Here is a 56333-nt window from a genome sequence, read left to right on the forward strand (position 1 = left end):
CGCTGCAGTCCTGGACTCCGGTCCGATCCGCTAGCCGGTCTTGCTAGGGGTCGGGGTGGGAGTCGGAGTCGGCGAAGCACCGGAACCGGCCGAGCCGCCGGCCTGCGCGACCTTCCCCTCGGCGTCGATGGCCCGCTGCAGCGCCGCGCTCAGCTTCTGCTGCGCCTCGCCGTAGGCGGCGAAGTTGCCCGATGCGAGGGCGGTCTGTCCGTCCTTGATTGCCTGGCTCGCATCCTGGAGGGCCGCCTTGAGCTGGGCCTGGGCGTCTGCGGCCGCGTTGCCCGTCGGCGCCTGCGGGGTCGGCTGCGTCTGGCCCGGCTTGTTCTTGTCGGAGTCCCCGGCCGTCGCGCCTGAATCACCGCCGAAGAGCTGGTCGAGGGCGGCGTCGAGCGTCGGGGCGAAGCCGATCTTGTCGCCGAACGCGACGAGCACGCGCTGGAGGGTCGGGTACGAGGTGGTGCCCGTCGACTTGACGTACACCGGCTGCACGTACAGGAGGCCGCCGCCGACAGGCAGGGTCAGGAGGTTGCCGTTCAGCACGTCCGAGGCGCCCTGTCTCAGGAGATTGAGGGCCTGGGAGACGCTCGGATCCGAGTTGAACTTGTTCTGGACCTGTCCCGGGCCAGGGACCAGGGTGTCGGTCGGCAGCTGCAGGAGCCTCAGCTTCCCGTACTCCGTGCCCTTCACGCCGGCCTTGCTGCCGGCATCCGAGTCCGCGGCAAGGAATCCGTACATGACCTCGCGCGAGGTTCCGCCCTCGACGATCTGCGGGATGTAGCTCGACGTCAGCTGGAACGCCGGCACCGTCTGGTCCGGGATCTGGAGGCTCATGTAGAACGGCGGCTGCTTGACGCCCGTCGTCGTGACCGTCGGGTCGTTCGGGACGCTCCAGACGTCGTCGTTCTTGTAGAAGCTGTCCGGATCCGTCACGTGGTAGCGGCCGAGGAGCTCGCGCTGGACCTTGAACAGGTCCTCCGGGTACCGCACATGGCTCATGAGGCTGCCGGACATCTCGCTGATCGGCTTCACCGTACTGGGGAAGACCTTCTCCCACGCCTTGAGCAACGGGTCCTGGTCGTCCCACGCGTACAGGGTGACGGATCCGTCGTAGGCGTCGACGGTGGCCTTGACGGAGTTCCGGATGTAGTTGACGGTCGACGCCGGCAGCTGGCTCGTGCGGCCGGCCGCGGTCAGCGAATCGGCCGTCACCTGCTGCAGCTGCTGCTGCTGGGAGTACGGGTAGTACTGGCTCGTGGTGTAGCCGTCGACGATCCACTTCACGCGTCCGTCCACGACGGCCGGGTACATGTTGCCGTCGATGGTCAGGTACGGGGCGACCTTCTGGACCCGCTCCCTCGGGTTGCGGTCGTAGAGGATCTGCGACTGGGGGTTGACGCCGTCGGAGAAGAGGAGGTCAGTGCTCTGGAACTTGACCGCGTACAGGAGCTTGTTGAAGAAGCTGCCGACGTTGGGGCCGCCGTTGCCGCTGAACGTGTACTGGGTCTCCCCCGTGCCGCCCTGAGGCCTGTCCTGCTCGCGTGCCGGCGAGCCCTCGGGGCCGCCCACGATCGAGTACTCGGGAGAGTACTCGCCGAAGTAGATGCGCGGCTGGTAGCTGTCGTCGGTGCCGAGCACGCCTGTGGAGGGAATGCCGGACTGCATGAAGACGGGCTTGCCCTCGACCGTCGACTTGTTGCCGTAGGCGGCGACGACGCCGTAGCCGTGGGTGTAGACGATGTGGTTGTTGTACCAGGACTGCTGGCTCGGCGAGAGCCCCTGGGGGTTGAGCTCGCGGACGGCGATGACGGTGTCCTGGACCTTCCCGTCCACGGTGTAGCGGTCCACGTTGAGCGACGGCGCGAACTGGTAGTACGGGCGGTACTGCTCGAGCTGCTGGAACGTCGACGAGACGAGCGTCGGGTCGAGGAGGCGGATGTTGGCCGTCGTCTGGGCGTCCTTGCGCAGCGCGCCGGGAGTTGCGTCCGTCGTGGCCTTGTAGTCCTGGACCTCGACCTTGTCCAGACCGTAGGCGGCGCGCGTCGAGTTGATGTTGCGCTCGATGTACGGCCGCTCGACGTTCTGCTCTGACGGGCGCACCTGGACCTGTTGGATCGCCCACGGGTAGACGCCGCCGGCCAGGATGCCGGTGATGACGAGCATGGCCGTGCCGATCAGGGGCAGCCGCCAGCGGCCGATCACGGCCGCGACGATGAACAGGACCGCGACGATCGCGGCGGCGATGGCAAGGATCGCCTTCGTCGGGATGACGGCATTGACGTCCGTGTACAGGGCACCGGAGACCCGGCCCGAGGCGTTGAAGACGGCGCTGTACCGGTCGAGCCAGAAGTTCGCGGCGATGAGGAGCAGGAGGGCCGCACCCGAGATCGCGAGATGGAGCTGCGCCGGCCGCGCCGTGTAGATCCCGCTCTCGCTGATGCGGATCGACCCGTACAGGTAGTGGGTCAGGAGCCCGGCGATGCCGGCGATCACGACGACGCCGAGGAGGAAGCCCACGAGCGTGCCGAGGAACGGCAGCGTCATGAGGTAGAAGCTGATGTCGATGTTGAACTCGGGATCGCTGACCCCGAAGGACTCCTGGTTGAAGAACAGGACGACCTTCTGCCACTGGCTCGCCGCCGCGGCCCCCGCGAAGAGGCCGAACACGATCGGGACGGCCACCATGACGATCCGGCGCACCGGTTCGAGCTGCTCCTGGTAGCGGCTGAGGGGGTCCTGCGGTCCGCCGTCGGGCGCGTACACCGGCCGCGCCCGGTAGGCGCTGCGCATCGCGAGGTAGATCGCGCCGGCCATGACCAGCACCGCCACGATGAAGACGATGACCCGGGCGAGGTTCTGCCTGATGAAGACATCCAGGAAGCCAAGCTGCTGGTACCACAGGACGTCGGTGAAGACCTGGGCGAACAGGACGAAGGCGACAGCGAGGACGGCGACGATCACGAGCGTCGGGATCAGCGCCCCTCGTCTGCGTCGCGGTGGGCGGAGCGTGCCTTCAGGGCGGGATGTCACGGCGTACCTCGTTGTCCAGTGCTGCGTTGTCCAGTCGGTCTTAGTCAAGCACGCCCGGCGCGGCAGAGCAGTTCCCCGCGGAGCGGGCTGTCGGGTAACGATTCGGAGACGAGGCCCGCGACCGATCGGCTCCCCCTCGCGGCGGCGTCACTGCGCAGTGCACTGCGGCATCCCGGCGGGGTCCTCCCCACGGGCGTATCCCTCGACGGCGGTGCGCGCGTCGTTCAGGGTGGAGACCTTGACGACTGCGAGCCCGTCGGGGATGTGGCCCACGACCTCGTCGCAGTTCCCGGCAGGGGCGAGGAAGAGGGTCGCGCCGGCGTCGCGGGCACCGTGGAGCTTCTGCGCGATGCCGCCGATGGAACCGACCCGTCCGTCGGGTCCGATGGTGCCGGTTCCAGCGATGTGCTTTCCCCCGGTCAGGTCACCCGGGGTGAGCTTGTCGTAGATGGCGAGCGCGAACATCATCCCCGCGCTGGGGCCGCCCACGTTGCTGAGCTGGACGTCGACGGTGAAGGGGAAGGTGAAGCTGTAGCGGATGCCGATGCCTAACAGCCACCGCCCCGAGTTGTACGTCGGGGTGACGGTCTGGGTGACCTGGGCCCCGTCGCGGAGCACGACCACCTCGACGGGCGTGCCCTGCCCGGCCGCGACGGCGGCCTGGACCGCGGGCAGCGTATCCGCGGCGCGCCCGGCGACCTTCAGGAGGCGGTCGCCCGCGCGGAGCTTCCCGCTCGAGGGGGAGCCGTCCGGGACGCTTCCCACGTTCAGCTGCTGCTCGAAGGGGATGCCGAGCTCGCGGAGCGCGGCCGCCACGGCAGTGTGCTGCGAATCGTCCATCTGGGCTGCGTTCTCATCGCTGATCTGCTGCCGTGTGACGCCCTTGGGGTACACGACGTCCTCGGGCAGGATCTCCCGGGAAGAGTCGAACCACGAGCGTGCCAGCTCCACCAGCCCCACATCGCTCGCAGGACCGCCGCGCATGTAGACCGTGGTGAGGTCGAGGGCGCCGGACGCGGGGTAGGTGTCGTGGCCGGCGACGGAGATGACGTCCTTGCCCTCGGCAGACCCGAGCGCGTTGTAGGTGGGTCCGGGGACCCCCACGACGAACGGCACCGGCACGCTCATGACGGTCGCGCCCAGCACAAGTGTGGCGACGCCGGCCATGAGGGCAGCGAAACCGCGCCCGATCTGGGCCTCACCCCGGGTGCTCCGCCCACCGCCGTTCGTCCGGGACCGACTGCGGCCGGCGGGGGCCGGCTCGTCAGCGGACGCGCGGACGCCGTCCTCCCGCACCTCCCGTGCCGGCTGGGGATCGCTCACGCCTGCGCCGCCTTCCTTCCGCGGTCCTCACCGCTGCACAGGACAGCCTACGGGCCATCGCTGGCAGCGCGCTGTCAGCCGGGGCCCCCGCCCGACGTCGCCCTGCCGGTGGCGAGCACGACGACACACCGGGCGGCGGCGCTGAGCCGACAGCGAAAGAGTGGCTGGCCCCGGAGACACGCCAGCGGCACCGCGGTACCGTGAGGGTGTCCTGACCAGCGCATCGATCGGCGGAATGATGACCTCTCCTGACAAGCCTTCGGGCCACGACGACGAGCCCCAGGACCCGCTGTCCGAGCTCTTCGGCAAGCTCATGGGCGGCGCGGGCGCTGGCGGCTTCGACCCCACCGAGATCGCCAAGGCTGCGGGGCTGCCGGATGATCCCGCGGTCCTGCGCCAGATGTTCGAGCAGGTGCAGGCCATGATGGCCGCCCCCACGGGGGACGGCCCGGTCAACTGGAACCTTGCCCACGACCATGCGCGCCGGACGGCGGCCGCCGCCTCGGACCCGTCTGTCGGCGCCTCGCAGAACCGCGATGTCGATGAGGCGCTGCGTCTGGCGGAGATGTGGCTCGACCCCGTGACCGATTTCCCCGGGACGGGCATCATCGGGCGGGGCTGGTCCAAGGCCGAGTGGATCGAGGCCACCATGGGCACGTGGCGCCGCCTGACCGAACCGGTGGCGAACAGCATCGCCGGCGCCCTGTCCAAAGCCCTGACCGAGCAGATGCCCGAAGAGATGAAGGGCATGCTCGGGGGCGCCTCCTCGATGCTGACGAACATGGGCGGGACGATCTTCGGGATGCAGCTCGGCGCGGCGATCGGCGCCCTCTCGGGCGAGGTCGTGAGCTCGTCCGACATCGGCGTGCCCCTGGTCGACCTCGAGATGGCCCTCCTGCCCGCCAATGTGGCGAAGTTCGGCGAGGGTCTAGGACTCCCCGAGGGGGACGTCCGCCTCTACCTCGCCGTGCGCGAAGCCGCCCATGCCCGCCTCTTCATGCACGTTCCGTGGCTGCGGAGCCACCTGCTCGGCGCCATCGAGGACTATGCCCGCGGCATCCACATCGATGTCTCGCGGATCGAGGAACTCGCCCGGGACATCGACCCGAGCAACCCGGAGTCCGTCCAGCAGGCGCTGCAGGGCGGGGTCTTCATGCCGCAGCGCACGCCTGCGCAGGAGGCCGCGCTCGTCAAGCTCGAGACCGCACTCGCCCTCGTCGAGGGCTGGGTGGACGAGCTCACCGCGGCTGCGACCGAAGGTGTGCTGCCCTCGGCCGCGGCCCTGCGCGAGGCAGTCCGCCGCCGCCGGGCCACCGGTGGCCCCGCCGAGCACGCTTTCGCCTCCCTCGTGGGCCTCGAGCTGCGTCCCCGCCGCCTGCGGGACGCGGCCACCCTGTGGAACTCGCTGACGCAGGAGCGGGGCGTGGCTGGCAGGGACGACATCTGGAAGCATCCGGACCTGCTGCCCACGGCGGAGGACCTCGATGACCCGAAGGGCTTCTCAGCCAGGCGCTCGCTCGCCGAGGCCAAGGATTCCGAAGTCGACGAGGCACTGGCGAAGCTCCTCGCCGGCGGCTTCGACACGCCCAGCGGAGAGCCCGGGAGCGATACTGCCGAACCCCAGGGCGAGGCCGCGGACGGCAGCAGGGACGACGATCCGGCCGAAGGCACACCGGACGGGCGCACCGACGGGGACGACGACGGCCCGGAGGCACCCCGCGCCTGAGGCGCGGGCCGGGATCGTCGGATCAGTCGAGATCCTCGACGATCTCCCCGTACGGGATCCGTTCGTCGAGGTGCGCCTGCAGCACGTGCGGGACAACCACGACGCGGACCCCGAACGTCTCCTCCGCGGCGGACTGGAGCAGGATGGGCCGGACGGTCTCGATGAAGGCCTCGTCGCGGCCCTGGAGGTACCTCTGGTAGCTGGCTGGGAGCTCGCTCATGGCCAGATTTTAAGGGTGTTCCTCGTCTCCGGTAAGACCCCAGCCAGCATCCGTCGGGTCGTCGCCGTCCGGCTGTGGGCCTCCCGGGACGCGAGAGGCCCCGAAGGCAGCACCGGCGAGGAAGGCCTTGGCCTCCGCCAGGCGCGGATAGCCCTCGAGGCGACGCCAGAAGGCTGGTCCGTGGCCGGAGACGAGAAGATGCGCGAGCTCGTGGAGGATCACGTAGTCGACAACCCACGACGGCATCCCCTGGAGCTCGTGCGAGAGCCGGATGGTCCGCTCGCTCGGTGTGCAGGAGCCCCACCGGCGGCGCTGGTTCGTGACCCACCGGATGGACGCCGGCCGCGCCTGTCCGCCGAGGTAGGTCTCCGCGAGCGCGAGGGCGCGGCCCATCAGGGCCTCGTCCGTCGCGGACCCGCGGCGCCGGGCGGTGTCCTGCTGGAGCCGCGCGACCATGCGCTCGACCCAGTCGGCCTCCTGCGCGCGCGAGAACCCGGCGGGGATGGCGACCACGGCCATGTCCCCCTCCCAGAACGCCGAGACCGTCTTCCGGCGGCGCGCCGAACGCCGTACCTCGACGCGCGGCGCCTCACGCGTCACGGAGCAGCTCCAGGACGGCGTCACCGTAGCGCTCGAGCTTGGCCTTGCCCACCCCGGCCACCTGGGACAGTTCGGCAAGGCTCGACGGCTTGGCCTCGGCGATCGCCGTGAGCGTGGCGTCTGTGAAGATGACGAAGGCCGGAACGTCGGCCTCCCGCGCCTGCTCGAGCCGCCAGCTTCGCAGTGCCTCGAAAGTGGCCTCCTCATAGCTCGGCGGGCAGTTCGAGCAGCGCCCCACCTTCCGTTCAGCGCCGGTGGACAGGATGGCACCGCAGACGCGGCACGTTGTGGGTCCCTTGAGCTCGCGGCGGCCCTTCCGCGTCGCCCCGCCGGAGTGCGATGCCACCGCTCCCCCGGGACGGAGCCCGTCGAGGAACCGCGACGGCCGGCGGTGGGCTCGTCCGCCCGGCGTCCGGGACAGGGACCAGGAGAGGTGCAGGAATTCCCGCGCCCGGGTGATCCCCACATAGAGCAGGCGCCGTTCCTCGTCCACGGTCACAGGCGAATCCGCGAACGAGATAGGCATGAGCCCCTCGCTCAGCCCGACGAGGAACACGGCGTCCCACTCGAGGCCCTTGGCCGAGTGCAGCGACGCAAGCGTGACGCCCTGGACGGCCGGGGCGTGCTGGGCGGCGGAGCGCTCCTGGAGCTCGGCGACGAATTCTGACAGCCCGAACCCCTCACCGCGCGCCTCGGAGAGCTCGTCGGCAAGGTGCACGAGCGCCGCGAGCGACTCCCACCTCTCCCGGGTCGCCCCGCCGCCCGTGGGTGCCTGCTCGGAGTAGCCAAGCGAGGACAGCACGTCACGCACCCGCTGGCCCACCGGCACGCCGTCGTCCGCGGCCGCGCGCGCTGCACCGCGCAGCTGGAGGAGGCCGTCGCGGACCTCGCGCCGGTTGAAGAAGCGCTCGCCGCCGCGCAGCTGGTAGCCGATCCCGGCGGACGAGAGCGCCTGCTCGAACGCCTCGGACTGGCCGTTGGTGCGGAAGAGCACCGCGACGTCCTTCGGCTCCGTCCCCGCGGCGACGAGCTCGGAGATGCGGCGGGCGACGGCGGCTGCCTCCGCTTCGTCATCCGTGCACTCTGCGAACTCGGGTTCCGGCCCGTTCGGGCGCTGGGCCACGAGCGTGAGGGGCTGCGCCCACCGCGCGTCGGCCGCCGGTCCGGCCGGGCGGCGGGAGGCGAGCAGCTCGTTCGCGAGTCGCACGACCTGCGGGCTCGAGCGGTAGTCGCGCACGAGGCGGATGATCGCGGCCTCGGGGTGCCGCTTGCCGAACTCGAGCAGGTGGGCGCTCGTGGCGCCGGTGAACGAGTAGATCGTCTGGCTCGCGTCCCCGACGACGCACAGTTCTTCGCGGCCGCCGAGCCACAGCTCGAGGAGCCGCTGCTGGAGGGGCGAGACGTCCTGGTACTCGTCGACCACGAAGTGCCGGTACTGCTCCCGGACCGTCGCTGCCACCTTGGGGTCCTCCTGGAGGATGCCGACCGTGATCAGCAGGACGTCCTCGAAGTCGATGAGGTTGCGGTCGACCTTGACGTCCTCGTACGCCTCGAACAGCCTGGCGACCGTGGGAGGCTGGAGGCCGCCCGGCTCGCCGCGGCCTGCCGCGCCCTCGAGGTAGGTGGACGGGGTCAGCATGGATACCTTGGCCCATTCGATCTCGGAGGCGAGATCTCGGATTGCTGCCCGGTCCACCGTGAGCCGGAGGCGTCGCGCGGATTCGGCGATGGCCTGCGCCTTCTGCTCGAGCAGGCCCGGGAGGGCTCCGCCGACGGCTTGGGGCCAGAAGTACTGGAGCTGGCGCAGCGCCGCCGCGTGGAACGTGCGGGCCTGCACGCCGCCCGCCCCGAGGTCGCGCAGGCGGGAGCGCATCTCCGCTGCGGCCCGCGCGGTGAAGGTCACGGCGAGGAGCCGCTGCGGCGAGTAGACGCCGGAGTGGACGCCGTAGGCGATGCGGTGCGTGATGGCGCGCGTCTTGCCCGTGCCCGCACCGGCCAGGACGCAGACCGGGCCGTGGAGGGTCGTCGCCACCGCGCGCTGCTCCTCGTCGAGGCCGCCGAGCAGGCGCGCCTCCAGGCTGTCCGGCGCGAGGCCGGGAGCCGCGTCGCTCACTTGCCCTCCCGTGCGGGCTCCGCGATGGGGCCTCCGAACCAGTGCTCGATGAGGGCGCGTGAGATCGAAAGCCGGCTCGGGAGAGTGATCTCACCGGACAGGTTGGCGGACTGCAGTTCCTCACGCGTGAACCAGCGAGCCCTCAGGACCTCCTCGCCGTCGGCCTGGGCTGCTGTGTCCTCGGTGCGCGCCGTGAAGCCGAGCATGAGCGACGCCGGGAACGGCCAGGGCTGGGACCCCAGGTACTGGCAGTCCGAGATCCGCACCCCGACCTCCTCGCCGACCTCGCGGGCCACCGCCTGCTCGAGGGACTCCCCCGGCTCGACGAAGCCCGCAAGCGTCGAGAACATGTTCGCGCGCATCCGGGCGCCCGTCCCGAGAAGCAGACGGCCGTCCGGTCCCACCACGGTCACGATGATCGCAGGGTCGGTCCGCGGGAAGTGCTCGGAGCCGTCGTCGGGGCACTGGCGCACCCATCCGCTGTGGACGACGGCGGTGGGGGCACCGCAGCGGGGACAGCGGGGGTGGGTCTCGTGCCAGTTGGCAATAGCGGTCGCCTCCAGGAGGATCGCAGCCTCGGTCATGTCGAGATCGGGGCCCGACTCGCGGAATCCGGCCCAGTGGGTGTCTTCCGGCAGAAGGGCCGCGCCCTCGCCTGCAGTTTCCGACATGACCGCTGCCACGGGCTCGACCGGTTCGGGCAGGACGACGAGGACCACGTCGGCACCGGGGGCCGTCCACGCAGTCGTGCGTTCCGAGGGAAGCCGGCCCAGGTAGACCACGAGGCCGCTGAGCCACTCCGCCGGGAGGTCGCGCGCGGGAAGGAACGTGAGGCGGTCACCGCTGTGCGCGGCACGGCGCTGGGAGAAGAGGACGGCAACCGTGCCCGGGAGGCGGAGGACCGAGGGCAGGAAGGAGGCGTCAGCCCGTTCGGCGGAACGGCGGTCCAGCACGGCGTCCTGCACCCTCAGGAGCCGTTCGGAGAGGTGCCCCGCGGCCGGGCCCCCGCCGTCGAACGCCGCGAGCGCGGCGCGGGAGGGCACAGGGGACACGGACGACTCGAGAGGGGCGGAACTCATGGACTCTACGGTACTGACCCGGTCCGACAGCCGCACATCCTCGCCACCGCTGTGGACAGTCGCCCGCACCCTCTCCTCGATGTCCTCGTCAGACTCCGCTCGGCGTGGATCCGTGATCCGCCCGGGACGTCGGGCTAGCGTGGACAGCGTGAAGCGCACACCGTTCGAGCTGGCCGCCATTGCCACCGCCGCCGTCCCGGGCCTGCGGCCGACCGCTGTCGCCGCCTCCCCCGACGACGCGACGGACTTCGATGCCGCCGTGCTCGAGACTGCAGACGGCCGCAAGTGGCGGATCCGCTGCCCCCGCGGAACCGAGGCAAGCGCGCGCCTCGAGACCGAGCTGACGGTGCTCAGGGCCTTCGAACCGTCGGTGCGCGCCGAGCTCCCGTTCCAGATGCCGGCCGTCGCCGGGACAGTGCGCCTCGGCGACCTCACCACCTGCGTCTACACGAACCTCACCGGCACGGTCCGCGAGCTCGATGATCTGGCAGCCGGGAGCGCCACGCTCGCGCAGGAGATCGGCGCCACTCTCGCCGCCATCCACGGGCTCCCGCAGGAGATCGTCGACGACGCCGACCTCCCGGCCTACTCCGCCAACGGATTCCGCCAGCGTCGCCTCAACGAACTCGATCAGGCTGCGACGACCGGCAAGATCCCGCCCATCCTGCTGAAGCGCTGGGAGCAGGCGATGGAAGATGTCACGCTCTGGCGTTTCCACCCGACTGTCGTGCACGGTGACCTGCACGAGGACAACCTCCTCATCGAGGACGACAAGGTGACGGCCGTGACGGGCTGGACCGACCTGCGCATCGGAGACCCCGCCGACGACATGGCCTGGCTCGTGGGATCCAATGAGCAGGGATTCATCGATGCGGTGCTCGCCGCGTACCACGCGGCACGGAAGGAGCCAGTCGATCCCCAGCTGGCCCGCCGCGCGGCGCTGGCGGCCGAGTTCGCCCTCGCGCAGTACCTCGTCAAGGCGCTCGCCCTGCATGACGTGGACGCTGCCCGCGATGCCGAGCAGATGCTCGGGCAGCTCGCCGAGGACATCGAGGCGGACGACAGCGAGGCGGACCGCGGCCCCGCGGCGCGGCGTACCGAGGACGACGCCGACGACGCGGGCCACGGGGACGGTTCCGCTGGTTCCGACGACGCCGGAGCCAGCGTCATCGTCGTGTCCCGCGAACCTGAGGCCCCGACGGACGCGGTCCCCATCGTCCGCGCCTCAGAGGCTGGCCGCTGACGGGGCTCCAGGCCGCCGACCCGGTGGGCACCTCGGCTGATCGGGCCGCGTGATGCCGACGAGGCTCTGCCCGGTCAGCTGACGGCGGCCGCAACGATGGCCTCGAGCTCTGCCTCGCCCGCAAGCCGGTCAGGCCTGACCACGGTGCCGTCCGCAAGGTAGCAGAACGCTGCCCGGATCCTCTCGACCGGAGCACCGGTGAGGCGCGACCACGCGAGCCGGTACACCGCCAGCTGGACCGACCGTGCCTTCGCATCCGCGCCCTTCGGCGCGTGCCCTGTCTTCCAGTCCACGAGGTCCCAGCCGCCGTCGGCGTCGCGGAAGACCGCATCGATGCGCCCACGCACGACGACGGGCCCCACCCGCGTCTCGATGGGCACCTCGACGTGCGCGGGACGCCGGTGCGCCCACTCCGAGCGCTTGAACTCGGCCACGAGGGCTGAGAGCTCGTAGGCCTCGTCCACATGCTCGTCCGAGCTGTCCAGCCCGTCGAGATCCAGCATGGCGCTCGTGCCGAAGAACTCCTCGACCCAGGCATGGAAGGCGGTGCCCCGGCGGGCGGCCATGCCGGGGCGCCGGGGCACGGGACGGCGCAGCTGGCGCACGACGGACTCCGGGTCCTCTCCCAGAGCCATGAGCGTCGAGGCCGAGACATGCTGAGGGAGGCGGACCGAGGAGGTGTCGCGGCTCCGGGCCCGCTCGGCGAGAAGGAGCCGGGCCTCCCTCGCCCAGAGGGCGGCACGCCCGGTCGACGCCTGCCCGTCCGTTCCAGGTCCGGGACTCGCGTCGTGCAGCCTCGCCAGGACCGTGGCCGCTGCGGCTTCGACGGCGTCGCGGCGTCCCGGGGCGAGGCTACGCCGGGCGCCGGTCGCGGCGTCGACCGGCCCTTCCAGCGGGTCGTACGGCCACGGGGAACGTTCGTCCTCGGCCCGCAGCGGGTTCTCCTCGGGGAGCTCGTCATCCTCGGCCCATGTGAGGACTTCGAAGCCCTCGGGCTCGGCGATCCCACGGAGTTCTTCAAGGAAGGGGGATGCCGCCATGGGCTTCGAGCGTGTGCTGGTCCACCCGAAGGCGGTGGCCATCAGGAGGGACCGCGCCCGGGTGAAGGCGACATACGCGAGGCGCCTGTCCTCGCGCTCTGCATGCTCGGTGGCATCCTCGGCGAGCAGCTTCTCCGCCTCCACCCAGCCCTTCTTGTCGGGGTGGTCGAGATCCATCTGCGGAAGGTCATCGCGGTCTCCCCGCAGCGGCCAGGGCAGTGCAGCCTGCCCCGAGGTCCACCGGTCGTTGCCGCCCGAGGGGAACATGCCGTGATTGAGCCCTGCGACAACCACGGCATCCCATTCGAGGCCCTTGGAGGCGTGGACCGTGAGGAGCTGGATCGCCCCCGGCGCCGGCTCGGAGGGGGCCATGTCGAGGCCGGACTCCTCTTGGGCCGCGGCGTCGAGCCATGCGAGGAACGCGAGCAGGTCCGCCCTCTGGGCCTGGGCGAGAAAAGACGCCGCAGCCTCGGCGAAGGCATCGAGGTTCCTCCTCGCGGCATGGACGGAGACGCCTGGGCGCGCTGCGAGCTCGATGTCAAGCAGGAGCGTGCGTTCGACGTGCGAGATGAGAGTTCCCAGATCGTCGCCGGCGAGGGCGCGCAGGGAGCGAAGCTCGTCGCACAGCCGCCCCAGCCGTGACAGCCCCTCGTCGCTGAGGGAACGCCCCGCGCCCGAGGTCCACCCGGGCCGCGGGAGGCGGTCGACTGCCTCGACAAGGCTGGCCGCCTCGGCGAGGTCGCCCTCCACGAGGGTCTCCTCGGCCGTCCCGGGCGCGTCGAGATCCTCGTCGCGCGGCCGTGCCGCCGCCCGCCGCATCGAGGCAAGGTGCCGCGACCAGTCAGCCAGTGCCATGAGGTCTGCCGGACCGATCCGCCATCGGGCCCCGGCCATGAGCCGCATGAGCGCGTCGGAGCGGCCGGGGTCGGCAATGACCCGCAGCGCGGAGACCATGTCTACGACTTCGGGGGTGTCGAGCAGCCCCCCGAGACCTACGACCTCGAACGGCAGGCCGCGGCGCTCGAATTCGCGTCGGATCGCCGCGAACTGCGAGCGCTTCCGGCACAGCACGGCCATGGTGGGACCCTCGGAGCCCGCACCGGCCCGCTCCCCCGGCCGCCCGCTGAACCAGTCGCGCCGGAACGCAGCCAGCTGGTCCGCCACGGCCTCAGCTTCCTCGCGTTCGTCGGCGAATCGGGCCAGCAGGACGCGGCCTTCACGCGCGCCGGGACGCGGTTCGAGCCGGCGCACGTCTACGAGGGCGCTGCGGGGTGAGTACGCGGGCGGCCCGCCGAGGGGACCGGAGACGGCATTCGCCGTGGCGAGGACCCTGACGCTGTTGCGCCACGCAGTCGTGAGGTGGCTGGTCCACGCCGGCGCCCAGCCGCCGTCAGCCGTCGACCGCGGGAACAGGTGCGGGAACCCCTCGAGCTGGCCAGCGGAGGCGCCCCGGAAGCCGTAGATCGACTGGTTCGGGTCTCCGACGGCGGTCACCGCGTGGCCGGCACCGAACAGCTGCGAGAACAGCACGGCCTGGGCATGGGAGGTGTCCTGGAACTCATCGAGGAGGACGGTGCGGTACTGGTGCCTCAGGAGCTGTCCCGCCTGGGGCACCGTGGAGGCGATGCGGGCGGCGAGCGCGACGAGGTCGCCGAAGTCGAGGGCGCCGCGTGCCGTCTTCGCCTCCGCGTAGCGTGCGACCAGGCCGGCCACCAGAGCCCGTGTCCGGAAGGTGGAGAGCAGCTTCGCGGCCGCAGAGGCGGGGCCGCCGCGACCGCTCGAGAGCGCGAGGCCCTCGAACTGGTCCGCAGTCGCCTCGAGCCATTCCCGGACCTCGGCGGGGTCGCGCAGGTGTTCGGCGCACTCGCCCGAGAGCTGCAGGACCGCGGAGATCAGGGTGGTCTTCGCAGGGAAGCCGTCCCAGACCGCGCCGTCGTACGACTCGACCACACGGGCGGCAAGCTGGAACGACTGTGCGGCCCCCAGCAGGACGGCGTCACGCTCGACACCGAGGCGCAGGCCGTGGTCCTGCACGACCGTGTTGGCGAAGGAGTGGTAGGTGGAGACCGTCGGCTCGAGCGCCTGCGGGTCCGCCGCTGCCGCGGCGATGCCCACGATGCCGCGGCGCGCGAGCCGCGAGAGCCGGACCAGCTGCGCCCTGATGCGCGCTGCAAGCTCGCCTGCTGCCTTCCGCGTGAAGGTCACCCCGAGGATCTCCTCGGGTCGGACCCATCCGTTGGCGACGAGCCAGACGACCCGGTCCGCCATCGTCGCCGTCTTCCCCGAGCCCGCACCCGCAATGACGAGGCGGGGCTCGAGGGGGGAAGAGATGATCTCCGACTGCTGCGCCGTGGGCCGGTGCTGGCCGAGGAGGTCCGCGAGCTCCTCGGGTGTGAAGCGTGGATCGGGCAGGACACCCGGGGCCTCCCGGCCTGCGCCCTCAAGGCCGGCGGCAAGGTCGGCGCTCATTCGGTCACCTGCCTTCCCCGCACGCACAGCGGGCAGATGTCGGGCAGCCGGCACCCGCCGGAGAATCCGGACCCCGGCTCGTGGCGCGCCTCGAATTCCGCCGCGGCCATCGTCTCGGCCGCCGACTCGACGAGCCTGATGGCCCAGGCGGCGTCCTCCAGGGCGGCCTGCTGCTGGATGCTGAGCTTCTTCGTCTTCTCGCCGAGCTGCACCAGCTCGGCGCCCCCAGGCGCGCCGTCGTGCCCTTCGAAGGCGCCCACCGCCACGGCGACCTGGTAGGCCGCGAGCTGGGCGTGCTCGTCGATCTCGTCCGCGGCGGGCTTGCGCCGCCCGGTCTTGAGGTCGACGACGACGAGCCGCCCTGCGCTGTCGAGCTCGAGCCGGTCCACCTGCCCCCGCAGGACGGTGCGGGCGGCGACCTCAGCGGTGCCGTGGCCCGCCAAGGAGGCCTCGAAGTCCACCTCGACGCCCAGCAGCTCGCGGCCGTTGGCGCGCACGTACTGCGCGAGCTTCTCGACCATCCCGGCGGCGCGTTCGAAGTCGACGTGCCCTTCCCACGTGTCCGGCAGCCCGAGACTGGGCCAGCGCCGCCGGAGCTCGGCGAGGTAGTCGGCTGTGCTTCCGCACGGGACATCCTGCGCGATTCCGTGCACAAGGGTTCCGAGGCTGCGCGCGAAGTCCGTCGCAGCCTCGCCTCCGGCGGCGGACACGAACCAGTCGAGGGGGTTCTTCGTCGCCGTCTCGATGCGGGACGGGGAGACGTAGACGGCGCCGTCCTCGGGAACGACAGGCCCCGTGCTGGTCAACGGCGCGAGTCCGTACCACTCGCCGGGATGGGCTCCAGGAGCCCCCGCAGCCGCGAGCTGGGACAGAATGGCTGCCGCGTCCTCCGCATCCCGATCCCCCGCCTCGACGGCCTGCCTGAGCTCCGCGACGAGGGGCCGCAGGCCCAGGGTCCGGGGCACGTCGGTGTAGGGCCGCACTGCGTCCACGCCTTCGGGCGGCGGTGCAACGTAGTCCAGGAACGGGCTGGGAATCTCGTCCTCGTTCGACGCGCCCGTGCAGACGAGCCGTTCGGAGGCGCGGGAGATGGCCGCCGAGAAGCTGCGCAGCTCGTCGTACCGGATGTCTGTCACCCTCGCACGTGGCCCCACGAGCAGAGCCGACACGACGCCGAGCTCGAGGCAGTCGGCGAACAGCGTGCTGCCCAGCAGCTCACCACGCAGCCTGGTGTTCGGCCAGACCCCGTCCTGCAGCCCGGCGACGAATACGAGCCGCCACTCCCGGCCCGCTGCGCTCGCGGGGGTCAGGAGCTCGACGGCGTCCTCCGCCTGGGCGCGGGGAGCCAAGGTGTCCATCGGCAGCTCCTGCTCGGTGAGGTAGTCGAGGAACTGTCCCGGGGATGCGCCGGGAAGCCGATCCACGTACCGCTCCGCCGTGTGGAAGAGCGCCATGAGTGCGTCGAGGTCCCGGTCTGCACGCAGACCGAGAGGACCCCCGGCAAGGGCGAGCTCGTACCAGCGGCGGGCGAGGCCAGCGGCCTCCCACAGGGCCCACAGGACTGTCTCGGCGGTCGCTCCGGGCTCCGCGGCGGCGCTGCGCCCCCGCGCGATCACCCGGGCGATCCGACGGGCCGCGCCCGCCTCGAGCCCGAGCCCGTCGAGCGCGGCGGGCGCCTCGAGCGCCTCGACGAGGAGGGCATCGCTCGAACGGCCCCCGCCCTCGGAGAGCTCGACCTGGCGCAGGGCCTGCCGCAGCCTTCGCAGGTCCAGGGCCGAGGCGCCTCCGAGGCGGGAGGTGAGGAGTTCGACGGCGGTCTCGGGTGTGAGCTCGTGCGGTGCCAGCGCGATGCGGAACGCGGTCAGGAGGGGGCGGACGGCCGCCTCGTCCCGGACCGCCGTCTCGGCGACGGGCACCTTGACGGGGACGCCCTGCCCCGCGAGGAACCGCTGGATCTGCTCGAGCTTCGCTCCTGACCTGACGATGACTGCCATCTCGCCGTAGCCGATCCCACCCAGAAGCCTCGCGTCCTGGATCCGGTGGGCGAGGTAGCGCAGCTCGTGGAGCGAGGAGTGGAGGACGTGGGCCTCCGCGGTGGACAGCCGGTCCTGCTCCGTGCCCGCTTCCCAGCCATCCGCGGTGAGCCGTCGTGCCGCCCGCCCGCCTGGGACGGTGGAGATCCGCTGCGCCACGCTCTTCCAGGCCTCGGCGACGCCTTCGGGCAGCCGGTGCGAGGTGGTGAGCGAGACTTCCGTCAGCGAGCCGAGGAGCCCGCGGAGACGGGGCACGAGTTCCGGGCGTGCGCCACGGAACCCCTGGACGACGACGTCCGGCGCCGCGGTTGCGAGGACATCTCGGCCCTCTCCCAGCACTGCGAGGAGTTCGAGGACCGAGGGGGTCGACTCCTGGACGTCGTCGACGCAGATGAGCTCGAGGCGGCCGCGCTCGTCCGCCAGCAGCCCGGGGTCCTCGAGGAGGATCATCCGTGCTGCCGTGATGATGCCGGCCGGGTCGAACGCCTCCGGCATGCGCAGTTCGAGGACGTCCCGGTACTCCGCGTACAGGTGGGCGGCAGCCTCCCATTCGGGACGCCCCGCCCGGCGGCCCAGGTCGGCGAGCTCGTCCGCCGTCGTGCCGTACTCGGTGACGCGGTCGAAGAGCTCCCTCACCTCCTGCCGGAAGCCGCGGGTGGACAGCGCCGGCCCGAAGCCGTCCGGCCACGCCGGCCCGCTCCCCGACACGCGGTGGCCCTCGAGCAGCTCCTTGATGATGAGGTCCTGCTCGGCACCCGACAGGAGCCGCGGCGCGCGGGGCAGCCAGTCGAGTCGGCCTTCGGCGCGCGCACGGCGGATGAGGTCGAAAGCGTAGGAGGACCAGGTGCGGGCCGGCGGAGCGCTGAGGCTCCGCTCGAGCCGCGCCGTGAAGGCGTCACGCAGGCGCGCGGATGCCGCCCGGGACGGCGCGAGGAGGAGGACCCGTGCAGGGTCCAGCCCGTCCCGTTCCACACGGAGCGCGGCCGCCTCCACCAGCAGCCGGCTCTTCCCGGTGCCGGGAGCGCCCCAGACGAGCACCGGGCCCGAACCGCGCGTGAGGTCAAGGACCTGCGCCTGGTCCGGGGACGGCGACCACGCGGGACCTGTGGACGTGTCCGCCGGGGGCAGGAGGCGAAGGGCCGGGACGCTGTGCGAAGCGGTGGCGGTCATGGGTCCATTCCACTGTCCGGGTCCGACATTCCTCGTCCCGCCAGCCCGCTCGCGGACCGGTGCCGGTGGAGGCGCTCGTAGAGGCGGTCGGCGATCGCCTCTACTGCGTCGAGCTCGGCATCCGTTGGCGCCCAGCGCGCCCGTTGGATGTCCACCTTCTGCGTTCCCCTCGCGGGATCGCCCCGCAGAGGCGTACCCTCCGCACGGTAGCGTTCGAGGGCGGCGGCCTCATGGTGCTCGGGCGCCTCGCCGCTCGCCCTGAGGACGCGCCACCAGCACACGGCGGCGCCGTGGTGGGACATCACCGCACCGACCTGCCGCGGGCCGCCTGCCCCGAGGAGCTCCGCGACATCCCCGTAGGACACGACGGAGCCGGGAGGAACGAGGTCGACGACGGCCAGGACCGCCTCGACGAACTCCTCCCGCATCGTCCCAGCCTACTGCCGGCGGCGTGGGCGCCCATGGATTGTCGGTGCCCCCGGATAGCGTGGCCGCATGAGCTGGAACACCAACGCACGAGCGGCCTTCGACCTCGAGACCACGGGCCGGAACTCCAGGGCCGCGCGCATCGTGACCGCGAGCATCGTCGTACTGGGGCCCGACGGCGCCGTCGAGGCGGAACACGAGTGGCTCGCCGACCCTGGTGTCGAAATCCCTGCCGAGGCCGCACAGGTGCACGGCATCACCACCGAGAAGGCGAGGGCGGAGGGACGTCCTGCGGCGGCCGTCGTCGCCGAGGTCGCGCAGACGCTGCAGGCCCTCTTCGACGCAGGCACGCCGGTGGTGGCCTTCAATGCCGCCTACGACTTCACGGTCATGGCCGCGGAGTGCGCGCGCCACGGGCTTCCGCAGCTCACCCGGTTCTCGGTCCTCGACCCGTACGTCATCAACAAGCAGGTTGAGAAGTTCCGGCGGGGCAAGCGCACCCTCGGAGCGCTCTGCGAGCAGTACGGCGTGATCCTCGACGACGCCCACACGTCAGCGGCGGACGCCCTCGCGGCCGCCCAGCTCCTCGACGCGATGGCGTCCCGCTTCCCTGAGCTCCACAAGCCGGCCCCGCATCTGCACAGGAGCCAGGTCGACTGGTCCGCCGCGCAGGCAGCCGACTTCCAGGCGTACCTCCGCAAGACCAAGCCCACCGCCGTCGTCGAGGGCGACTGGCCCGTCCTCGCACCGCATGATGCCGCCGGAGGCGGCTTCTAGTGAGAGAGAAGTCACAGCGCCCGCTGACTGGCTGCGCCGGGCGATCCGGCCTGCGCGGTTCAGGACAGGGCCGCCGAGCCACCCGGCCTCGCGCGCCGCTGGCGACTCGACTCGAAGCATCTTCGAAGCACCCCCCAATATTGCGAAATATGTTCAGCCTGTAACGCTGGCACGGTCGCCCTTCATAATGGTATGCAGCCCATGACGCCCACCGACGTGCCGATCGCACGTCGCTAGCGCGCGTCCGGCGTTCATACCAGAAAGCGAAGGCTCCATGAAGCTCAAAGCACCCAAGTGGCTTACTGCCGCCCCCCTTGCGGCCGTCCTCGCGCTGACCCTCGCCGCCTGCGGCGGGGGGTCGACGTCGTCGTCGGGCACTCCGAGCGATGCCCTCAAGGGCAGCGACCAGCAGACCCTCGACAAGTACACCACCGACTCCGTCACCGCGCTGGACAAGATCGACACCTCCAAGCTGGGACTGATCACGCCCGGCACGATCAAGGTCGGCACCCTCTCCGACGCGCCGCCGAACATCTTCATCGACAGCAGCGGCAACTTCACCGGCTACGACAACGAGCTCCTCAAGGCCATGGCCGCGAAGCTCGGCCTCAAGGTCGAGTTCGTCTCCACGAAGTTCCAGAGCCTCCTCGCGCAGGTCAAGACCAAGCAGTTCGACATGGGCTCCTCCTCGATCTCCACGACCGATGCGCGGCGCGAGACTGTCGCCTTCACGAACGGCTACGACTTCGGCTACATGGCGATCGTGACCAAGGAGGGCGCGAAGGTGAAGACCTTCGACGACCTCAAGGAAGGCGTCCGCATAGGCGTCGTCCAGGGCACGGTCCAGGACGACTTCGTCAGCAACACGCTCAAGCTCGAGCCGGTGCGCTTCCCGGACTACAACACCGTCTACGCCAACGTGAAGAGCGGCCAGATCGACGCTTGGGTCGCCCCGTCTCAGCAGGCGGAGGGCCAGGTCAAGGCCGGCGACGGGACGACGATCGCCCAGAAGAAGGTCAACACCCAGAACTTCACCGCCTACGCGGTCGCGAAGGACAACCAGCCCCTCACTGACGCCCTGAACTCGGCCCTCGACGCCGTGATCGCGGACGGCACGTGGTCCAAGCTCACCGCGCAGTGGTACCCGGACCGCGCGACGCTGAAGGACCAGACGCCGGAGGGCTGGAAGCCGGGAAGCAAGGCCGTCAAGGTCAGCGAAGCGAAGTAGTCAACGGACAGAGGCCACATGGATTACCTCAGCAAACTCGGCGAGACCTTCTTCGACTGGAAGATCATCGGCGACGTCCTCCCCGCCATGTTCGCGGTCGGCCTGCCGAACACGCTCGTGCTGGCGATCTCCTCGGGGATCATCGGCACGCTGCTCGGCATGCTGCTCGCCCTCATGGGGATCTCGCGGAATCCTGTGGTCAGGTGGATCGCCCGGGGGTACACGGACATCTTCCGTGGGCTCCCGGCGATCCTCACCATCCTCGCGATCAGCCTGGGTTTCGGCCCGATCCTCCGTGAGCTCACAGGGATCACGAGCCCCTACCCGATGGGTGTCGCTGCCCTGTCGCTGATCTCGGCCGCGTACATCGGCGAGATCTTCCGCTCGGGCATCCAGAGCGTCGACAAGGGCCAACTCGAGGCGGCGCGCGCGCTCGGCTTCGGCTACGGTCCGTCGATGCGGATGATCGTCGTGCCACAGGGGGTCCGGCGCGTGCTGCCCGCACTGATGAACCAGTTCATTGCCCTGATCAAGGACTCGTCGCTCGTCTTCACCATCGGCGTCACGTCCCGGGAGCGCGAGCTGTTCCAGATCGGACAGGACACCGCGGCCAACACGGGCAACCTCTCGCCGTACGTCGCCGCTGCCATCTTCTACCTGGTGCTCACCATTCCGCTCACGCACCTCGTGAACTGGATCGATGCCCGCCTGCGGACGGGCCGCGCGCAGGAGCGCGCAGAGAAGATCGAACCCGATGAGGCCGCAGCTGTCGTCGGGAAGGGAGCCCAGCCGTGAGCCAGTTCTCCTCGGGATCGCTCGAGGCGCAGGGAATCCACCTCGCCTTCGGCGCCAACAAGGTGCTCCGGGGCATCGACCTCACAGTCCCCGCGGGCACGACGGCCTCGGTCATCGGGCCCTCGGGCTCGGGGAAGTCGACGCTCCTGCGCGTGATGAACCGGCTCATCGAGCCTGATGCCGGGGACATCCTCCTCGACGGCAAGTCGGTCCTCAGGGACAATCCGGACGAGCTGCGGCGGCGCATCGGCATGGTGTTCCAGCAGTTCAACCTCTTCCCGCACAAGAGCGTCGGCGAGAACGTCGCGTTCGCACTCCGCAAGCTGCGCGGGCTGTCCAAGGACCAGGCGCGCGAGGAGGCCCTCGCCCAGCTCGACCTCGTGGGCCTGAAGCACAAGGCGGACGTCCGGCCGGCAACCCTCTCGGGCGGCCAGCAGCAGCGCGTGGCGATCGCGCGCGCACTCGCCATGAAGCCCGAGGTCATGTTCTTCGACGAGGCGACGTCCGCCCTCGACCCCGAGCTCGTCAAGGGAATCCTCGCGCTCATGACGGACCTCGCCAAGGGTGGCATGACCATGGTCGTCGTGACCCACGAGATGGGCTTCTCGCGCAACGTCTCCGACACCGTCACGTTCATGGACGGAGGCGTCGCCGTCGAGTCCGGGCCCCCCGGGCAGGTCTTCGACGCGCCGCAGACCGAGCGGCTGAAGCGGTTCCTGAGCGACGTGCTCTGATCCTGGGTCCCATCCCAGCGCCCACCGCATACACGCACGACGGCGGGGTCGCCACTCAGTGGGGACCCCGCCGTCGTGCGTCCCGCCGGAAGCCGGACGCTGCGCCTACAGGGGCAGCTCTCCGGCGCCCTTGAGGTCGCGCATCACGATGGTCGAGGTGAGCTTGGCGACGCCGGGCAGCGCGGCGAGGTGCTCGTCGTAGAGGCGCTGGTACGCAGGCAGGTCCTCGGCGACGCAGCGCAGCAGGAAGTCGGGGTCGCCGAAGAGCCGGTAGCCCTCGATGATCTGGGGCTCCGCGACCACCGCGTCCTCGAACGCCCGGATGGCGTCCTGGGAGGTCTCGCGGAGGGCCACGAAGACCATCGCCCCGAACCCCAGGCCGACCTTGCCCGGGTCCACCTCGGCCCGATAGCCGCGGATCACCCCGCTCGACTCCAGATCCTTGAGCCTGCGGTGGCAGGGCGCGACCGTCAGGCCCACCTCCGAGGCGAGCGCCGTCGCGGTCATTCGCCCATCCCGCTGCAGCGTGCGCAAAATACTTCTGTCGAGAGCATCAATCACTCTCAGAATCTATCCCAAACGAGCCACCAAGCACGAGAATCGGCGAGCACTTCTCCCCCGATTCTCCGTACTCTTGCTGGCATGGACCTGACCCCGTTCCTCGGCTTCGCCGGCATCTCGCTCACCCTCGCCCTCACGCCCGGGGCAGACTGGGCCTACACGATCGCCGCCGGCCTCCGCCCGGGATCGCCGGCGCCGTCGGTCGCGGGGCTGTGCGCGGGCTACATCGTCCACACCGCGCTCGTCGCAGCAGGCCTCGGGGTCCTGCTCGCGGCCCGTCCGGATCTCGTGGCGTGGCTCTCGGTCGCCGGAGCGCTCTACCTCCTCTGGCTCGGCGCGACGACGGCGCGGAGCTGGCGCCGCGCAGGCTTCACCGGCGGGGAGGCGACCCTGCCGTCGGGAGGATCCCTCGGCGACGCCGTGGACACCCGGGCCGGCGCCGCAGGCACCCGGGGCCCCGTGCTCGACTTCCTCAAGGGCCTGGGCACGAGCGGGATCAACCCGAAGGCGCTGCTGCTCTTCGCCGCCGTCATGCCGCAGTTCATCCGGACGGACTCCCCGCTGCCGGTCGTCGCCCAGACGACCACCATGGGGCTCACCCACCTGGCCTTCACGGTGGTCGTCTACAGCCTCGTCGCCGTCGCGGCACGGCGCCTCCTGGCCGCCAAGCCGAAGCGCGCACAGGCCGTCACGCTCGTCAGCGGCGTCCTCATGCTCGGCATCGGCGGGCTGCTCCTCGTCGAGCAGGCCGTGAGCCTCGCAGCCGCCGTCGCCTGACGCGCGGCGCAGCCGCCCGCGCTACGCCCCCGGGAGCGCCGCCGCGGCTGCCTTGGCGGCCGCCGGGAGGGCCTCGATGATCCGGTTCATCGCCACGTCGTCGTGCGCGGCGGAGAGGAACCACGCCTCGAAGACGCTCGGCGGCAGGTACACGCCGGAGTCGAGCATGGAGTGGAAGAACGGCCCATAGCGGAAGGCCTCCTGGGCCTGCGCGTCGGCGTAGTTCGCGACGCCCCGCTCGGAGGTGCCGAACGCGACGGAGAAGAGGTTGCCGGCCCGCTGGATCGTGTGGTCCACGCCCTCGTCGGCGAGCGCCTTCGAGAGGGCGTCGGAGAGCTCGAGGGAGCGCGCATCGATGTGGGCGTACACGGCATCCGTGGCGAGCCGGAGCGTCGCGACGCCGGCTGCCATGGCCACCGGGTTCCCCGACAGGGTGCCCGCCTGGTAGACGGGCCCGAGGGGGGCGAGGTAGTCCATGATCTCCGCGCGGCCGCCGAGCGCAGCCACGGGCATGCCACCGCCGATCACCTTGCCGAACGTGAACAGGTCCGGCGCCCAGCCCTCCCGCTGCCCCGTGAGGCCCCAGTACCCCGCGGGGCCGGTCCGGAAGCCCGTGAGCACCTCGTCCATGATGAACAGGGCACCGTGCTCCGCCGTGACGCGCCGCAGGCCCTCGTTGAAGCCCTCCGCCGGCGTCACGACTCCCATGTTGGCCGGGGCAGCCTCCGTGATGACCGCGGCGATGCGGTGGCCGTGCTCGCCGAACGCGGCCTCGACCGCGGGCAGGTCGTTGTACGGGAGCACCAGGGTCTCCGCGGCCGTCGCCGCGGTGACGCCGGCCGAGCCGGGGAGGGCGAGGGTCGCGACACCCGAGCCGGCGGACGCGAGCAGGCCGTCGACATGGCCGTGGTAGCAGCCCGCGAACTTCACCACGAGGTCCCGGCCGGTGAAGCCCCGCGCGAGCCGGATGGCGGTCATGGTCGCCTCCGTGCCGGTGGAGACCATGCGCAGGCGCTCGACGGCGGGGACTCGCCCGATCACGAGCTCGGCCAGGGCCGCTTCGTCGGGGGTGGACGCGCCGAAGGAGAGGCCGCGGTCAACGGCGGCGTGGACGGCTTCGAGCACCTCGGGGACTGCGTGGCCGAGCAGCGCCGGCCCCCACGAGCACACGAGGTCCGCGTAGTCGCGGCCGTCGGCGTCCGTCACGTACGCGCCCTTCGCGGAGACGAGGAAGCGGGGCGTGCCGCCTACCGAGCCGAAGGCGCGCACGGGCGAGTTCACCCCTCCCGGCATGAGCGAGCGGGCGCGGGCGAAGAGGTCCTCGGAGGTGGTCATGCCCCCCATTCTCTCGCACGCCGGGCGGTGGGCCGGAACCGGGAGGGGCGCACCCGCCGTCGTCCGCGCCACACGGACGACGGCGGCGAGGCGCCTACGCGAGCATGTCCGCCACGAGCGGGGCGACCTTGGTGCCGAAGAGCTCGATGCTCTTCATCATCGCGCTGTGCGGGAGGGTCCCGTTGGAGTACTTGAGGTCGAAGCGCTCCGTCCCGAGGGCCCGATGGGTGTCGGCGATCTTGCGGGCCACGGTCTCGGGCGAGCCCACGTAGAGCGCGCCGGGCCGGGATGCCTGGGCGTTGAACTCTGTCCGGCTGCCGGGGCCCCAGCCGCGCTCCTCGCCGAGGCGGTTGCGCATGGCGAGCCAATGCGGGAAGAGCTCCTCCCGGGCCTGCTCGTCGGTGTCGGCGACGTGCCCGGGCGAGTGGGTCGCGAGCATCGTGTAGGGCTTGCCGAACTTCTCGAGGGAGCGCTTGTACAGCTCGACGTACGGCGCGAAGCGGGCGGGCTCGCCTCCGATGATCGCGAAGCTCACGGGGTAGCCGTAGTGCGCCGCGCGCACGACCGACTGCGGCGTCCCGCCGACGCCGATCCAGGCAGGCAGCAGCCCGTGTTCGAGGTGAGGGTAGGCGGTGAGGCCGTTGATGGGCCCGCGGTGCCGGCCTTCCCAGCGGACCGGATTCTGCGAGCGGACGCGGTCGAACAGCTCGAGCTTCTCCTCGAAGAGGGTCTCGTAGTCCTCGAGGTCGAAGCCGAACAGCGGGAACGACTCGATGAAGGAGCCGCGGCCCAGGATGACCTCGGCGCGCCCGCTGGAGACGGCGTCGAGGGTCGAGAAGCGCTGGAAGACGCGGACCGGGTCGTCGGACGAGAGGACGGTGACGGCCGAGCCGAGCCTGATGCGCTCCGTCCTGGACGCGATGGCCGCCAGGACCACCTCGGGCGCCGAGACCGCGAAGTCGCGCCGGTGGTGCTCGCCGACGTCGAACGAGTGGAGGCCGACCTGGTCGGCGAGCACCGCCTCGTCGACGATCTCGCGAATCACCTGCGCGTGCGGCTTGGGCGCACCGTGCTCGTCGAGCCCGACGTCGCCGAAGGTGTTGAGGCCAAGGAGGACGGGAGAACCCGAATCAGTTCCATGCATATGCATTCAAACCCCGGCTGCTCCGCCTTCATTCCCTCTACGCCGGAGCGGTCAGTCCTCCGCGAGCCAGCGCGCGATCTCGGGAGCCCAGTACGTCAGGACCATGTTGGCCCCGGCCCGGCGGATGCCGAGGACGGACTCGAGGATGGACGCCTTCCGGTCGATCCAGCCGTTGGCGGCTGCAGCCTCGATCATCGAGTACTCGCCCGAGATCTGGTATGCGGCCACGGGCACGGGGCTCATCGCGGCGACGTCGGCGAGGATGTCCAGATAGCTCATCGCCGGCTTGACCATGACCATGTCCGCGCCCTCCTCGAGGTCGAGTTCGACCTCGAGCAGCGCCTCGCGGCGGTTCGCCGCGTCCATCTGGTAGGTGCGGCGATCGCCCTGGAGCTGCGAGTCCACCGCCTCGCGGAACGGCCCGTAGAACGCGGAGGCATACTTCGCGGCGTAGGCGAGGATCGAGACATCCTGATGCCCGGCGGCGTCGAGCGCCTGCCGGATCACGGCAACCTGGCCGTCCATCATGCCGGAGGGCCCCAGCACGTGCGCGCCCGCCTCGGCCTGCGCCACCGCCATCCGGCCGTAGACCTCGAGCGTCGCGTCGTTGTCGACGCGGCCCTGGGCGTCGAGGACGCCGCAGTGGCCGTGGTCGGTGAACTCGTCCAGGCATACGTCGCTCATGACCACGAGGGAGTCGCCGACCTCCTCGCGCACGGCCCGGATGCCGGCGTTGAGCACGCCGTCCGGGTCGAGGCCCGCCGACCCCTCGGCGTCGCGCTCCTCGGGGACGCCGAAGAGCATGATGCCGCCGAGGCCCAGCTCGGCCGCCTCGGCGGCGGCGCGGCGCAGCGTGTCGGTGGTGTGCTGCACGACACCGGGCATCGCCTGGATCGGCTGTGGCTCCGTGAGGCCCTCACGGACGAACGCGGGCAGGATGAGCTCGGCCGGGTGTAGGCGCGTCTCGGCGACGAGCCGGCGCAGGGCCGGGTTCTGGCGGAGCCGGCGGGGCCGGTGCTGGGGGAAGCTCACGGTGTCTCCTTCGAAACGGATGGGCGGGAGGCCAGTGCGCGGGCCACGGCGTCCACGATGCCCTCGGGAGTCGGGGTCGCGGCCGTGGCGCCGACGGCGAGGCCCAGGCGGTTCAGCTCCCCGGCGGTCGGCTCGCCGATCGCGATGAGGGCGGCCGCGTCGAGGGGACTCAGCACGGCGTGGATGCGCCGAGCAGCGCTCGGGGACGCGGCGACGACGGCATCGAGCCGGCCCGCCTGAAGCTCCGCGTTCGCCTCGCCCGGGGCGAGCACGACGGCGGGTGCCTCCTCCCCCTCTGGCTCACCGGCCGCGAGGCTTGCGACAAGACGGAGTTCAGGGTCTGCGGGGTAGTCCACCGTGCGGTAGGCCGTGACGGTCTCCACGTCCCAGCCGCGCGCGTCGAGGCCCTCGGCGAGCGTGGGGGCGGCAATGTCGCTCTGGGGGACCAGCACGCGGACCGTCCCCGCGCCGTCGGCGCCGGAGGCACCGGAATCGTCGGCGTAGGCCCACAGCTCGACGAGTCCTTCGGCGGACTGCTTGCCCTCGGGTGCGAGGTCCACGCGGAGCCCTTCGGCCTCGAGGATGCGGCGCGAGCTGGGCCCGATGGTCGCGACGTGCACCCCGGGCGGGACGATGGCCGCGAGCTCGCGGCCCTGGGCGGCCGCGACCTCCTTGAGCGCGCGGACCGTGGTGATGCTCGAGATGACGAGCCACCCGTACTCTCCCGCGGCGAGCCGGTCCAGTGCCGCGGACAGCGCGGCCTGGTCGGGGGCGCGTTCGAAGTCGATCACGGGCAAGAGCAGCGGTTCGGCTCCCGCGTGGGCGAGGGCCCGCGCCATGGCGCCCGCGCGGTCGGGGCTCCGGGTGAGGAGCACCCGGCGGCCGCGCAGAGGCGCGACCTCGACGCCGGGATGCACCCCGTCGGCACCGGAGGCCATCAGGCGCCGAGGTCCGCGAAATCGGCCACGCCCTGGGCGAGGAGTTCCTCCGCGAGCTCGATGCCCAGCAGCGTCGCGCCGACCTCGGTGAGCCCGTCCGTGGCCTTCGCGAGCCGGACGGACTTGGTCCCGTCCACCGCGCACACCACGGCCTCGAGCCTCAGCATGCTGCCCTTGCGCCGTGCGAGGGCGCCGACCGGCGCAGCGCAGCCTGCCTCGAGCCGGGCCAGGAGGGCGCGCTCGGCGGTCACGGCAAGGCGGGTGTCGGCGTCGTCGATCGCCGCGAGCGCTTGGGCGAGCACGCCCTCCGCGCTGGCGGCCGCTCCCCCGGCGGGGCGCTCGGGCGCATCCTCGAGGCGGCACTCGACCGCGAGCGCGCCCTGCCCCGGGGCGGGCAGCATGACCTCGGGCTCGAAGTACTCGGTCACGACCTCGGTCCGGCCGAGCCTGGCCAGCCCGGCGGCCGCGAGGACGACGGCGTCGAGGTCACCGGGCGCGTCAGGCGCGTTCCCGGGGAGGCCGGGAACGCGGCCGAGCCGCGTGTCCACGTTGCCGCGGATGTCCAGGACCTCGAGGTCAGGGCGCAGGGCGCGCAGCTGGGCCGCTCGGCGCGGCGAGCCGGTGCCGACCTTCGAGCCTGCTGGAAGCTCGGCAAGGGTCAGCCCGTCGCGGGCGCACAGGACGTCGCGCGCGTCGGCCCGGACCGGGATGGCCGCGATGGAAAGTCCCGGCTCACCAGAGGTCGGGAGGTCCTTGAGCGAGTGGATGGCCACATCGCAGCGGTCGGCCAGGAGCGCCTCGCGGAGGGCGACGACGAAGACGCCGGTCCCCCCGAGCGAGGCGAGCGAGCCGGTCTTGACGTCGCCCTCGGTCTTGATACGGACGAGCTCTGTGGCGAAGCCTCCCACGGCGGCCAGACGGTCTGCGGTCTGCTGGGACTGGGTCAGTGCGAGCGCGCTGCCGCGCGTGCCGATGCGCACAGACATGCTAGGCCTCAGCGCCCTTCCCCGCAGCCGGAGAGCGGCCGTCGTGGGCGGTCCCCAGCTCGACGCCCTCCTCAGCGATCACGGGCTTCGCGCCGCGGAAGTTCTCGCAGCAGCCGGGACGGCACACGTCGTACCACGGGCCGAGCTCGGTCACGTGCGGACGGTCCGTCACCGTGCCCTGCGCAGTCCGCTCGCGGATGAGCTCCACGAGGCCCGCAACGAAGTCACGATGGACCCCGGGGGTCGGGACCCGCACGGCCTCGACGCCGAGCTCCTTGCAGGTCTCGAGGGCCTCGGTGTCGAGGTCCCAGGCGACCTCCATGTGGTCGCTCACGAAGCCGAGCGGGACGATGACCGCGCCCTTCACGCCTTCTCCATCGGCTCCGGCGATGGCGTGGAGATGGTCGTTGATGTCCGGCTCGAGCCACGGGATGTGCGGGGCGCCGGAGCGGGACTGGTACACGAGGTCCCACTTCACACCGGGTGCCACCGCCGCCATGATGGCGCGGGCATTCGCGAGGTGCTGTGCCACGTAGGCTGAGCCGCCCTCGAAGGAGCGCGGCTCGCCCTCGGAGCGACCGGCCGCCTCCGCGTCCCGCATCGGGATCGAGTGGGTCGAGAAGAGGACACGTATCTCCGCGTCCCGGGAGCCGTCGGCGGCGCCGAGCGCCTCGCGCACGGTCGCCAGGCCGGCGGCGGTGCCCTCGACGAACGGGGCGACGAAGCCGGGGTGGTCGAAGTACTGGCGGATCTTGTCGACCCGCAGCCGCTCTGCGAGTCCGGTCTCCGTCAGCGCGACGCCGATGTCCTCGCGGTACTGGCGGCAGCTCGAGTAGCACGAGTACACGCTCGTGGTCAGCATGAGGACCGTGCGGTGCCCGGCGTCGTAGATCTCCTGCAGCGTCGCGGGGATGTAGGGCTCCCAGTTGCGGTTGCCCCAGTAGACGGGGAGGTCGATGCCCGCGGCTGCGAGCTCGGCTTCGAGGGCGGCCTTGAGCTGGCGGTTCTGCCCGTTGATGGGGCTCACGCCGCCGAAGGCGCGGTAGTGGTGGCTGACCTCTTCGAGCCGCTCGTCGGGGATGCCGCGTCCGCGCGTGACGTTGCGCAGGAACGGGATGACGTCGTCCTGCCCCTCCGGGCCGCCGAAGGACGCGAGGAGGATCGCGTCGTACTCGGTCGGCGCCAAGCGGCCGGCGGAAGTGACGGGGTTGGGCGCCGTGCTGACCGCGAGCGGCGCGACGGCGCCGTCGACCGCGGTCTGCGGGCTGCCGGCACTCACGCGAGCACCTCGGCGATCTCAGAGGCGGTGATCCGGCGCCCGGTGTAGAAGGGCACTTCCTCGCGGACATGGTTGCGGGCGTCGGTGTAGCGCAGGTGGCGCATCATGTCGACGAGGTCCACGAGCTCGGGAGCCTCGAGCGCGAGGATCCACTCCCAGTCGCCGAGCGCGAACGCGGAGACGGTGTTGGAGAGGACCTGCGGGAAGTCGCGGCCGAGGATGCCGTGGTCGCGGAGCATCCGCCCGCGCTCCTCCGCCGGCAGGAGGTACCACTCGTAGGAGCGGACGAACGGGTAGACAGTGAGCCACGTGCTCGGCTCGACGCCGCGGGAGAACGCGGGCGTGTGGTTCTTGGCGAACTCGGCCTCGCGGTGCACGCCCATCGCGGACCAGGCGAGCTCGGTGCCCGAGAAGAGCGCGGTGCGGCGCAGATCGCGGACGGCCTGCTGCAGGGCCTCGGGCGCCGCGCCGTGGAACCAGACCATGACGTCGGCGTCAGCCCGCATAGCCGAGACGTCGTAGGCGCCTCGCAGGGTCACGCCCGAGTCGCCGAGGCCGGCCACGAAGGCCTCGAAGTCGGTCACGGCGTCCTCGCTCGGGGTTCCGGCCCCGGGGACGCGGCGGAACACCGTCCAGAGCGTGAAGTACAGCGTCTCGGCTGCCTCCTCGCCCGTCGGGCTTTTGGTGACAGATTCGGCGGAAGTGTGGCTCATGGTCTCCAGTGTGCTCCTAACGCATCGGGAAATCGAAATCAGATTCTTCTACAGAGTGTAGAAGTGCTGAATATCACCCGTTCGCCTCGCGGCCGAGGGAGGCAGCGAGGGCGATCGCCTGTGCCCGGGCATCGGGGATGACGGCCGCGAGGCCGTTCCCCGCGGCCCATCCACCCACGACGGCGAGCCCCGGCCGCGCGGCGACGAGGCTTCTGATCGCGCTCACCCGGTCGCGGTGTCCGACGGCGGCGAACGGCAACGACCCTTCCCAGCGGACCACGTCCCACCCCAGAACGTCCTGCGGGGTCAGCACGACGCCGAGGAGCGTCGACGCGTCCCCGAGCGCGGCCTCGAACAGCTCGTCGTCCGACTCCGGCTCCCAGCGCTCCGGGTTCTCGCCGCCGTCCGGCTCGCCCGCGCGGCCGTAGGAGAGGCGCACAACGTGGATGCCCGGTCCCGCCGCGGCCTGGACCCACTCCCACTTCGCGCTCGCATGCGTGAGGGCCTTCGCGGCCACGCCGGGGACCTGGGGGGCGACGAGGATTCCCGTGCCGCGCGGGCGTGCATCCAGAGCCGGGCAGTCGATGACGAGGGTCACGAGCTTGACCTCCGGGCCGGGGATCGGCTCGTGGCCTGCGAGCTCGGGCACGGCGTCGGACAGGAGCTCGACGGCGGCGGGCCCCCCGAGCGCGACGACGACCACCTCGGCGTCGTAGGCGCCACCGGACCCGCCGGCCGTCCCGGGTGTCGAACCGACGCGCCAGAGGCTCCTGCCGGCGTCGTCCGTGGTCCGCTCGAGACGCTCGACGCGCTCACCGAGCCGAAGCCGCACCCCCTCGCGCTGCAGCCGATCCACGAGCGCTCCGATGATCCGGTGCAGCCCGCCGCGGATTCCGGCGACCGCGGAGCCGGCCTTGGTCCCACGGGAGGCACCCCGCTGGGCGGCGACGGCGGCGGCAAGCGAGCCCTTCTCCCCCATGAGCTGCCTCAGGCCCGGCGCCACCATGTCGACGTCCAGGAGCGCGGGGTCGGCCGAGTGCACTCCGCCGACGACGGGCGCGACGAGCCTGTCGAGGACCCGGCGCCCCATGCGGGCGCGGACGAACTGGGCCACGCTCTGGTGCGCCCTGTGGGTCCGCACGGGAAGCCAGCGGTCGAGGGACGCCCGCAGCGATCCCCACAGACCCAAGGCGGAGCGGACTTCCCGGTCCCAGGGATTGGCCGGAATGCCGAGCACGCCGGTCTTGGGCAGCTCCTCGGCCCCGTCGGGGAGGAGCACCCACGCACCCGAGGGATGCGGAGGGATGATGTCGCGGGAGAGCCCGATCGCGTCTACGAGGGTCCGCACCGCGTCGGTGCGGGTCGCGAACGACTCGGCCCCGGAGTCGAGCGTGAGGCCGGCGACCTCGTGCTCGCCGATGCAGCCGCCCCAGCGGTCAGTCGCCTCCAGGACCGTCACCTCGAGGCCCGCGCGCCGGAGCTCGAGCGCCGCGACGAGGCCCGAGATCCCCCCGCCGACCACGACGGCGCGCGCCGGCTCGCGTCCGGGCATCAGTAGGTGATCGAGTGGACGAGCTCGACCACCCGGGTCAGCACGTCGGGGTCGGTCTCCGGCGGGACGCCGTGGCCGAGGTTGACCACGTGGCCGGGGGCGGACGCTCCGGCGCGCACCACCTCGCGGACGTGCGCCTCGAGCACGTTCCAGGGCGCGGCGAGCAGTGCGGGGTCGATGTTGCCCTGCAGCACCACCCGGCCCCCGAGCCGGCGGTTGGCCTCGTGCAGCGGCAGGCGGTAGTCGACGCCGACGACGTCGACCCCGACCTCGTACATGGCCCCGAGCAGTTCCGAGGTACCGGTGCCGAAGTGCACGAGCGGGGCGCCCAGATCGCGCACGTGGTCGAGCGTCCGGGACGAGTACGGCGCAACGCTGCGGCGGTAGTCCTCCAGGCCGAGCGAGCCCGCCCACGAGTCGAACAGCTGGCCCGCCGAGGCTCCGGCCTCGATCTGGGCACGCAGGAAGCGGCCCGAGGCATCCGCAGCCCACTCCATGAGCGCGGCCCACGTACCCGGGTCGCCGTGCATCATCGTGCGGGGCCCGAGGTGGTCGCGGGACGGCTTGCCCTCCACCATGTAGGCGGCGACTGTGAAGGGTGCTCCTGCGAACCCGATGAGAGGAGTGTTGCCGAGCTCGGCGACCGTCATGCGGACGGCCTCGCGGATGGGCTCGAGCGCCGCCTCCTGCAGCCGCGGCAGCGCTGCGACGTCAGCTTCGGAGCGGACCGGCGTGTCGAGGACAGGCCCCACGCCGGGGACGATGTCCACGCCGACTCCGGCGAGCTTGAGCGGGATGACGATGTCCGAGAAGAAGATGCCTGCGTCGACGTCGTGGCGGCGCACCGGCTGGAGGGTGATCTCCGAGGCCAGCTCGGGGCGCAGGCAGGAGTCGAGCATGCCCACGCCCTCGCGGGCCTTGCGGTACTCGGGGAGCGATCGCCCTGCCTGGCGCATGAACCACACGGGCTTCCGGCTCGGGCGGCCCCCGCGGTATGCAGTGATGAGGGGCGACTGAGCCGTCCGCCCGTCCTTGAGGGGGTGGTCTGCGCTGAGATTCATACCCGCGATTCTCTCAGAGGGCCCGGGGGCCGATGGCGACAGGCTGTCACGGACATTGTGCCCTACGCCTCACTTTCTACATGCGAGCGAAAAGCTATGATGGGAGGGCTGTGGTTGTTTTCTCCTTGGTGGCGACTCACGCCGATACAGACCTTGAAACCGTTGCCCAACTGAGCAACGGCGCTTCCGCCGTGGCCTCGGCCGCCACCCAGTCCGGCGCCCTCAGCGGCGCGGTGGTGCTGGCGACCTGCAACCGCTACGAGATCTACGCCGAGGCGCCCACCCCCGCGGATGTCGACGCCGCCCGGTCGGCTCTCGTCGCCGAGATCAGCGCGCGCAGCGGCCTCCCCGAGGACCGGGTGTCCGCCTCCTTCAGCCTCAACCACGGACGCGACGTCACGCGCCACCTGTTCGCCGTGAGCTCCGGGCTCGACTCCGCCGTCGTGGGCGAGCGGGAGATCGCCGGCCAAGTGCGCCGGGCCCTGATCTCCGCCCAGCAGACCGGGACGGCGAGCCCCTCCCTCGTCAGGCTGTTCCAGACTGCGTCGAAGACCGCGAAGGATGTCGGCGCCCAGACGGCGCTGGGAAGCCGGGGCCTCTCGATCGTCTCGGTGGCCCTGGACCTTGCCGAGGACGTCGCCGTCGACCCCGCCTGGACCTCCAAGAAGGCCGTCCTCTTCGGCACAGGGGCGTACGCGGGCGCCACGATGGCACTCCTGCGCGAGCGCGGGTGCGCGGATGTGGCTGTCTACTCCTCGTCCGGCCGCGCCGAGGAGTTCGCGGCCGCCCGGGGCGCCGCCGCGCTGACCGCCGAGCAGCTGCCCGGCGCGATCGCCGAGGCAGACGTCCTGATCGGCTGCAGCGGATCGGACAGCGCGATGGAGGCGGTGGAGCTCGCGGCCATCCGCGAGGAGTCACCCCAGCCGCTCATCGTCATCGACCTCGCCCTCACGCACGACTTCGACCCGGCAGTGGGCACGCTCGACGGCGTCGAGCTCATCACCCTCGAGTCGGTCCGCCTTGCGGCTCCGCAGGAGCAGTCGGAATCCCTCGCCCAGGCCAGCGCAATCGTGTCCGCGGCGACTGAGGACTTCGAGTCCCAGCGTCAGGCGCGTCAGGCCGACGCCGCCATCGTCGCGCTCCGCCGGCACACCATGGCGGTCCTCGATGCCGAGATCGAGAAGGTCCGCGCGCGTCACGGCTGCACAGCGGCCTCCGAGGAAGTGGAGTTCGCGATGCGCCGCATGGTCAAGCAGCTCCTCCACACGCCCACCGTGCGTGCCCGGCAGCTCGCCGCCGAGGGCCGCGAGGACGAGTACCTCTCCGCCCTGGAGGCCCTTTACGGAATCAGCGTGGCGCTGCCGGGAATGGTCTCCCAGGACGGCCGGGATGCGGCTGCCGCGGACCCCTCGGACTGCCCGGTGGACCACAGCCGCGTGGGCTGACACCTTCCTGACGCGCGCTAGGGCCGCCCCGCGGTTGTGGGGCGGCCCTCGTGCTCAGGAGGCCGGCCTCGCGCTCAGTAGACGGGCTTGCTTGGCTCCACGTCCCGGACCCAGGCGAGCACGCCGCCTTCGAGGTGCTTGACGTTCGTGAATCCGGCGGCGTGCGCGGCCGCGAGGACGTTGGCGGAGCGCACCCCGCCCTTGCAGTGGAAGACCACCTCGCGGTCCCGCGGGAGTTCATCCCACGCCTCGCCGGAGAGCAGGCGGCCCTGCGGGATGAGGCGCGCGCCCGGGATCGCCACGATGGAAGCCTCGCCCGCCTCGCGCACATCGATGAGCTCGAAGTCCTTGAGCCCGGCGCCTCGCGCGGCGAGCATCGTGGCCAGCTGCGGGGCGGTCACGGACTCGTCGATGCCCGGGGACGCCGCAGGGGCCACGCCGCAGAAGGCCTCGTAGTCGGTCAGCTCGGTGATCGGCGCGGCATCCGGGTCCTTCGCGACCTTGATCTCGCGCCACGTCGCCGTGAGCGCGTCGTAGAGCTGGATCCGCCCGAGAAGCGTCTTCCCCACCCCGGTGATGAGCTTCACGGCCTCCGTGACCATCGAGGCGCCGATGGCGGCGCACAGCATCCCGTACACGCCGCCCTCGCCGCAGGACGGCACCGAGCCTGCCGGGGGCGGCTCCGGGAACACGTCCCGGTAGGTGGGACCGTGCTCCGCCCAGAAGACGCTCACCTGCCCGTCGAAGCGGAAGATGGAGCCCCAGACGTAGGGCTTTCCGAGGATCGCGGCGGCGTCGTTGACCAGATAGCGCGTCGCGAAGTTGTCGGTGCCGTCGAGGATGAGGTCGTAGCCGGCGAAGACCTCCAGGGCGTTGGACGAGTCGAGGTGGACCTCGTGGAGACGGACCTTCACGTGGGGGTTGAGCTCGAGGATCTTCTCCCGAGCCGAATCGGCCTTGGACCTTCCCACATCGGCGACGCGGTGGATCACCTGCCGCTGCAGGTTGGTGAGGTCCACCACGTCGTCGTCGACGATCCCGAGCGTCCCCACCCCGGCGGCGGCGAGGTAGAGCAGGGCCGGCGACCCGAGCCCTCCGGCACCGATGACGAGCACCTTCGCGTTCTTGAGGCGCCGCTGCCCGACGTCGCCGATCTCGGGGATGATCACGTGGCGGGAGTACCGCTGCACTTCCTCCGGCGTGAGCGCCTCCGCCGGGTCGACGAGGGGAGGCAGAGTGGTGTTCTCCTGAGATGCCATACAGACAATCTAGGCCCCAGCTGCGGGGCTTCCCCAGCCGGGTCCGCGTCCCGGAAGGCCTGCCCGCAGGACACGGCGCATGCCTGCACCTCCCCGCGAGTAGAGTAGGACTACCGTTTGGGCCATGCTCCACACGCCCGAACCCCCAGGAAGGCACCACCAGTGAGCACCGAACCGCGCGCCGCGACCGCACGATCGCCCCGCCTCCCCCGCGACGAACGGCGGGCGCAGCTGCTCGCTGCCGCCCTCGAGGTCTTCGCCGCCAACGGATACCACGGCGCGGCCATGGACGAGATCGCCGAGACAGCCCAGGTCAGCAAGCCTGTCCTCTACCAGCACTTCCCCTCGAAGCGCGAGCTGTACCTCGCGCTCCTGGACAGCCACCTCGCGTCGCTGACCGACCTCATGAGGTCCGCGCTGGCCTCCACCGATGAGAACCGGGAGCGGGTCAACGCGGTCATCCGCGCCTACTACGACTTCATCGCCGCGGACGACCAGGCGCACCGGCTCGTCTTCCAGTCGGACCTGGTCAACGATGCCGAGGTCGCCGCCCGGCTCGAGACGTTCAACCGCGGGTTCGCCGAGGCCATCGCCCAGGTGATCGCCTCGGACACGAAGCTCCCGCTCGTCGAGGCGCAGCTCCTGGGCCGTGCCCTTGCCGGCATGGCGCAGGTCAGCGCCCGGTACTGGCTCGAGAAGTCCAACGACCTCGACATCGACGTCGCGGCAGACCTCGTCTCCCGCCTGGCATGGCGCGGCATCTCGCGGTTCCCGAAAGAGGCCGGCGCCGGGAACGAAAAGGCCTAAGGTACATAGAGAGCCCGTGCAGGGCCTGCACCGTCATCAGAACCAAGGAGTCAACGGCGTGGAAATCAAGATCGGTATCCAGAACATCGGCCGCGAGATCGTGCTCGATTCCGTCAAGGACGCGGACGAGGTGGCCGCGCTGGTCTCCGAGGCGATCTCAGGCGGCAAGGAGCTCCGCCTTGAGGACGAGAAGGGCCGTCAGGTGATCGTCCCCGCCGGTGTCATCGGCTACGTGGAGCTCGGCGCCCAGGAGCAGCGCCGCGTGGGCTTCGGCGCACTCTGAGGCAGCACGGTGGAGACCGTCTGGTCCCTCGTCATCGTCGTGATCGTGGGGGTCGCTGCGGGCCTCGTCGTGTGGGCCGTGGACAAGCGGCACTCGGCGTACGGGATCATGCTCCCGATCGCGTCGGCAGTCGCTTCCGCGTGCATCCTCTGGATCATCCTCGTGTGGGCCGGAACCGGCTATCTGACCGGCCTCACTTGGATGCCCTGGGTCCTCCCCATGGCGGCTGCGGTGGCGGCCGCTGCGGCCGTGCCCGCCCTTGTGGGCCGGCGCCGGGTGAAGCACGACAGCGAGGCCCTCACCCAGCTGCTCCGGAGCTTCCGGGCCTGAGGGCGCTGCCCGCGGAACCGCCGAGGGCAGGAATCGCCGAGGGCACCGGGCGCCTAGGCGTCCGGCAGCCTCTCGGGCTGCGCCACGGCGTCCAGGGCCGCGGCCCTGAGCATGCAGCGGTGTGCGGCCTCGACATCGGTGCTGGTCACCGCCGAGCCGGCCTCATGGGTGCTGAAGCGCAGGACGACCCGGTTGTAGCGCCAGTCGAGGTCCGGGTGATGGTTGAGCTCCTCGGCCACCTCGCCCACAGCAGCGATCAAACTCAGCGCGGCCGCGGGGCCGCGCAGCCGGTACACCGTGGCAAGGGCGCCGCTGACATGCCGCCAACCGGGCAGCCGTTCCAGTTCCGCCTCAATCTGGGTCGGGCTGAGCGCCGCATTCTCTCCCATGGACCACAGGGTAGCGCCAGCGGCAGTCAACAAACCGCGACATCCGGTACGGATTCTGTGACACCGTGCGACAATGGGATCAACTAACCGGTCACAGGCTTGCGCTCCAGAAGCTGAGGGGATCCCATGCGAACGGCCACACACTTCCTCCGACGAGCCGCTGCTGGCGCCGTGGCAGCCATGGCCGTCGCCGCCGCGCTCGCCGCACCCGCCCGCGCTGTCACAGACCCCGCCCCGCCGGTCCTCCAGGGCGAGGCCGCCGTGGGGTCGGTGCTCACCGCGTCCTTTGACCCTGCATCCTACCGGGGCTGCGGGCAGGGAGCGGGCCCCGACTATCGGGTCGAATGGTACAGGGACGGAGTCCGGGTGTATCCCCCCGTCGGCGTCTCCCAGTACCCGCTCTCCACGGCCGATCGCGGCGCGCAGTTCACCCTGACGGTGGCCGCCAACGGAGCCTGCTGGGGCATGGAGGCCACCAGTGAGCCGACGGAACCGGTCGCGGCCTCGAGCAGGAACAGCGGCTTCACCGGCCGGGATACCGCCGAGCTCATGGCCCGCACCTCCGACGGCGCGCTCGTCCTGTACCCCCGGAGCTCCGGCTGGGAGGCCCCGCGGACCGTCGGACCCGGCTGGAACGGGATGTCGGTCGTCCTCTCGCCCGGCGACTTCGACGGCGACGGCGTCAACGACCTCCTGGCCCGGACGGCGGACGGAACGCTGTACCTGTATCCCGGCAACGGCTCGGGTGGGCTCGGGAGCCCGCGCGCCATCGGCTGGGGCTGGAACCGCTTCGACGCCATCCTCGGCCCGGGCGACTTCGACGGGGACGGCGCGAACGACATCCTCGCCCGCGAGCCCGGCGGCGCTCTCATCCTGTACCCCGGTGACGGCCGCGGCGGTTGGGGGGCATCCCGTCAGGTCGGCCAGGGATGGGATGCCCTGAACGCGCTCGCGACGCCGGGCAACATCGACGGCAGGCCGGGCCGCGACATCATCGCGCGGGACCGCGCCGGCAACCTGCGCCTGTACAGCGGCGACGGCGCGGGCGGCTGGAGCGGTTCGAGCATCGTCGGCACCGGCTGGGGCGGCATGCAGAGGATCGGCGGCAGCGGGGACTTCGACGGCGACGGCACCCCGGACCTCTACGCCATCGACTCCGCCGGGACCCTCCTCGTCTACTACTCCGACGGTGCCGGCGGCTGGACCGGCGCGGAGGCGGTGGGCTGGGGCTGGGGCGGATTCACCGCGCTCGTCTGACGGCCCCCCTTCTGGCAGTCCTCGTCTGACGAACCCCGGACACGTCCCCTCGAGTGGACGCTCAGAGGAACTGGGCCCGGCCCTCCATGGGACTCGAGGCGAGGGCATGCTCGCGCCGCGGAATGCGTCCGGCGCCCGCGGCGAGCCGTCCGGCGGCGACGGCGTGGCGGAACGCGTGCGCCATGCGCACCGGATCCTGTGCCCTCGTGACCGCGGTGGCCAGGAGCACGGCATCGCACCCCAGCTCCATCGCCAGCGCCGCGTCGGAGGCCGTCCCGATCCCGGCGTCGAGCACCACGGGCACCTCGGCGCGCGCGACGATGAGCTCGATGTTGTGGGGGTTCAGGATGCCGAGGCCGGTGCCGATCGGCGCACCGAGGGGCATGACGGCGACGGCGCCGAGCTGCTCGAGCCGGCGGGCCAGCACGGGATCGTCGTTGGTGTAGGCGAAGACCTTGAAGCCCCGCCCGACCAGCTGCTCGGCCGCGTCGGCGAGTTCGATCGGGTCCGGGAGGAGCGTTGTCTCGTCGGCGATCACCTCAAGCTTGACCCAGTCGGTCTCGAGGGCCTCGCGGGCAAGCTCGGCGGTCAGGACCGCATCGCGCGCAGTGAAGCACCCTGCCGTGTTCGGGAGGACGCGGATCCCCCTGTCGATCAGGAGCTGGAACAGGGAGCCCTGCTCCGCGGGCGAGTAGCGGCGCATCGCGACGGTTGTCAGCTCGGTCCCCGACGCCTCGAGCGCGTCGCCGAGCCCTTCGAGGCTCGGCGCCCCGCCCGTGCCCATGATGAGCCGCGAACCCAGCGTCACCCCGTCGACCACGAAGGGGTCGTCCCCCAGCACCTGCCCTGCGGCGGCGTTGATTCCTGTCTGCGTCATGTCAGCCTCCCTGCATCGCCGTGACGAGTTCGACGGCGTCTCCCGCCTCGAGGACGGTCCCTGCCCAGCGGCCCCGCGGGACCACCTCGGAGTTGAGTGCGACCGCGACCCCGAGCCTGCCGCCGTCGGCCGGCCGCCCATCGTCGCCGATCTCCCGGCCGATCGTCTCGGCCACGAGGGCCCGGACGGTAGCCGGCTGCGGGAGGGCCCGCGGCTCGCCGTTGACCGTGATGTTCATCGGATGCCTCCTTGAGGGGCCGCGCTGCGTGCGGCGGCGGAGCGCTCCGCCAGCGGCCGTGTCGTGCGGGTGAATCGGTCCGGGCGGAAGCCCTGCCAGCGCGGGTCCGCGACGCCCTCCAGGAGCCCCAGGCACACGCTCGCAGCGGCGGGTGTGAGCAGGACCCCGTGGCGGAAGAAGCCCGTGGCGACGATGAGCCCCGGGACGCACCCGGCGCCGTCGTGCGGCTCTCCTGCGGCGGCAGGGACGCGTCCGAGCAGCGGTGCATTGTCCGGGGTGCCGGGGCGTGCCCGGGCGGTGGTCTCGTAGAGCTCGAGCTCGGCGACGGCCGGGACGAGGGCCTGGGCGTCCCTCAGGAGCTCGTACACGCCGCCCGCCGACACCGCGTCGGAGCCGTCTTCACGCTGGGTCGCCCCGATCACCACCGTGCCGTCCTCGCGGGGGACGATGTAGACCGGCCGGCCCCGGACGAGCCCACGCACGGTCGCCGTGACGAGCGGCCGCACGCGCGCCGGCACCCGCAGGCGCAGCACGTCGCCGTAGACGGGACGTAGCGGCAGGGACACGGGAAGCCCGGCCAGGTCGCGGGCGCCCAGGCCGTTCGCGACCACCGTCTCGGCTGCGCGCAGCTCCCGGCCGTCCTCAAGCACGACGCCGGCAACCCGCCTGCCGTCCCACGCGAGCCGCGCCGCGCGGGCCCTGACGACGGACTCCTCGCCGAGCCGCGCGAGCAGCGCCGCGACCAGCCGGCGCGGGTCGACCTGGTGGTCGGCCTCGATCTCGAACGCGCCGGCGAGCGCAGGGGCAAGCAGCGGCTCGCGCGTGCGGGCCTCGCGGAGCGTCAGGGGCCGGACGTCGAGGCCATGGGCCTGCTGGACCGAGCGCAGGTCGGCGAAGGCCTGCCGGTCGGCGGCATCGCCGGCGAGGCACAGGGTCGGCGTGCTGAGGTAGCCGCACCCCGGGCCCGCCGACGCGGCGAACGCGGGCCAGAGCACGGCGGAGTGCACCATGAATTCGAGGAGCTGCTCCTCCTGGTAGTGGTACTCGCTCACGGCCGCGAGCATCCCGGCCGCGGCGAAGCTCGCCCCGCTGCCCGGCGCGGGGTCGACGACGGTGACGCGCCGGCCGCTGCGGGCGGCTTCCCACGCAATCCCGAGGCCGATGACGCCTGCACCCACGACGATGACGTCGGCGTGGACTTCCTCCATGGTTCCTTCCCTCCGCCGGCATGACCCGGATCAGGTGTGGCGGTCGGCGTTGCGCCCTCTCAGCCCGGCGTCGTGGCGACCGGCGCGGCCCTGCTGGGCCGTCTGCCGGGGCGTCACAGTCACGGGCTCCCGCAGTACTGCCGACTAGTCTAGTTCCATGCCCGCTCTCGACGCCCAGCTCTATGTCTGCACCGATGCCCGCAGGGACCGCGGCGACTTCGAGTCCTTCCTCGACGCGGCCTTCTCCGGCGGCGTGGACATCATCCAGCTGCGCGACAAGCAGATCGAGGCGGCCGAGGAGCTCGAGCTCCTCGGCGTGCTCCGGTCGGTCGCCGAGCGCCACGGGAAGCTGTGGGCGGTCAACGACCGTGCCGACATCGCGCTCCTCTCGGGCGCGCCGGTGTTCCATGTGGGCCAGAAGGACCTGCCGCTGCCGGCCCTGCGCCGCGTGGTCGGCGACGTGCCGCTCGTGGGCCTCTCGACCAACTCCCCTGCCCTCGTGGACGCGGCCCTGGCCGCCGCCGACGCGCCGGGCGCCCGCCTCGACTACTTCTGCACCGGCCCGCTCTGGGCCACCCCCACCAAGCCGGGCCGCGCCGCCGTCGGGCTCGAACTCGTCGAGCACGCCGCGCGCCGCACCCGCGAGGCGCTCGACGCCGGACTCTCCCCCCTTCCGTGGTTCGCGATCGGGGGCATCGACCACTCGAACGTGGCCCAGGTGGTCGAAGCTGGGGCGAGCCGGGTCGTCGTCGTGCGCGCTATCACCGATGCGGACGATCCGGCCGACGCCGCGAGCCGCCTCCGCGCTCACCTTCCCGCGCTGTCCTCCGCCCGCGCATGACGACGGTCGCGTACCAGGGCGAGCCCGGCGCCAACTCGCACATGGCGGCAATCGAGGCGTTCCCCCAGGCCGGGACGCTCGCCTGCGCGACCTTCGAGGATGCGTTCGCGGCCGTGACCTCGGGCGAGGCCGATCTGGCGATGATCCCGATCGACAACACGGTGGCGGGCCGCGTCGCAGACATCCACCTGCTCCTTCCGGACACGAGCCTCCAGATCATCGGCGAGCACTTCCTGCGCATCCGGTTCAGCCTCATGGGCATCCCGGGAGCGACGCTCGAGGGCGCGCGCGAGGTGCACAGCCATGTGCATGCGCTCGCGCAGTGCCGCGGGTTCATCCGCGAGCACGGGCTGACGCCTGTCGTCGCGGGCGACACGGCCGGATCGGCGCGGGAGGTCGCCGAATGGGCGGACCCCGCGAAGCTCTCGATCGCGCCGCCGCTGGCTGCCGAGCGCTACGGGCTGGCCGTGCTGGCCAACGACATCGAGGACCACCAGCACAACACCACACGGTTCGTGGTGCTGGCCCCGCCGCGCGAGTACCCACAGGCCGGAGGCGGCCCCTTCGTGACGAGCTTCGTCTTCCGAGTGCGCAACATCCCGGCGGCGCTGTACAAGGCCCTCGGCGGGTTCGCCACGAACGGGGTCAACATGACCCGGCTCGAGAGCTACATGGTCGAGGGGAAGTTCGCCGCGACGATGTTCATGGTCGACGTCGAGGGCCACCCTGACGAGCCGCCGCTCGCACGCGCCCTCGAGGAGCTCACGTTCTTCTCGACCGAGCTGCGGATCCTCGGCGTCTTTCCCGCCCATCCCCGGCGCTTCGGGGGCCACGGCGCCTAGTCGGGGCTAGGCTGGCCGTCATGGGCCACTCTCACGTCACCCCGAAGGCAGGCCGGCCCGAGGGCCCCCGGGCGGAGGCCGGCGGCGCCGCCCTCGCCGAGGCCTTCGCCGCGCTCCGCGAGGAGTTCCAGCTCGCCTCCGAGTACCCGGCCCCCGCGCTGCGGGAGGCGGAAGCGGCCATCGCAGACCTGAGGCTGCCGGAGGCCGACGCCACTGGGGTGGAGTTCGTGACGATCGACCCGCCGAGCTCGACCGACCTCGACCAGGCCCTCCACATCGAGAGGGACGGCGCGGGGTACCGCGTCCGCTACGCGATCGCCGACGTCCCGGCCTTCGTGCGGCCTCACGGGGAGCTCGACGCCGAGACCCGCCGACGGGGCCAGACCGTCTACGCACCGGACGCGAAGGTCCCCCTCCACCCGCACGGAATCTCCGACGACGCCGGGAGCCTCCTCGAGGACGCCGTGCGCGGAGCCTTCGTGTGGGACTTCTCGCTCGGTGCCGACGGTACGGTGACACGGGTCGGACTCGGCCGTGCGCGGGTCCGCAGCCGCGCGAAGCTCTCCTACGCCCAGGTGCAGGAGGAGATCGACGCCGGCACCGCCGTGGAGCCCCTGCTCCTCCTGCGGGAGGTCGGCATGAAGAGGATCGAGCTCGAACGCGCGCGGGGAGGCGCCAGCCTGAACATCCCCGACCAGGAGATCGTCCCGACTGAGGACGGCGGGTACCGGATCGTCGCGACCGCTCCGCGGCCCGTGGAGGACTGGAACGCCCAGATCTCGCTCATGACCGGCATGGCTGCCGCCCAGCTCATGCTGGACGCGGGGGTGGGGATCCTGCGCACCATGCCCGCCCCGGACGAGCGCTCGCTGCGGCACTTCCGCAGGCAGACGCAGGCGCTCGGCCGGCCCTGGCACGAGGGCCAGGCCTACGGCGAGTATCTGCGCTCCCTCGACGCGACGGATCCCCGCCAGCTCGCGATCCTGCACGCCGCCGCTGCGCTGTTCCGCGGCGCCGCCTACACCCCGTTCGACGGCGAGCTGCCCTCCGAGCGCGTCCAGGCGGCGATCGGCGCGCCCTACGCCCACACCACCGCACCGCTGAGGCGGCTCGTGGACCGATTCGTGCTCGTGCTGTGCGAGGCGATCGCGAACGACGGCGAGGTCCCCGACTGGGTGCGCGCGGCCCTGCCCGAGCTGCCGGGCCTCATGGCGTCCTCGGACCAGCTCGCGGCGCGCGTGGACCGGGCAGCGATCGACATCGTCGAGGCAGCGCTCCTGACGAACCGGATCGGGCACGAGTTCGACGCCGTGGTAGTGTCCGGGTCGAAGCCGGCCGCGGACGGCGGCGGCAACGGCGGCGACGGGCGCCCGGCGCAGCCGCTGGACCGCATCGCGAGCTCCCAGAACGGCAAGCACGCGAACGGCACGGCGGACTCGAAGCCCTTCGGGACGGTCCAGCTCTCGGAGCCCCCGGTCACAGCGCGCTGCGAGGGCGAGATGGAGTCCGGCACGACCATCCGCGTCCGCCTCGTCGAGGCCGACGTGCGGAGGCGGAAGGTCCTCTTCGAGAAGGCGTGAGGGTGTGTCGCGGGCCACGATTCCCGGGAATCCACAGGCTCGCGGTATCCTTGGACAGTTATTGGATGCCCGATCGTACCGCCGCGATCCTCTTTCATTTTGCCGGCCGGCACGCCGGCACCCTGATAGCCCGCGATCGGCTTCCACTGGATGGCCGGCGCGTTCCTGCTCCGGACGCCGACAGCAAAGGCTGTGCTGCGTCCGTCGAGCCAGACCCGCTCGGGCCCCGATGGAGAGGGACCCTACCCCTTGAATGAAGTTCACACGCACGAACTCCTGACCGACGATTCGGGCACGGAGGTCCTCGAGACCGAGGAGACCATCACCAACGACGCCCCCGTGCGCAAGGAGAGCCAGAAGACGTTCTCCGACTACGGCGTGGCGCCGGAGATCGCCCAGTCCCTCGCGGACGCGGGCATCCTCCACCCGTTCCCCATCCAGTCGATGACGCTCGGCGTCGCCCTCGGCGGCCACGACATCATCGGCCAGGCCAAGACGGGCACGGGCAAGACGCTCGGCTTCGGCATCCCCGCCCTGCAGCGCACGATTCCCGCCGAGCACCCGGACTACGCCCGGCTCGCGGTTCCCGGCGCGCCGCAGGCCCTCGTCGTGGTGCCGACGCGCGAGCTCGCGATCCAGGTCGGCAAGGACCTGCAGACCGCGGGCAAGCGCACCACCCTGCGCGTCGAGGTCATCTACGGCGGCCGCGCCTACGAGCCGCAGATCGAGTCGCTCCAGCGCGGCGTCGAGGTGGTCGTGGGCACCCCGGGCCGGCTCATCGACCTGCACCGCCAGCGTCACCTGAACCTCAAGAACGTCCGGATGATCGTGCTCGACGAGGCCGACGAGATGCTCGACCTCGGCTTCCTCCCCGACGTCGAGACGCTCATGGCCGCGGTCCCCGCGGTCCGCCAGACGCTCCTGTTCTCGGCGACGATGCCCGGCCCGGTCGTGGCCATGGCCCGCCGCTACATGACGCAGCCGACCCACATCCGGGCGAGCGACCCCAACGATGACTCGATCACCAAGAAGGACATCCGCCAGGTGATCTACCGCGCCCACCAGCTCGACAAGGACGAGGTCGTGGCGCGCATCCTCCAGTCCGAGGGCCGGGGCCGCACGATCATCTTCACGAAGACCAAGCGCACCGCCGCGAAGCTCTCGGAGGAACTGGTCGACCGCGGCTTCGCCGCCGCCGCGCTCCACGGCGACCTCGGCCAGGGCGCCCGCGAGCAGGCCCTGCGGGCGTTCCGCAACGGCAAGGTGGACGTCCTCGTTGCGACGGACGTCGCCGCGCGCGGCATCGATGTCGAAGACGTCACCCACGTGATCAACTTCCAGTGCCCCGAGGACGAGAAGGCCTACCTGCACCGCGTGGGCCGCACGGGGCGCGCGGGCCACAAGGGCACCGCCGTGACGTTCGTCGACTGGGAGGACGTCCCGCGCTGGACCCTCATCAACAAGGCGCTCGGGCTCGACGTGCCGGAGCCCGTCGAGACGTACTCGTCGTCGCCCCACCTCTACACGGACCTCGACATCCCAGCCGGCACCAAGGGACGCCTCCCGCGCAACAAGCGGGTCCTCGAGGGCGTCGACGCCGAGATCCTCGAGGACCTCGGCGAGCCCGGGAAGAAGAAGCGCGGCCACCGCGAGGGCAAGAAGGGTGCGGAGTCCGGCCACCGCGAACGCCGCCGTCGGCCCAAGGCCGCTGAAGGCGAGGCGCACGACGCCGCCGCTGCCGCCGGCTCTGCCGAGGAGCCCGCCGAGGGCGCGGGCAAGGCCGGCCACGGTCACGGGCGCGCGGACCGCCAGGCGCGCAGTGAGACGAACGGCGAGGGCCGACGCCGCCGTCGCCGCCGGGTCGCCGGGGAGGAGGGCGCCCCCGAGGGCACCGAGGCCGCCGGCTCGAAGCAGGCCCAGTCCGAGGCGCCGGGCGAGCAGAAGGCACCCCGGCGCACCTCGAGTGCCGCCGCTGTCCGCCTCTCCGACGCCGGGGACGGCGCTGTGCTGGACCGCGGAGTCGCGGCGGCCCGGCGCCGTCGTTCGCGGACCCGCCGCATCGACGGCGAGGTCGTCTCCCGCACCGAGTCCGAGTAAGGCGCGGTGGCCGCAGAGCGTCCCGCGGAGGCCGCCGGCCTCGCGGCCGCCAGCATGCCCTCGGGGCTCTTCAGCCCCGAGGGCCCGGACCTCGTGGTCCACGCCGACAACGCGAGCGTGCTCCCGGGGCTGCCCGGAGGCGCCTTCACGATGGTCTACATCGACCCGCCGTTCAACACGGGGCGGGTGCAGAAGCGCCAGGAGCTCTCCATGGTCCGCAACGCGGACGGCGACCGGACCGGTTTCTCCGGCCAGCGGTACGAGACCGTCAAGGGCGCCCTGCACCGGTACGACGACGCGTTCAGGGACTACTGGTCCTTCCTCGAGCCGCGACTCATGGAGGCGTGGCGCGTCCTCGCCGACGACGGAACGCTCTACCTGCACCTCGACTACCGCGAGGTGCACTACGCGAAGGTCATGCTGGATGCGATCTTCGGTCGCGACTGCTTCCTGAACGAGATCATCTGGGCGTACGACTACGGCGCCCGGACCAAGCGCCGCTGGCCCACGAAGCACGACAACATCCTCGTGTACGTCAAGGACCCCTCCGCGTACCACTTCGACTCAGCGGAGGTGGACCGCGAGCCGTACATGGCACCCGGCCTCGTGACCCCCGAGAAGCGCGAGCTCGGCAAGCTTCCCACCGACGTGTGGTGGCACACGATTGTCTCCCCCACCGGACGGGAGAAGACCGGCTACCCGACGCAGAAGCCCGAGGGGCTTGTACGGCGCATGGTCGCCGCCTCGAGCCGCCCGGGCGACTGGGTCCTGGACTTCTTCGCCGGCTCCGGGACGCTGGGGGCAGTCGCCCAGCGCCTCGGGCGGCGGTTCGTGTGCGTGGACGAGAACCCGCAGGCCGTGGAGATCATGGCCGGCCGCCTCCCGTCCGCGCGGGTCGTCAAGGTCTGATTCCGGTCAGGGCGCTTCGAGACAGCCATCCATGAGCTGGATGCCGTGATCGCTCTGCCGGTTGAGCAGCACCGCGCCCTTCGAGTCACAGTGGGCGTTGTAGGTGAGGGCAAAGCCTTGACCATTCTCAAAGTTGCCGTTGGAGTCGGGCATACCGGGGACAGTTCCTGGAGGCAGGAACACCCAGCGCTGCCAGGCCTCGACATAGCCCCAGTTTCCTACGAAGTGAACGTTGCTCTGGATGTCAGCGACGTAGATCCAATCGCTGCCGGTGTAGCCTGGCCTGCTGACGTTGCTGCAGTCCAGCGCGTGAGCGGCAGTTGGAATGAGGGTCAATGCGGCTGCGACGCCAATGGACGCCAGCGTCTTTCTGAACATCGGATCTCCGTCTCATGAAATGCGAGAGACCAAAGGAGCGCTTTCCGACGGCGGCGAGAGGTCGCCGTCGGCCCCAGCCCTGACAGCTTTCTCCCAGACTCGGAGAGAGTCAAGCGTTGGACAAGAATCACCGACGCACGACGGCGGCGCCCCGCCCCTGTCGCTCGATCTCACCGAGTGCTTCGGGCGTCGTCGTGTTCTCCCCGAGCCGGTTGGGCTTGCCGGTCCCGTGGTAGTCGGACGAGCCGGTGACGAGGAGCCCGTGCTTCGCCGCGAGGTCCAGGAGGAACGGCCGCCGGGCCTCGGGATTGTCGCGGTGGTAGACCTCAAGCCCCGCGAGTCCGGCGTCGATCATGTCCCGGTAGACCTCTTCGCCCACCGTCCGCCCTCTGGCGGACGCGACGGGGTGCGCGAACACCGGGACGCCGCCTGCGGCGCGGATGAGCTCGACGGCGAGGGCCGGCTCGGGCGCGTAGTGCTGCACGAAGTACCGCGAGCGCGAAGACAGGATCGTGGCAAACGCCTCGGTGCGGTCACCGACAAGGCCCGCCGCGACGAGGGCGTCCGCGATATGCGGCCGGCCCACGGTGGCGCCCGGTGCGACGTGCTGGGTGACGTCGTCCCACGAGAGCGGGTAGTCCTCGGCGAGGAGGGAGACCATGTGCTCCGCCCTGGACAGCCTGGCATCCTTGGCCTTGGTGATCTCCTCGAGCAGGCCCGCATGCGTGGGGTCCTGCAGGTAGGAGAGCACGTGCACACTGATCCCCTCGGGGGTCCGGCACGAGACCTCCATGCCGGGCACCAGTTCGATGCCCAGCTCCCGCGCAGCCGCTGAGGCCTCGCCCCACCCGGCTGTGGAGTCATGGTCGGTGATCGCGAGCACGTCGATGCCCGCCGTCGCCGCGGCAGCGACCAGTTCCCGCGGTGTCTCCGTGCCATCCGAGACGGTCGAATGGGCGTGCAGATCGATCCTCACGCCCCCACCATAGCCCGCACCGCGTGCGGCGGCGGTGCCGTCCTCAGTCCGTGGCGCTGGACATCGTGGGACCCGGTGGAAGAATGGCCCAGTGAGTGTTTCAGATCCCGCACCCGGCACCGGCTTGCCCACCAGCGAGCAGCAGCACACCACCGAGCAGCCGCTCACGGAGCGCGTCAACAACCGCTCCCAGCGGCCCACGTCGGAGGCCTTCAAGGCGTTCATGGCATCGCAGTGGGCCCCGGCCGACAGCTCGCTGCCTCCCCGCGATTCCGTGGCCGACTACGCCGCCCGCCGGCGCCGGGCGATCTCGGACCGCTTCCCGGGAGAACGCCTCGTGCTGCCCGCCGGGCCGCCCAAGGTCCGGTCCAACGACACCGACTACCGCTTCCGGCCGCACTCGGCCTTCGCCCACCTCACCGGCCTCGGCGTCGACCACGAGCCCGACGCCGTCCTCATCCTCGAGCCCGTGGACGAGGGGACGGGCGACGACGGCGGGCACCACGCCGCCACGCTCTACTTCCGTCCGCTCGCCGGCCGCGACACCGAGCAGTTCTACGCCGACGCCCGCACGGGGGAGTTCTGGGTCGGGGCACGCCCGACCCTGGCTGAGCTCGAGGCCCGGCTCGGGATCCCCACCGCCCACCTCGACGGCCTCGAAGCGGCCGTCACCAAGGGCGTGGGCGCGCCGGAGATCGGCGGGATCTCGGTCCGCCTGGTCCGCAAGGTGGACGAGAACCTCGACGCCCTCGTCGACACTGCCCGCTACAACACCGCCCAGGACCCCGAGTCCCTCGACCTGAGCGTCTACGACGCCCTCGACGACCAGCTGGCCGAAGCCCTCTCGGAGCTCCGCCTGCTCAAGGACGAGTGGGAGGCCGGGCAGCTGCGCGAGGCCGTGGCGGCCACGGCGGCGGGCTTCGAGGAGATCGTCCGCGCCCTCCCGCGCGCGCTCGCGCACCGCCGGGGCGAGCGCGTCGTGGAGACAGCCTTCTTCGCCAAGGCCCGCGAGGAGGGCAACGACCTCGGCTACGACACGATCGCCGCCTCGGGGAACAACGCGACCGTCCTGCACTGGATCCGCAACAACGGCCCAGTCCGCGCCGGCGAGCTGCTGCTCGTCGACGCCGGCGTCGAGGCTGAGTCCCTCTACACGGCAGACGTGACCCGGACCCTGCCGGTGAACGGCCGCTTCAGCGAGGTCCAGCGCCGGGTCTACGAGGCCGTCCTGGATGCCGCGGACACCGCCTTCGCCGCCGCACGGCCCGGGGTGAGGTTCCGCGAGGTCCATGCCGCCGCGATGGAAGTCCTCGCCGCCCGCCTCGAGGACTGGGGCATCCTGCCGGTCTCCGCGGCCGAGGCGCTCTCCGACGCCGGCCAGCAGCACCGCCGCTGGATGCCCCACGGCACGAGCCACCACCTTGGCCTCGACGTGCACGACTGCGCCCAGGCCCGTCGGGAGCTCTACCTCGACGGCGAACTGGCCCCGGGCATGGTCTTCACCATCGAGCCCGGCCTGTACTTCAAGGCCGAAGACCTGGCGATCCCCGAGGAGTACCGCGGAATCGGCGTGCGCATCGAGGACGACATCCTCATGACAGCCGAGGGCCCGGTGAACCTCAGCGCGGCACTCCCCCGCACACCGGACGACGTCGAGGCCTGGATGGCCCGCCTCGGCTGACGGCGTTCGCCCCTAGGCCTGGTGGGAGCCGCCCTCGGGCTTCTCCTGCGGGCGCTCGGTGTCCGAGTCCTCGGCGCGGCGGGTCCCGTCCTCGGCGGGATGGTCCCGCTCGTCCGTGGGGTGCTCGGCGTGCTCGGGCTCGACGCGCACCCCGTACTGCGGCCGGCCATCGGGGAGGTCCGGGTAGCGCGACGAGTGGGGCTGCTGGGGCTCCTGCGGGGCCTGCGGTGCGGACTGCGGGTACTCAGGCTGCCCCTGCGGGTGCCGCTCCTCGCCGGCGTTCACGCCGTACGGGTCGGTCCAGCCGGAGGGGCGCTTGGGCTCGGGCTCGTGCGGCGGCTGCCAGGTCTGGCCAGGCTGGTTCCACCCCTGCTGGCCGGACTGGTTCCACCCGTCCTGCCCCGGCTGGTTCCAGTTCTGGTTCCAGCCCTGGTGTACGGCGCCGGAGCCCATGGGCAGCTGGGCAAGCAGACGGCGGGCATCGTGGGCAACGTCGCGGCCCACCACGACGTCGTAGTTGCTCGCGACGACCTGGCTGGTGGATGTGAAGTCCCGCTTCCCGCGCTGCATCGCATAGGTCACGATGCCGAACAGCATGAAGAACGCCGCGCCCATCAGCACCGACGTGATGATCGAGAAGTAGCTCCCGTTCGGGGTGAAGAAGGAGAGCAGCACGCCGACGAACAGGCCGAACCACATGCCGGAGAGGGCCCCGTTGAGCGCCACGCGGGGGTAGCTGAGCCGGCCGGTCACCCGTTCGACGAGCTTGAGGTCGTTGCCGACGATGGCGACGAGCTCGACCGGGAACTGCTGGTCAGCGAGGTAGTCCACGGCCTTCTGCGCATCGAGGTACGAGACGTAGGAGCCGACGGTCTCGCCCTGGGGCAGGGCCCGGGCCTCGTCGAGGGGCTTGGCGGAACCGAACATGTTGGACATATCCCTATTCTTACCCGCGTTGCCGCCACGGACTCGGGTTTCAGCTCAGAGTGAGCGGGAAGTTTGCGCTGGAGTAGCCTAGATCCGTGAGTTGGACCCCCACCCGTGTCTTCGTCGCCAGGCTGATCGGCCTCGACGTCTTCGACCCCGCCGGCGACCGCGTGGGTCGGCTCCGCGACGTCGTCGTGATCCCCCGCGGGACGCGGCCGCCGCAGGCGGTGGGCATCGTCGTCGAGGTTCCCGGCAAGCGGCGTGTGTTCGTCCCGATGACGCGGGTGACCAGCATGGACCAGGCGCAGATCATCACGACGGGCCTGATCAACCTTCGGCGCTTCGAGCAGCGCGGCGCCGAGCAGCTCGTGCTCGGCGACATGTTCGACCGCCACGTGGTGCTCGTCGAGGATGGCACCGAGGCCACCGTGGAGGACGTCGCGATGGACCAGCAGCGCAACGGCGACTGGTTCGTGAGCAAGCTCTTCGTGCGCAGGGAGGCCGCCGGCCGCGGCTTCCGCAGTCTGCGGCGCGGTGCGACGCAGCTGGTGGACTGGGAGGACACCCGGCACGCCGCCGGCCAGATGCGCGGCGCCGCGAACTTCCTCGCCACGCACGAGGACCTCAGGCCTGCCGACTTCGCGGACGCGATGCAGGAGATGAGCGACCAGCGCCGCTTCGAGGTCGTCTCCGAGCTGCAGGACGAGCGCCTCGCCGACGTCCTCCAGGAGCTGCCCGAGGACGACCAGGTCGAGATCCTCTCCGCGCTCGACATCGAGCGCGCCGCGGACGTCCTCGAGGAGATGGACCCGGACGACGCCGCCGACCTCCTCGCCGACCTGCCGGCGGAGAAGGCCGAGGAGCTCCTCGCCCTCATGGAGCCCGAGGACGCCGAGGACGTGCGCCGCCTCCTGCAGTACGCCGAGGGCACCGCGGGCTCGGTCATGACCCCGGTCCCCGTCGTCCTGCCGCCTGAGGCGAGCGTCGCGGAGGCACTCGCACACGTCCGCCGGGAGGAGCTGAGTCCGGCCCTGGCGTCATCGATCTTCATCTGCCGCCCGCCGCTCGAGACCCCCACCGGCCGCTACCTTGGGACGGTGCACATCCAGCAGCTCCTGCGCTCGGCTCCCCCGGAGCAGCTGGGCTCGATCGTCGACAAGGGCCTGGATCCTGTCTCCGACCTGGATTCGATCAGCGATGTCGCGCGAATCATGGCCCAGTACAACCTGAACGCTATCGCCGTGGTGAACGCCGACGGCCGCCTGGTGGGGGCGGTGACTGTTGACGACCTCCTCGACCACCTCCTGCCGGACGACTGGCGCGTGCACGAGGACGGCGAGCCCCTGAAGAAGCTTGGAGGACGCTTTGGCTGAGCCCCGTAGGCTGCCCGGTCTCGACACGCCGCTCGAGCAGCGCGGGAGGCTCATTCCCCGGTTCAACCCGGACCCGGACGCGTTCGGCCGTTTCGCGGAGCGGTTCGCCCGCTATATGGGAACCCCCCAGTTCCTCTTCTACATGACGGTGTTCTGCATCGTGTGGATCGCGTGGAACACCTGGGGCCCCGAGGACCTCCAGTTCGACCCCAGGTCCCTCAACTACACCCTCCTGACGCTCCTGCTCTCGCTGCAGGCCTCCTACGCCGCGCCCCTCATCCTGCTCGCCCAGAACCGGCAGGACGACCGCGACCGGGTCCAGATCGAGCAGGACCGGTCCCGCAACGAGCGCAGCCTCGCGGACACCGAGTACCTCACCCGCGAGCTCGCGTCGCTCCGGCTCGCCCTCCGCGAGGTCGCAACCCGCGACTTCGTGCGGGCCGAGCTGCGCACCATCCTCGAGGAGCTCGCGGATCAGGGCAGTGCCGTGGAGCCCAGCCCGCCGAAGCGGCGCAAGGACAAGAAGACCCGGGCCCCGCGCACCCAGGCCATCCCCACGACCGCCCCGGCCGCTCCCGCGGGCCCCGATGCCGAGGGAGGCCAGGAGTGACCGGAGTCGACCTCCGCGCCGTCCGCGCGGCGCTCCACGGCGTGCTCGACCCGGAGCTGCGCCGCCCCATCGACGAGCTCGGGATGCTCGCCGACGTCACGGCCGACTCCGGGCTGGTCACCGTGCGCGTCCTGCTCACGATCGCCGGCTGCCCGCTCCGCAGCACAATCGACGCGGACGTGCGTGCGGCCCTGACAGGGGTTCCGGGCGTAGACGCCGTCGCCGTCGAGCTCGATGTCATGTCCCCGCAGCAGCGGCAGGAGCTCCGGGAGCGGCTGCGCCCGGAGCGGGGCATCCCGTTCAGCAGGCCGGACTCGCTCACGAAGGTCTTCGCCGTCGCGAGCGGCAAGGGCGGCGTGGGAAAGTCCTCGGTCACCGTGAACCTCGCGTGCGAGCTCGCCTCGCGCGGCCTGCGGGTCGGCATCGTGGACGCTGACGTCCACGGGTTCTCCGTGCCGGCCCTGATCGGAGCCACGGGGACGCCGACTCGGGTGGACGAGATGATCCTCCCGCCCGTCGCCCACGGAGTGAAGGTCATCTCGATCGGGATGTTCGTCGCGCGCAACCAGCCCGTCGCATGGCGCGGCCCCATGCTCCACCGCGCGCTCGAGCAGTTCCTCGCCGACGTGTACTTCGGGGACCTGGACGTGCTCTTCCTGGACCTCCCCCCGGGGACGGGCGACGTCGCGATCTCCGTCTCCCAGCTCCTCCCCTCCGCGCAGCTGCTCGTGGTCACGACTCCCCAGGCGGCGGCGGCCGACGTGGCCGAGCGGGCAGGCACGGTCTCCGCCCAGACGGGGCAGACGGTCGCGGGCGTGATCGAGAACATGTCCGGGCTCACGCTTCCCGACGGCACGGTCATGGAGGTGTTCGGGACCGGCGGGGGCCAGCGCGTCGCCGACCGGCTCTCGGCGTCGCTGGGCGTGCCCGTCGAGCTGCTGGGCACGGTGCCCCTCGACGTCGCGCTCCGGGAGGGCGGGGATGCGGGAACCCCGATCGTCCTGTCGAGCCCTTCGTCGCCGGCCGCCGTCGCACTCAAGGCAGTCGCGGATCGGCTCGCGACCCAGCCCCGCGGGCTCGCGGGGCGCAGCCTGGGCGTCACGCCTGTGGGGTGAACCTGCTCAGGTCGCCTCGGTGTCGAACGGTGCCGCCTCGCCTGCTGGAAGCCGTTCGATGGTCCGCGCCGGAGCGGCCGGGACGGCGGCAGCGACCGCCGGCGCCGCGGCCGCTGCAGGAGCGGGGTCCGCATCCTCGAGGAGGGCGTCGCGGATGATCTTGCGAGGGTCGTACTGGCGCGGATCGTACTTGCGCCAGTCCACCTCGTTGAGGTCGACGCCGGTCTCCTCCTTGAGCTGGTCCTTCGCCCCGGCGGCCATGCGGCGCAGTTCCTTGACGATGTTCGCGAGCTTCTGGGTGTATTCGGGAAGCCTCTTCGGGCCGATCACGAGGATGCCGATGATCAGCAGAACGAGGAATTCAGGGCCATTGATTCCGAACACGCGAGCAAGACTACCTTCTGCCCGATCGCGCGGGCGATTCGATGGTGGCGGCGGCGATCACGGCCTCCAGGACGCTCCGAACACCATGCGGAGACCCCGCCCGACCCGCTCGACTGGGTCCTCGGCCCGGGCCCCGTCCGGGGCCGCGACGGCTTCCCTCTCACTGGGCGCGTTCGACTCCGGCCCCGGAGGCAGTCCCGTCGAGGAGCCCTTCGCTGTGCGCACGAAGGCAGCCGATGTGCTCTCCCCCGGGGCGGGTCCCGGTGACTCCCCGGCGACGGTGTAGGCAGTGACGGCGAGAGCCCCGGTGGCAGCCGCAGCTCCGAGGAGGACAGACAGCCCCGTGCGGGCGGCGGCGCCCCCACGACGGCTCGGGCCCGAGGCCTCCGCCGAGTCCGCTTGGGCCGCGAGGTGCCTGGTCTGCTCCAGGAGGCGCTCCTGCAGCGTGCTGCTGGCACGGGGGATCTCGGACTCGCGCAGCGCGGCGAGGTAGCGGCGCTCGGTCTCGAGACGTCCCCGGCAGTCCGGGCAGGACCCGACGTGCCCGGACGAATCAGGATGGCTGCCCGACAGGAGGCGGCTCCACCGCGGAGATGGCATGCCGGCCCTCCTCAGCGGAGGCCGCGGGCCACGCGCGGGAGGCCCAGACGCTTCTTCGCGGCGCCCCGCCGGGGATCGCGGTGGGCGAGCTTCTCCCTCAGGAGCGTGCGGCCCCGGTGGATGCGGCTGCGGACCGTGCCGAGCTTGACGCCGAGCGCGTCCGCCACCTCGTCGTAGGACAGGCCCTCGAGGTCGCACAGCACGACCGCGGCACGGAAGTCCGGTGGCAGCTCCTCGAGGGCCGCCTGCACGTCGAGGTCGAGGTTGTTCATCTCGAAGCTGCGCTCCGGGCCGGGCTCGCGCCCCGGGAGCCGGGACTCGGCGTCGTCCGCGAGCGCATCGAAGCGGATCCTCCCCTTGCGACGAGCCTGGTCGAGGAACAGGTTGGTCGTGATCCGGTGGAGCCAGCCGTCGAGCGTGCCGGGCTTGAAGTTCTCGAGCGAGCGGAAGACGCGGACGAAGACCTCCTGGGTGAGGTCCTCGGCGTCGTGCTGGTTCCCCGTCAGGCGGTAGGCGAGGCGGTACACCTTCGCGGAGTGCTGGGTG

The 56333-nt window shown here is 71.5% G+C and carries 51 protein-coding genes (1 of these 51 only partly in view); 21 read left to right on the forward strand and 30 right to left on the reverse strand.

The genetic code is table 11. The annotated features are described in order from the left end of the window. Window positions 1-30: 30 nt before the first annotated feature. Window positions 31-3027 carry a UPF0182 family membrane protein gene (locus ABD298_RS05205; protein WP_344298586.1) on the reverse strand — a complete coding sequence of 999 codons (2997 nt, stop codon included), beginning with the start codon at window positions 3025-3027 and terminating at the stop codon, window positions 31-33. Window positions 3028-3174: 147 nt separating this feature from the next. Next, on the reverse strand, window positions 3175-4350 hold the full coding sequence (locus tag ABD298_RS05210) for a YlbL family protein (RefSeq protein WP_344298587.1): 1176 nt from the start codon (window positions 4348-4350) through the stop codon (window positions 3175-3177). Window positions 4351-4585: 235 nt separating this feature from the next. Between ABD298_RS05210 and ABD298_RS05215 the strand changes: the two genes are divergently transcribed. Beyond that, entirely contained in the window at window positions 4586-6076 is a 1491-nt protein-coding gene (locus ABD298_RS05215) for a zinc-dependent metalloprotease (RefSeq protein WP_344298589.1), read from the forward strand. 22 nt (window positions 6077-6098) lie between these two features. Here the strand turns inward: ABD298_RS05215 and ABD298_RS05220 are convergent, their stop codons facing one another. The 4 genes from ABD298_RS05220 to nudC are packed head-to-tail and all read right to left on the reverse strand — an operon-like array spanning window position 6099 to window position 10088. Then, window positions 6099-6296, reverse strand: a complete 198-nt coding sequence (locus ABD298_RS05220) for a hypothetical protein (protein WP_208709427.1) — start codon at window positions 6294-6296, stop codon at window positions 6099-6101. Window positions 6297-6305: 9 nt separating this feature from the next. After that, on the reverse strand, window positions 6306-6896 hold the full coding sequence (locus ABD298_RS05225) for a M48 family metallopeptidase (protein WP_425564316.1): 591 nt from the start codon (window positions 6894-6896) through the stop codon (window positions 6306-6308). Next, a complete protein-coding gene (locus tag ABD298_RS05230; protein WP_344298590.1) occupies window positions 6886-9009 on the reverse strand; it encodes an ATP-dependent DNA helicase UvrD2 in 2124 nt (707 codons plus the stop codon). The genes ABD298_RS05225 and ABD298_RS05230 overlap by 11 nt, the downstream gene beginning before the upstream one ends. After that, window positions 9006-10088: an NAD(+) diphosphatase gene (gene nudC / locus ABD298_RS05235; protein ID WP_344298591.1), complete on the reverse strand. Its 1083-nt coding sequence runs from the start codon at window positions 10086-10088 to the stop codon at window positions 9006-9008. Before nudC ends, ABD298_RS05230 begins: the two co-directional genes overlap by 4 nt. 148 nt (window positions 10089-10236) lie before the next feature. Here nudC and ABD298_RS05240 point away from each other — a divergent pair, with 148 nt between their 5' ends. Further along, window positions 10237-11331 (forward strand): phosphotransferase, encoded by a 1095-nt coding sequence (locus ABD298_RS05240; protein ID WP_344298592.1) that lies wholly within the window; start codon window positions 10237-10239, stop codon window positions 11329-11331. Window positions 11332-11405: 74 nt separating this feature from the next. Here the strand turns inward: ABD298_RS05240 and ABD298_RS05245 are convergent, their stop codons facing one another. From ABD298_RS05245 to ABD298_RS05255, 3 genes are read right to left on the reverse strand one after another with little or no spacing between them, the layout of a single operon-like run. Further along, the gene (locus ABD298_RS05245; RefSeq protein ID WP_344298593.1) at window positions 11406-14840 is read right to left on the reverse strand and encodes an ATP-dependent helicase; all 3435 of its coding nucleotides are present in this window, start codon (window positions 14838-14840) and stop codon (window positions 11406-11408) included. Further along, on the reverse strand, window positions 14837-18043 hold the full coding sequence (locus tag ABD298_RS05250; RefSeq protein ID WP_344298594.1) for an ATP-dependent helicase: 3207 nt from the start codon (window positions 18041-18043) through the stop codon (window positions 14837-14839). The genes ABD298_RS05245 and ABD298_RS05250 overlap by 4 nt, the downstream gene beginning before the upstream one ends. Continuing rightward, window positions 18040-18471: an MGMT family protein gene (locus ABD298_RS05255; protein WP_344298595.1), complete on the reverse strand. Its 432-nt coding sequence runs from the start codon at window positions 18469-18471 to the stop codon at window positions 18040-18042. The genes ABD298_RS05250 and ABD298_RS05255 overlap by 4 nt, the downstream gene beginning before the upstream one ends. A gap of 67 nt (window positions 18472-18538) precedes the next feature. On the opposite strand from ABD298_RS05255, the gene ABD298_RS05260 reads away from it, so the two are divergent. From ABD298_RS05260 to ABD298_RS05275, 4 genes are all read left to right on the forward strand, one after another. Beyond that, on the forward strand, window positions 18539-19246 hold the full coding sequence (locus tag ABD298_RS05260) for a 3'-5' exonuclease (protein ID WP_344298596.1): 708 nt from the start codon (window positions 18539-18541) through the stop codon (window positions 19244-19246). A gap of 274 nt (window positions 19247-19520) precedes the next feature. Next, window positions 19521-20474, forward strand: coding sequence for an ABC transporter substrate-binding protein (locus ABD298_RS05265; protein WP_344298597.1), 954 nt, complete (start codon window positions 19521-19523; stop codon window positions 20472-20474). An 18-nt stretch (window positions 20475-20492) separates the two neighbouring features. Then, entirely contained in the window at window positions 20493-21269 is a 777-nt protein-coding gene (locus ABD298_RS05270) for an amino acid ABC transporter permease (RefSeq protein WP_344298598.1), read from the forward strand. Continuing rightward, window positions 21266-22003 (forward strand): amino acid ABC transporter ATP-binding protein, encoded by a 738-nt coding sequence (locus tag ABD298_RS05275; protein WP_344298600.1) that lies wholly within the window; start codon window positions 21266-21268, stop codon window positions 22001-22003. The genes ABD298_RS05270 and ABD298_RS05275 overlap by 4 nt, the downstream gene beginning before the upstream one ends. 105 nt (window positions 22004-22108) lie before the next feature. Here ABD298_RS05275 and ABD298_RS05280 read toward each other — a convergent pair whose 3' ends face one another. Continuing rightward, on the reverse strand, window positions 22109-22564 hold the full coding sequence (locus ABD298_RS05280) for an Lrp/AsnC family transcriptional regulator (protein ID WP_344298601.1): 456 nt from the start codon (window positions 22562-22564) through the stop codon (window positions 22109-22111). Window positions 22565-22645: 81 nt separating this feature from the next. On the opposite strand from ABD298_RS05280, the gene ABD298_RS05285 reads away from it, so the two are divergent. Continuing rightward, window positions 22646-23341 (forward strand): LysE family translocator, encoded by a 696-nt coding sequence (locus ABD298_RS05285; RefSeq protein ID WP_344298602.1) that lies wholly within the window; start codon window positions 22646-22648, stop codon window positions 23339-23341. A gap of 21 nt (window positions 23342-23362) precedes the next feature. Here the strand turns inward: ABD298_RS05285 and hemL are convergent, their stop codons facing one another. The 9 genes from hemL to hemE form a co-directional block, all read right to left on the reverse strand. Further along, on the reverse strand, window positions 23363-24685 hold the full coding sequence (gene hemL, locus ABD298_RS05290; protein ID WP_425564317.1) for a glutamate-1-semialdehyde 2,1-aminomutase: 1323 nt from the start codon (window positions 24683-24685) through the stop codon (window positions 23363-23365). Between the two features lie 85 nt (window positions 24686-24770). After that, window positions 24771-25820, reverse strand: coding sequence for an LLM class flavin-dependent oxidoreductase (locus ABD298_RS05295; protein ID WP_344298605.1), 1050 nt, complete (start codon window positions 25818-25820; stop codon window positions 24771-24773). A gap of 51 nt (window positions 25821-25871) precedes the next feature. After that, on the reverse strand, window positions 25872-26852 hold the full coding sequence (gene hemB / locus ABD298_RS05300) for a porphobilinogen synthase (protein WP_344298606.1): 981 nt from the start codon (window positions 26850-26852) through the stop codon (window positions 25872-25874). Further along, complete coding sequence (locus tag ABD298_RS05305; RefSeq protein ID WP_344298607.1) at window positions 26849-27790, reverse strand: uroporphyrinogen-III synthase; 942 nt, start codon at window positions 27788-27790, stop codon at window positions 26849-26851. The genes hemB and ABD298_RS05305 overlap by 4 nt, the downstream gene beginning before the upstream one ends. After that, complete coding sequence (gene hemC, locus ABD298_RS05310) at window positions 27790-28776, reverse strand: hydroxymethylbilane synthase (protein WP_344298608.1); 987 nt, start codon at window positions 28774-28776, stop codon at window positions 27790-27792. Before hemC ends, ABD298_RS05305 begins: the two co-directional genes overlap by 1 nt. 1 nt (window position 28777) lies before the next feature. Next, complete coding sequence (locus tag ABD298_RS05315; protein WP_344298609.1) at window positions 28778-30055, reverse strand: ferrochelatase; 1278 nt, start codon at window positions 30053-30055, stop codon at window positions 28778-28780. After that, a complete protein-coding gene (gene hemQ, locus ABD298_RS05320; RefSeq protein WP_344298610.1) occupies window positions 30052-30768 on the reverse strand; it encodes a hydrogen peroxide-dependent heme synthase in 717 nt (238 codons plus the stop codon). The genes ABD298_RS05315 and hemQ overlap by 4 nt, the downstream gene beginning before the upstream one ends. 73 nt (window positions 30769-30841) lie before the next feature. Beyond that, a complete protein-coding gene (gene hemG, locus ABD298_RS05325; RefSeq protein WP_344298612.1) occupies window positions 30842-32320 on the reverse strand; it encodes a protoporphyrinogen oxidase in 1479 nt (492 codons plus the stop codon). Continuing rightward, a complete protein-coding gene (gene hemE / locus ABD298_RS05330; protein ID WP_344298613.1) occupies window positions 32320-33381 on the reverse strand; it encodes a uroporphyrinogen decarboxylase in 1062 nt (353 codons plus the stop codon). The genes hemG and hemE overlap by 1 nt, the downstream gene beginning before the upstream one ends. A 110-nt stretch (window positions 33382-33491) precedes the next feature. On the opposite strand from hemE, the gene ABD298_RS05335 reads away from it, so the two are divergent. Then, the gene (locus tag ABD298_RS05335) at window positions 33492-34826 is read left to right on the forward strand and encodes a glutamyl-tRNA reductase (RefSeq protein ID WP_344298614.1); all 1335 of its coding nucleotides are present in this window, start codon (window positions 33492-33494) and stop codon (window positions 34824-34826) included. A gap of 74 nt (window positions 34827-34900) precedes the next feature. Here ABD298_RS05335 and moeB read toward each other — a convergent pair whose 3' ends face one another. Continuing rightward, window positions 34901-36085: a molybdopterin-synthase adenylyltransferase MoeB gene (moeB, locus tag ABD298_RS05340; RefSeq protein WP_344298615.1), complete on the reverse strand. Its 1185-nt coding sequence runs from the start codon at window positions 36083-36085 to the stop codon at window positions 34901-34903. A 162-nt stretch (window positions 36086-36247) separates the two neighbouring features. Here moeB and ABD298_RS05345 point away from each other — a divergent pair, with 162 nt between their 5' ends. The 3 genes from ABD298_RS05345 to ABD298_RS05355 are packed head-to-tail and all read left to right on the forward strand — an operon-like array spanning window position 36248 to window position 37505. Beyond that, the gene (locus ABD298_RS05345) at window positions 36248-36892 is read left to right on the forward strand and encodes a TetR/AcrR family transcriptional regulator (protein WP_344298616.1); all 645 of its coding nucleotides are present in this window, start codon (window positions 36248-36250) and stop codon (window positions 36890-36892) included. Between the two features lie 58 nt (window positions 36893-36950). Further along, entirely contained in the window at window positions 36951-37175 is a 225-nt protein-coding gene (locus ABD298_RS05350; protein ID WP_344298617.1) for a DUF3107 domain-containing protein, read from the forward strand. A 9-nt stretch (window positions 37176-37184) separates the two neighbouring features. After that, window positions 37185-37505 (forward strand): hypothetical protein, encoded by a 321-nt coding sequence (locus ABD298_RS05355; protein WP_344298618.1) that lies wholly within the window; start codon window positions 37185-37187, stop codon window positions 37503-37505. A gap of 53 nt (window positions 37506-37558) precedes the next feature. Here ABD298_RS05355 and ABD298_RS05360 read toward each other — a convergent pair whose 3' ends face one another. Beyond that, entirely contained in the window at window positions 37559-37894 is a 336-nt protein-coding gene (locus tag ABD298_RS05360; RefSeq protein ID WP_344298619.1) for a 4a-hydroxytetrahydrobiopterin dehydratase, read from the reverse strand. 126 nt (window positions 37895-38020) lie between these two features. On the opposite strand from ABD298_RS05360, the gene ABD298_RS05365 reads away from it, so the two are divergent. Beyond that, window positions 38021-39151, forward strand: a complete 1131-nt coding sequence (locus tag ABD298_RS05365; RefSeq protein WP_344298620.1) for an FG-GAP repeat domain-containing protein — start codon at window positions 38021-38023, stop codon at window positions 39149-39151. 61 nt (window positions 39152-39212) lie between these two features. Here the strand turns inward: ABD298_RS05365 and ABD298_RS05370 are convergent, their stop codons facing one another. The 3 genes from ABD298_RS05370 to thiO are packed head-to-tail and all read right to left on the reverse strand — an operon-like array spanning window position 39213 to window position 41474. Next, the gene (locus ABD298_RS05370) at window positions 39213-40028 is read right to left on the reverse strand and encodes a thiazole synthase (protein ID WP_344298621.1); all 816 of its coding nucleotides are present in this window, start codon (window positions 40026-40028) and stop codon (window positions 39213-39215) included. Window position 40029: 1 nt separating this feature from the next. Continuing rightward, on the reverse strand, window positions 40030-40266 hold the full coding sequence (gene thiS, locus ABD298_RS05375) for a sulfur carrier protein ThiS (protein ID WP_208709486.1): 237 nt from the start codon (window positions 40264-40266) through the stop codon (window positions 40030-40032). Continuing rightward, the gene (thiO, locus tag ABD298_RS05380) at window positions 40263-41474 is read right to left on the reverse strand and encodes a glycine oxidase ThiO (RefSeq protein WP_344298622.1); all 1212 of its coding nucleotides are present in this window, start codon (window positions 41472-41474) and stop codon (window positions 40263-40265) included. The genes thiS and thiO overlap by 4 nt, the downstream gene beginning before the upstream one ends. 157 nt (window positions 41475-41631) lie before the next feature. Here thiO and thiE point away from each other — a divergent pair, with 157 nt between their 5' ends. From thiE to ABD298_RS05405, 5 genes are all read left to right on the forward strand, one after another. Further along, entirely contained in the window at window positions 41632-42315 is a 684-nt protein-coding gene (thiE, locus tag ABD298_RS05385; RefSeq protein WP_344298623.1) for a thiamine phosphate synthase, read from the forward strand. Next, entirely contained in the window at window positions 42312-43157 is an 846-nt protein-coding gene (locus ABD298_RS05390) for a prephenate dehydratase (protein WP_344298624.1), read from the forward strand. The genes thiE and ABD298_RS05390 overlap by 4 nt, the downstream gene beginning before the upstream one ends. Window positions 43158-43177: 20 nt before the next feature. Continuing rightward, complete coding sequence (locus ABD298_RS05395) at window positions 43178-44737, forward strand: RNB domain-containing ribonuclease (protein ID WP_344298625.1); 1560 nt, start codon at window positions 43178-43180, stop codon at window positions 44735-44737. 249 nt (window positions 44738-44986) lie between these two features. Beyond that, on the forward strand, window positions 44987-46834 hold the full coding sequence (locus ABD298_RS05400; RefSeq protein WP_344298626.1) for a DEAD/DEAH box helicase: 1848 nt from the start codon (window positions 44987-44989) through the stop codon (window positions 46832-46834). Between the two features lie 54 nt (window positions 46835-46888). Then, window positions 46889-47743, forward strand: coding sequence for a DNA-methyltransferase (locus ABD298_RS05405; RefSeq protein ID WP_344299051.1), 855 nt, complete (start codon window positions 46889-46891; stop codon window positions 47741-47743). Window positions 47744-47749: 6 nt separating this feature from the next. Here the strand turns inward: ABD298_RS05405 and ABD298_RS05410 are convergent, their stop codons facing one another. Beyond that, window positions 47750-48121, reverse strand: coding sequence for a hypothetical protein (locus tag ABD298_RS05410; protein WP_344298627.1), 372 nt, complete (start codon window positions 48119-48121; stop codon window positions 47750-47752). A 127-nt stretch (window positions 48122-48248) separates the two neighbouring features. After that, window positions 48249-49097, reverse strand: coding sequence for a PHP domain-containing protein (locus ABD298_RS05415; protein ID WP_344298628.1), 849 nt, complete (start codon window positions 49095-49097; stop codon window positions 48249-48251). 91 nt (window positions 49098-49188) lie between these two features. Here ABD298_RS05415 and ABD298_RS05420 point away from each other — a divergent pair, with 91 nt between their 5' ends. Then, entirely contained in the window at window positions 49189-50778 is a 1590-nt protein-coding gene (locus ABD298_RS05420) for an aminopeptidase P family protein (protein WP_425564320.1), read from the forward strand. Window positions 50779-50790: 12 nt separating this feature from the next. Here ABD298_RS05420 and ABD298_RS05425 read toward each other — a convergent pair whose 3' ends face one another. Continuing rightward, complete coding sequence (locus ABD298_RS05425; RefSeq protein WP_344298629.1) at window positions 50791-51714, reverse strand: YflT domain-containing protein; 924 nt, start codon at window positions 51712-51714, stop codon at window positions 50791-50793. An 86-nt stretch (window positions 51715-51800) separates the two neighbouring features. Here ABD298_RS05425 and ABD298_RS05430 point away from each other — a divergent pair, with 86 nt between their 5' ends. Genes ABD298_RS05430 through ABD298_RS05440 form a run of 3 tightly spaced genes read left to right on the forward strand, consistent with a single transcriptional unit; the run spans window position 51801 to window position 54803 of the window. Beyond that, window positions 51801-53078: a magnesium transporter MgtE N-terminal domain-containing protein gene (locus ABD298_RS05430; protein ID WP_344298631.1), complete on the forward strand. Its 1278-nt coding sequence runs from the start codon at window positions 51801-51803 to the stop codon at window positions 53076-53078. After that, the gene (locus tag ABD298_RS05435; RefSeq protein WP_425564321.1) at window positions 53059-53688 is read left to right on the forward strand and encodes a DUF1003 domain-containing protein; all 630 of its coding nucleotides are present in this window, start codon (window positions 53059-53061) and stop codon (window positions 53686-53688) included. Before ABD298_RS05430 ends, ABD298_RS05435 begins: the two co-directional genes overlap by 20 nt. Beyond that, on the forward strand, window positions 53685-54803 hold the full coding sequence (locus ABD298_RS05440) for an Mrp/NBP35 family ATP-binding protein (RefSeq protein ID WP_344298633.1): 1119 nt from the start codon (window positions 53685-53687) through the stop codon (window positions 54801-54803). The genes ABD298_RS05435 and ABD298_RS05440 overlap by 4 nt, the downstream gene beginning before the upstream one ends. Window positions 54804-54809: 6 nt before the next feature. Here the strand turns inward: ABD298_RS05440 and ABD298_RS05445 are convergent, their stop codons facing one another. The 3 genes in view from ABD298_RS05445 to sigE are tightly spaced (at most 57 nt apart) and all read right to left on the reverse strand, a layout consistent with a single transcriptional unit that may run on beyond the window. Next, the gene (locus ABD298_RS05445) at window positions 54810-55187 is read right to left on the reverse strand and encodes a twin-arginine translocase TatA/TatE family subunit (RefSeq protein WP_344298634.1); all 378 of its coding nucleotides are present in this window, start codon (window positions 55185-55187) and stop codon (window positions 54810-54812) included. A 57-nt stretch (window positions 55188-55244) separates the two neighbouring features. Next, window positions 55245-55787 (reverse strand): hypothetical protein, encoded by a 543-nt coding sequence (locus ABD298_RS05450; RefSeq protein ID WP_344298635.1) that lies wholly within the window; start codon window positions 55785-55787, stop codon window positions 55245-55247. Window positions 55788-55798: 11 nt separating this feature from the next. Further along, window positions 55799-56333 carry the 3' portion of an RNA polymerase sigma factor SigE gene (gene sigE / locus ABD298_RS05455; RefSeq protein ID WP_208713038.1) on the reverse strand. 101 nt of this gene lie beyond the right edge of the window, so the window shows 535 of its 636 coding nt (coding positions 102-636); the start codon falls outside the window, past its right edge; the stop codon is at window positions 55799-55801.

It is taken from the genome of Sinomonas flava (assembly GCF_039531875.1).
In the GTDB taxonomy this organism is placed as follows: domain Bacteria; phylum Actinomycetota; class Actinomycetes; order Actinomycetales; family Micrococcaceae; genus Sinomonas; species Sinomonas flava.

What these genes read in the sequence shown, in the direction of transcription:
- nudC (WP_344298591.1), bottom strand. Translation starts at nt 10,088, where the DNA reads ATGAGTTCCGCCCCTCTCGAGTCGTCCGTGTCCCCTGTGCCCTCCCGC.
- ABD298_RS05305 (WP_344298607.1), bottom strand. Translation starts at nt 27,790, where the DNA reads ATGGCCTCCGGTGCCGACGGGGTGCATCCCGGCGTCGAGGTCGCGCCT.
- ABD298_RS05260 (WP_344298596.1), top strand. Translation starts at nt 18,539, where the DNA reads ATGAGCTGGAACACCAACGCACGAGCGGCCTTCGACCTCGAGACCACG.
- ABD298_RS05365 (WP_344298620.1), top strand. Translation starts at nt 38,021, where the DNA reads ATGCGAACGGCCACACACTTCCTCCGACGAGCCGCTGCTGGCGCCGTG.
- ABD298_RS05285 (WP_344298602.1), top strand. Translation starts at nt 22,646, where the DNA reads ATGGACCTGACCCCGTTCCTCGGCTTCGCCGGCATCTCGCTCACCCTC.
- ABD298_RS05360 (WP_344298619.1), bottom strand. Translation starts at nt 37,894, where the DNA reads ATGGGAGAGAATGCGGCGCTCAGCCCGACCCAGATTGAGGCGGAACTG.
- ABD298_RS05265 (WP_344298597.1), top strand. Translation starts at nt 19,521, where the DNA reads ATGAAGCTCAAAGCACCCAAGTGGCTTACTGCCGCCCCCCTTGCGGCC.
- ABD298_RS05395 (WP_344298625.1), top strand. Translation starts at nt 43,178, where the DNA reads ATGGGCCACTCTCACGTCACCCCGAAGGCAGGCCGGCCCGAGGGCCCC.
- moeB (WP_344298615.1), bottom strand. Translation starts at nt 36,085, where the DNA reads ATGGCATCTCAGGAGAACACCACTCTGCCTCCCCTCGTCGACCCGGCG.
- thiS (WP_208709486.1), bottom strand. Translation starts at nt 40,266, where the DNA reads ATGAACATCACGGTCAACGGCGAGCCGCGGGCCCTCCCGCAGCCGGCT.
- ABD298_RS05220 (WP_208709427.1), bottom strand. Translation starts at nt 6,296, where the DNA reads ATGAGCGAGCTCCCAGCCAGCTACCAGAGGTACCTCCAGGGCCGCGAC.
- hemE (WP_344298613.1), bottom strand. Translation starts at nt 33,381, where the DNA reads ATGAATCTCAGCGCAGACCACCCCCTCAAGGACGGGCGGACGGCTCAG.
- ABD298_RS05245 (WP_344298593.1), bottom strand. Translation starts at nt 14,840, where the DNA reads ATGAGCGCCGACCTTGCCGCCGGCCTTGAGGGCGCAGGCCGGGAGGCC.
- hemG (WP_344298612.1), bottom strand. Translation starts at nt 32,320, where the DNA reads ATGCCCGGACGCGAGCCGGCGCGCGCCGTCGTGGTCGGCGGGGGGATC.
- hemC (WP_344298608.1), bottom strand. Translation starts at nt 28,776, where the DNA reads ATGTCTGTGCGCATCGGCACGCGCGGCAGCGCGCTCGCACTGACCCAG.
- thiE (WP_344298623.1), top strand. Translation starts at nt 41,632, where the DNA reads ATGCCCGCTCTCGACGCCCAGCTCTATGTCTGCACCGATGCCCGCAGG.
- thiO (WP_344298622.1), bottom strand. Translation starts at nt 41,474, where the DNA reads ATGGAGGAAGTCCACGCCGACGTCATCGTCGTGGGTGCAGGCGTCATC.
- ABD298_RS05295 (WP_344298605.1), bottom strand. Translation starts at nt 25,820, where the DNA reads ATGCATGGAACTGATTCGGGTTCTCCCGTCCTCCTTGGCCTCAACACC.
- ABD298_RS05255 (WP_344298595.1), bottom strand. Translation starts at nt 18,471, where the DNA reads ATGCGGGAGGAGTTCGTCGAGGCGGTCCTGGCCGTCGTCGACCTCGTT.
- ABD298_RS05410 (WP_344298627.1), bottom strand. Translation starts at nt 48,121, where the DNA reads ATGTTCAGAAAGACGCTGGCGTCCATTGGCGTCGCAGCCGCATTGACC.
- ABD298_RS05405 (WP_344299051.1), top strand. Translation starts at nt 46,889, where the DNA reads ATGCCCTCGGGGCTCTTCAGCCCCGAGGGCCCGGACCTCGTGGTCCAC.
- ABD298_RS05425 (WP_344298629.1), bottom strand. Translation starts at nt 51,714, where the DNA reads ATGTCCAACATGTTCGGTTCCGCCAAGCCCCTCGACGAGGCCCGGGCC.
- ABD298_RS05370 (WP_344298621.1), bottom strand. Translation starts at nt 40,028, where the DNA reads ATGACGCAGACAGGAATCAACGCCGCCGCAGGGCAGGTGCTGGGGGAC.
- ABD298_RS05450 (WP_344298635.1), bottom strand. Translation starts at nt 55,787, where the DNA reads ATGCCATCTCCGCGGTGGAGCCGCCTCCTGTCGGGCAGCCATCCTGAT.
- ABD298_RS05270 (WP_344298598.1), top strand. Translation starts at nt 20,493, where the DNA reads ATGGATTACCTCAGCAAACTCGGCGAGACCTTCTTCGACTGGAAGATC.
- hemL (WP_425564317.1), bottom strand. Translation starts at nt 24,685, where the DNA reads ATGGGGGGCATGACCACCTCCGAGGACCTCTTCGCCCGCGCCCGCTCG.
- ABD298_RS05390 (WP_344298624.1), top strand. Translation starts at nt 42,312, where the DNA reads ATGACGACGGTCGCGTACCAGGGCGAGCCCGGCGCCAACTCGCACATG.
- ABD298_RS05215 (WP_344298589.1), top strand. Translation starts at nt 4,586, where the DNA reads ATGATGACCTCTCCTGACAAGCCTTCGGGCCACGACGACGAGCCCCAG.
- ABD298_RS05250 (WP_344298594.1), bottom strand. Translation starts at nt 18,043, where the DNA reads ATGACCGCCACCGCTTCGCACAGCGTCCCGGCCCTTCGCCTCCTGCCC.
- hemQ (WP_344298610.1), bottom strand. Translation starts at nt 30,768, where the DNA reads ATGAGCCACACTTCCGCCGAATCTGTCACCAAAAGCCCGACGGGCGAG.